At 52.7% G+C, this 57671-nt stretch carries 44 protein-coding genes (1 of these 44 running past the window's edge); 32 read left to right on the top strand and 12 right to left on the bottom strand.

Going from position 1 to position 57671, the window contains the following annotated elements; all coding sequences use genetic code 11:
• Together A0251_RS10935 and A0251_RS10930 are read right to left on the bottom strand one after the other, a co-directional pair.
• Positions 1 to 816 carry the 5' portion of an ATP-binding protein gene (locus tag A0251_RS10935; RefSeq protein WP_062816886.1) on the bottom strand. Its footprint begins 801 nt before the window's first position, so 816 of the gene's 1617 nt are visible here — the first part of the coding sequence; it begins with the start codon at positions 814 to 816; the stop codon falls past the left edge of the window.
• A 35-nt stretch (positions 817 to 851) separates the two neighbouring features.
• Positions 852 to 1574, bottom strand: a complete 723-nt coding sequence (locus tag A0251_RS10930) for a response regulator (RefSeq protein WP_062816885.1) — start codon at positions 1572 to 1574, stop codon at positions 852 to 854.
• A gap of 645 nt (positions 1575 to 2219) precedes the next feature.
• On the opposite strand from A0251_RS10930, the gene A0251_RS10920 reads away from it, so the two are divergent.
• The 5 genes from A0251_RS10920 (at position 2220) to A0251_RS10900 (ending at position 8159) form a co-directional block, all read left to right on the top strand.
• Positions 2220 to 5102 (top strand): ribonucleoside-diphosphate reductase subunit alpha, encoded by a 2883-nt coding sequence (locus tag A0251_RS10920; protein ID WP_062816883.1) that lies wholly within the window; start codon positions 2220 to 2222, stop codon positions 5100 to 5102.
• Positions 5103 to 5256: 154 nt separating this feature from the next.
• On the top strand, positions 5257 to 6546 hold the full coding sequence (locus A0251_RS10915) for a ribonucleotide-diphosphate reductase subunit beta (protein ID WP_062816882.1): 1290 nt from the start codon (positions 5257 to 5259) through the stop codon (positions 6544 to 6546).
• A 304-nt stretch (positions 6547 to 6850) separates the two neighbouring features.
• Positions 6851 to 7282 carry a type II toxin-antitoxin system RelE/ParE family toxin gene (locus A0251_RS10910; RefSeq protein WP_062816881.1) on the top strand — a complete coding sequence of 144 codons (432 nt, stop codon included), beginning with the start codon at positions 6851 to 6853 and terminating at the stop codon, positions 7280 to 7282.
• A gap of 3 nt (positions 7283 to 7285) precedes the next feature.
• Positions 7286 to 7756, top strand: a complete 471-nt coding sequence (locus A0251_RS10905) for an XRE family transcriptional regulator (protein WP_062816880.1) — start codon at positions 7286 to 7288, stop codon at positions 7754 to 7756.
• On the top strand, positions 7722 to 8159 hold the full coding sequence (locus A0251_RS10900; RefSeq protein WP_197461912.1) for a protein-export chaperone SecB: 438 nt from the start codon (positions 7722 to 7724) through the stop codon (positions 8157 to 8159). The genes A0251_RS10905 and A0251_RS10900 overlap by 35 nt, the downstream gene beginning before the upstream one ends.
• Positions 8160 to 8227: 68 nt before the next feature.
• On the opposite strand, the gene hsdR is transcribed toward A0251_RS10900, so the two are convergent.
• The 4 genes from hsdR to A0251_RS10880 all read right to left on the bottom strand — a co-directional run bounded on the left by hsdR (position 8228) and on the right by A0251_RS10880 (position 14118).
• Positions 8228 to 10699, bottom strand: coding sequence for an EcoAI/FtnUII family type I restriction enzme subunit R (gene hsdR, locus A0251_RS10895; protein WP_062816878.1), 2472 nt, complete (start codon positions 10697 to 10699; stop codon positions 8228 to 8230).
• Positions 10699 to 11937, bottom strand: a complete 1239-nt coding sequence (locus A0251_RS10890; protein ID WP_062816877.1) for a restriction endonuclease subunit S — start codon at positions 11935 to 11937, stop codon at positions 10699 to 10701. Before A0251_RS10890 ends, hsdR begins: the two co-directional genes overlap by 1 nt.
• A complete protein-coding gene (locus tag A0251_RS10885; protein WP_062816876.1) occupies positions 11937 to 13406 on the bottom strand; it encodes an N-6 DNA methylase in 1470 nt (489 codons plus the stop codon). Before A0251_RS10885 ends, A0251_RS10890 begins: the two co-directional genes overlap by 1 nt.
• Positions 13407 to 13536: 130 nt before the next feature.
• Positions 13537 to 14118: a restriction endonuclease subunit S gene (locus A0251_RS10880; protein WP_062816875.1), complete on the bottom strand. Its 582-nt coding sequence runs from the start codon at positions 14116 to 14118 to the stop codon at positions 13537 to 13539.
• Positions 14119 to 14379: 261 nt separating this feature from the next.
• On the opposite strand from A0251_RS10880, the gene A0251_RS10875 reads away from it, so the two are divergent.
• The 13 genes from A0251_RS10875 to A0251_RS10815 all read left to right on the top strand — a co-directional run bounded on the left by A0251_RS10875 (position 14380) and on the right by A0251_RS10815 (position 28507).
• A complete protein-coding gene (locus A0251_RS10875) occupies positions 14380 to 15138 on the top strand; it encodes a hypothetical protein (protein ID WP_062816874.1) in 759 nt (252 codons plus the stop codon).
• Between the two features lie 16 nt (positions 15139 to 15154).
• Positions 15155 to 17134 carry a DDE-type integrase/transposase/recombinase gene (locus tag A0251_RS10870; protein WP_062816873.1) on the top strand — a complete coding sequence of 660 codons (1980 nt, stop codon included), beginning with the start codon at positions 15155 to 15157 and terminating at the stop codon, positions 17132 to 17134.
• An 11-nt stretch (positions 17135 to 17145) separates the two neighbouring features.
• Positions 17146 to 18120 carry a TniB family NTP-binding protein gene (locus A0251_RS10865; RefSeq protein ID WP_062816872.1) on the top strand — a complete coding sequence of 325 codons (975 nt, stop codon included), beginning with the start codon at positions 17146 to 17148 and terminating at the stop codon, positions 18118 to 18120.
• The gene (locus A0251_RS10860; RefSeq protein WP_062816871.1) at positions 18117 to 20183 is read left to right on the top strand and encodes a TniQ family protein; all 2067 of its coding nucleotides are present in this window, start codon (positions 18117 to 18119) and stop codon (positions 20181 to 20183) included. Before A0251_RS10865 ends, A0251_RS10860 begins: the two co-directional genes overlap by 4 nt.
• The gene (locus A0251_RS10855) at positions 20180 to 20503 is read left to right on the top strand and encodes a hypothetical protein (RefSeq protein WP_062816870.1); all 324 of its coding nucleotides are present in this window, start codon (positions 20180 to 20182) and stop codon (positions 20501 to 20503) included. Before A0251_RS10860 ends, A0251_RS10855 begins: the two co-directional genes overlap by 4 nt.
• 138 nt (positions 20504 to 20641) lie before the next feature.
• A complete protein-coding gene (locus tag A0251_RS10850) occupies positions 20642 to 21079 on the top strand; it encodes a DUF6957 family protein (RefSeq protein WP_062816869.1) in 438 nt (145 codons plus the stop codon).
• Entirely contained in the window at positions 21076 to 21843 is a 768-nt protein-coding gene (locus A0251_RS10845; protein ID WP_062816868.1) for a metallophosphoesterase, read from the top strand. Before A0251_RS10850 ends, A0251_RS10845 begins: the two co-directional genes overlap by 4 nt.
• Entirely contained in the window at positions 21840 to 22439 is a 600-nt protein-coding gene (locus A0251_RS17730; RefSeq protein ID WP_062816867.1) for a 3'-5' exonuclease, read from the top strand. The genes A0251_RS10845 and A0251_RS17730 overlap by 4 nt, the downstream gene beginning before the upstream one ends.
• Before the next feature lie 2 nt (positions 22440 to 22441).
• Positions 22442 to 22801, top strand: a complete 360-nt coding sequence (locus A0251_RS10835) for a hypothetical protein (RefSeq protein ID WP_062816866.1) — start codon at positions 22442 to 22444, stop codon at positions 22799 to 22801.
• A 178-nt stretch (positions 22802 to 22979) separates the two neighbouring features.
• The gene (locus A0251_RS10830) at positions 22980 to 24239 is read left to right on the top strand and encodes a hypothetical protein (protein ID WP_062816865.1); all 1260 of its coding nucleotides are present in this window, start codon (positions 22980 to 22982) and stop codon (positions 24237 to 24239) included.
• The gene (locus tag A0251_RS10825) at positions 24236 to 24865 is read left to right on the top strand and encodes a condensin complex protein MksE (RefSeq protein ID WP_035460873.1); all 630 of its coding nucleotides are present in this window, start codon (positions 24236 to 24238) and stop codon (positions 24863 to 24865) included. Before A0251_RS10830 ends, A0251_RS10825 begins: the two co-directional genes overlap by 4 nt.
• Complete coding sequence (locus tag A0251_RS10820) at positions 24855 to 27674, top strand: hypothetical protein (RefSeq protein ID WP_062816864.1); 2820 nt, start codon at positions 24855 to 24857, stop codon at positions 27672 to 27674. The genes A0251_RS10825 and A0251_RS10820 overlap by 11 nt, the downstream gene beginning before the upstream one ends.
• On the top strand, positions 27671 to 28507 hold the full coding sequence (locus A0251_RS10815) for a hypothetical protein (RefSeq protein ID WP_062816863.1): 837 nt from the start codon (positions 27671 to 27673) through the stop codon (positions 28505 to 28507). The genes A0251_RS10820 and A0251_RS10815 overlap by 4 nt, the downstream gene beginning before the upstream one ends.
• A 157-nt stretch (positions 28508 to 28664) precedes the next feature.
• On the opposite strand, the gene A0251_RS10810 is transcribed toward A0251_RS10815, so the two are convergent.
• Genes A0251_RS10810 through A0251_RS10795 form a run of 4 tightly spaced genes read right to left on the bottom strand, consistent with a single transcriptional unit; the run spans position 28665 to position 36862 of the window.
• On the bottom strand, positions 28665 to 30116 hold the full coding sequence (locus A0251_RS10810; protein ID WP_062816862.1) for a hypothetical protein: 1452 nt from the start codon (positions 30114 to 30116) through the stop codon (positions 28665 to 28667).
• Entirely contained in the window at positions 30116 to 35086 is a 4971-nt protein-coding gene (locus tag A0251_RS10805) for an AAA domain-containing protein (RefSeq protein WP_062816861.1), read from the bottom strand. The genes A0251_RS10810 and A0251_RS10805 overlap by 1 nt, the downstream gene beginning before the upstream one ends.
• 36 nt (positions 35087 to 35122) lie before the next feature.
• On the bottom strand, positions 35123 to 36577 hold the full coding sequence (locus A0251_RS10800) for a DUF4041 domain-containing protein (RefSeq protein ID WP_062816860.1): 1455 nt from the start codon (positions 36575 to 36577) through the stop codon (positions 35123 to 35125).
• 3 nt (positions 36578 to 36580) lie between these two features.
• The gene (locus tag A0251_RS10795; protein WP_062816859.1) at positions 36581 to 36862 is read right to left on the bottom strand and encodes a hypothetical protein; all 282 of its coding nucleotides are present in this window, start codon (positions 36860 to 36862) and stop codon (positions 36581 to 36583) included.
• A 400-nt stretch (positions 36863 to 37262) separates the two neighbouring features.
• Between A0251_RS10795 and A0251_RS10790 the strand changes: the two genes are divergently transcribed.
• From A0251_RS10790 to A0251_RS10775, 4 genes are read left to right on the top strand one after another with little or no spacing between them, the layout of a single operon-like run.
• Complete coding sequence (locus A0251_RS10790; protein WP_062816858.1) at positions 37263 to 37985, top strand: hypothetical protein; 723 nt, start codon at positions 37263 to 37265, stop codon at positions 37983 to 37985.
• 9 nt (positions 37986 to 37994) lie between these two features.
• Positions 37995 to 38441, top strand: a complete 447-nt coding sequence (locus A0251_RS10785) for a hypothetical protein (RefSeq protein ID WP_062816857.1) — start codon at positions 37995 to 37997, stop codon at positions 38439 to 38441.
• 3 nt (positions 38442 to 38444) lie between these two features.
• Positions 38445 to 39257, top strand: a complete 813-nt coding sequence (locus A0251_RS10780) for a hypothetical protein (protein ID WP_197461910.1) — start codon at positions 38445 to 38447, stop codon at positions 39255 to 39257.
• Between the two features lie 31 nt (positions 39258 to 39288).
• Complete coding sequence (locus A0251_RS10775; protein WP_062816856.1) at positions 39289 to 39618, top strand: hypothetical protein; 330 nt, start codon at positions 39289 to 39291, stop codon at positions 39616 to 39618.
• Between the two features lie 755 nt (positions 39619 to 40373).
• Here the strand turns inward: A0251_RS10775 and A0251_RS10770 are convergent.
• Positions 40374 to 42020, bottom strand: a complete 1647-nt coding sequence (locus A0251_RS10770; protein ID WP_062816855.1) for a hypothetical protein — start codon at positions 42018 to 42020, stop codon at positions 40374 to 40376.
• A gap of 431 nt (positions 42021 to 42451) precedes the next feature.
• Between A0251_RS10770 and A0251_RS10765 the strand changes: the two genes are divergently transcribed.
• From A0251_RS10765 to A0251_RS10755, 3 genes are all read left to right on the top strand, one after another.
• The gene (locus A0251_RS10765) at positions 42452 to 43285 is read left to right on the top strand and encodes a DUF6502 family protein (protein WP_062816854.1); all 834 of its coding nucleotides are present in this window, start codon (positions 42452 to 42454) and stop codon (positions 43283 to 43285) included.
• Complete coding sequence (locus A0251_RS10760; protein ID WP_062816853.1) at positions 43282 to 44472, top strand: hypothetical protein; 1191 nt, start codon at positions 43282 to 43284, stop codon at positions 44470 to 44472. The genes A0251_RS10765 and A0251_RS10760 overlap by 4 nt, the downstream gene beginning before the upstream one ends.
• A gap of 320 nt (positions 44473 to 44792) precedes the next feature.
• Complete coding sequence (locus A0251_RS10755) at positions 44793 to 45005, top strand: hypothetical protein (RefSeq protein ID WP_035248960.1); 213 nt, start codon at positions 44793 to 44795, stop codon at positions 45003 to 45005.
• Positions 45006 to 45056: 51 nt separating this feature from the next.
• Here A0251_RS10755 and A0251_RS10750 read toward each other — a convergent pair whose 3' ends face one another.
• Positions 45057 to 46766, bottom strand: a complete 1710-nt coding sequence (locus A0251_RS10750; RefSeq protein ID WP_062816852.1) for an amidohydrolase — start codon at positions 46764 to 46766, stop codon at positions 45057 to 45059.
• Positions 46767 to 47059: 293 nt separating this feature from the next.
• Here A0251_RS10750 and A0251_RS10745 point away from each other — a divergent pair, with 293 nt between their 5' ends.
• The 7 genes from A0251_RS10745 (at position 47060) to A0251_RS10715 (ending at position 57258) form a co-directional block, all read left to right on the top strand.
• Complete coding sequence (locus A0251_RS10745; protein WP_062816851.1) at positions 47060 to 48700, top strand: acetolactate synthase large subunit; 1641 nt, start codon at positions 47060 to 47062, stop codon at positions 48698 to 48700.
• Between the two features lie 136 nt (positions 48701 to 48836).
• Positions 48837 to 50270: an aldehyde dehydrogenase family protein gene (locus tag A0251_RS10740; RefSeq protein WP_062816850.1), complete on the top strand. Its 1434-nt coding sequence runs from the start codon at positions 48837 to 48839 to the stop codon at positions 50268 to 50270.
• Between the two features lie 336 nt (positions 50271 to 50606).
• Entirely contained in the window at positions 50607 to 51185 is a 579-nt protein-coding gene (locus A0251_RS10735) for a hypothetical protein (protein WP_062816849.1), read from the top strand.
• Between the two features lie 14 nt (positions 51186 to 51199).
• On the top strand, positions 51200 to 51784 hold the full coding sequence (locus A0251_RS10730; protein ID WP_156478278.1) for a hypothetical protein: 585 nt from the start codon (positions 51200 to 51202) through the stop codon (positions 51782 to 51784).
• On the top strand, positions 51781 to 52536 hold the full coding sequence (locus A0251_RS10725) for a molecular chaperone (RefSeq protein WP_062816847.1): 756 nt from the start codon (positions 51781 to 51783) through the stop codon (positions 52534 to 52536). The genes A0251_RS10730 and A0251_RS10725 overlap by 4 nt, the downstream gene beginning before the upstream one ends.
• A gap of 132 nt (positions 52537 to 52668) precedes the next feature.
• On the top strand, positions 52669 to 55029 hold the full coding sequence (locus A0251_RS10720; RefSeq protein ID WP_156478277.1) for a hypothetical protein: 2361 nt from the start codon (positions 52669 to 52671) through the stop codon (positions 55027 to 55029).
• Positions 55030 to 55206: 177 nt separating this feature from the next.
• On the top strand, positions 55207 to 57258 hold the full coding sequence (locus tag A0251_RS10715; RefSeq protein ID WP_062816845.1) for a bifunctional UDP-sugar hydrolase/5'-nucleotidase: 2052 nt from the start codon (positions 55207 to 55209) through the stop codon (positions 57256 to 57258).
• Positions 57259 to 57671 lie beyond the last annotated feature (413 nt).

Below are 57671 nucleotides of genomic sequence, written 5' to 3'. Positions count from 1 at the left end.
CAGTTGACTCACCGCCTGGTCGAGCTGCTTGAGGCGCCGTTGCAACGGGCTTACCTGCAGATAGGTGGCCAGCGCCACTGCCAACAGGCTGAGGGCCCCGGCCACCAGCAGCAATTCCATGGGGAACTGGTCGAACAGACTGAGGGGGCCGATCACCAGCAGTTTGCCGGTCTGCGCCACCGGAGCATAAATGCGGATACTGGAGTTGTTACGGGTACTGTCATCCAGACCGATAACCACTTCGCGACGATTGAGCCGCTGCTCCTGTTCCGGGTCCAGGGAGACTTGGTCCCGTGGCACAAGATTGAGGGGGAAGCCGAAATGCTGCTGGAGCCGGCCCAGGGCCTGCTCCCATTCGTCTTCGGGGAAGTGGGAAAGATGGTTCAGCACCAGCACGGCGGTGGCCCGGGCCTGCTGCTCGGACACCTTGGTCATGCGGGTGGTGATGTATTCGGGTTCTCCGGGCAACTGAAAAAGGATATCGGCGTAGCCTTCCTCATCATTCAGGCGCATCACCACCAGGCCGTCTTCCAGATGCAACGTCTCCCGGTAGCCCAGTTCCAGCTCGTTGGCAGACTGCAGCTGGATCTCCGCACTGAACAGCTTGCTGAGCACCTGGCTCCAGCGGTCACGCTCCCCGGGCTCATAGCGTTGGTAGCCTTCCGCCATCAGGTAGAAGGTACCCCGCGCCATTTCCTCCCGGTAAATATCCGAGCGGTAGCTGTTAACCAGCTGCACGGCGGCATAGGTGATGGCGCCGATAAAACACAGCGCCAGCAACAAGCCCCCGTAGAGCCTCAGGAAAATACTATTCAAGCGTCACCCAGCGTCACGCCGCGGCACAGAAACGCTCAGGCCGCGCCGATTTCCTTGACGAACAGATAGCCCTTGGAGCGCACCGTCTTGATACGCTTGGGGTTTTCCGGATCGTCCCCCACCTTGGGACGAATCCGGGAAATGCGCACATCAATCGAGCGGTCCTGCCCGTCGTACTGAATACCGCGCAGCTTCTCGAAAATGGTTTCCCGGGACAGCACCGTGCCCGCATTGGACGCCAGCAACCAGAGCAGGTCGTATTCCGCACTGGTCAGATCCACGGATTCCCCGGCCAGGGTCACTTCCCGGGCGGAGTTATCGATCACCAGGGCACCGAATTCCAGCCGGGCCGGTGAGCTGTCCCGTTCGCTGTCGGTTTCCACCCGGCGCAGCAGGGCGCGGATACGTGCCAGCAACACCCGGGGTTTCACCGGTTTGGCCACATAGTCATCGGCCCCCATCTCCAGGCCCAGTACCTGATCCATATCATCGGTGCGGGCGGTGAGCATGAGAATGGGATTCTTGTAGGCGCTGCGAACCTCGCGGCAGACGGTCAGACCGTCGGCTCCGGGCAACATCAGATCCAGGACCACCAGATCCGGTTGCTCGGCACGAATGCGACGGATAGCTTCTTCGCCATCACTGACTACCGTCACATTGAGACCATTGGTTTGCAGATATTCACAGGTAAGATCGGCAAGTCTTTCGTCGTCTTCCACGATCATGATGGCTGGCGGGTTATCCTGCACCGTTGTCATCCCGTCCTTATCCTTTTTCACTTCGTATCATTATTGTCGTTGGTACACAGAGCCCAAGGCGGCAAACTGTAACAAACGTATCCCTATCAGGTGTTTATACGCATAGACACTGTCCACGGCAACCTTACTGATACCAAAGGTACATTGAAGCTGCTTCACGGTGTACTTTTTCCCGTTGACAAACACAATATCTAGTACCGCCCTGCCCCGCAAAAGTGCAACCCAAATGCACCCACAGTGGTCCACAACTTATCCACAAAATTTCCCCAGGCGAAGTGCTTGCAAATCCATAGACACAACTATAACTTGTACTGAAGTCGGGTAGCGACCCCAACATATTGGGTTTTTGTAAAATCGCTGCCACCCCGGGATAACCGCATCCAGCGTACCGAAAAATACAGCCACATCAGCCATTTAGGGCTTTTCTGGCGACCAGGGGCAAGTACATCGTCATGGACAAGACACAAGATATAGTGGTCCACACCCAAATCAGACCACCAGGCACCACCCAACACGGATTTTACTGCGCCACGGCCTGACCGCTGTGGCGTTTTGCGTGGTGTGCCCTACGCGGCATCAGACCACGCCGGCACCACCACACAAACCGACAACAGACAGAACAGCACAAACAACGGAGAGCGCACCATGCAGACGGATATGAGCCAAAACCCCAACCAGACCGGCTCCCCGGCAAGCGGCGAGAGCGACCAGGACCAGTCCATCGCCAGCACCGCCCCCGGTCAGCTGCGCGTTATCAAGCGCAACGGCAAAGTGGTGGGCTACGATGACGACAAGATCACCGTGGCCATCAGCAAGGCGTTTCTGGCGGTAGAGGGCGGCACGGCAGCCGCCTCTTCCCGTATCCATGAAACCGTGGCGCGCCTCACCGAGCAGGTCACTGCCACCTTCAAGCGTCGCATGCCCTCCGGTGGCACCATCCACATCGAGGAAATCCAGGACCAGGTAGAACTGGCTCTGATGCGTAACGGTGAGCAGAAAGTGGCCCGCGATTACGTGCTGTATCGTGAGCGCCAGGCGGCCAAGCGTGCCGAGCAAAATCACAACCTGCCCGAACCCACCCACCAGGTGGACATGACCGTCACCATGGAAGACGGCAGCAAGGCTCCCCTGGACATGGCGCGCCTGGAACATCTGATCCGTTCTGCCTGCTCCGGCCTGGACGATGTGAGCGCCGACAAGATCATCACCGAAACGGTGAAAAACCTGTACGACGGAGTCTCCATTCATGACGTGAACACCTCCATGGTGATCACCGCCCGCACCATGATCGAAGTGGAGCCCAACTACTCCCAGGTCACCGCTCGCCTGCTGATGGACAAGATCCGCGCCGAAGCCCTGCAGTATCTGGGCGTGGCCGAGCGTGCCAGCCACGAGGAAATGAACGCCCTGTACAGCGATGCCCTCAAGGCCTACATCACCAAAGGTATCGAACTGGAGCTGCTGTCTCCGGTGCTGGGCGAATTCGACCTGGAAAAGCTGGGCGCCGCCATCAATGGTGATCGTGATCTGCAGTTCTCCTACCTGGGCCTGCAGACCCTGTATGACCGCTACTTCATCCATCACAACGACACCCGCATCGAGCTGCCGCAGTGCTTTTTCATGCGTGTGGCCATGGGCCTGGCCGTGGAAGAGGACAACCGGGAAGAACGCGCCATCGAGTTCTACAACCTGCTGTCCAGCTTCGACTACATGAGCTCCACGCCGACCCTGTTCAACGCCGGCACCCTGCGCCCGCAGCTGTCCAGCTGCTACCTGACCACCGTGCCTGATGATCTGCACGGCATATACGGCGCCATCCAGGACAATGCCATGCTGTCCAAGTTTGCCGGCGGCCTGGGTAACGACTGGACGCCGGTACGTGCACTGGGCGCCTATATCAAGGGCACCAACGGCCGCTCCCAGGGCGTGGTACCGTTCCTGAAAGTGGTCAACGATACTGCCGTGGCCGTGAACCAGGGCGGCAAGCGTAAAGGCGCGGTCTGTGCCTACCTGGAAACCTGGCACCTGGATATCGAGGAATTCCTGGAGCTGCGCAAGAACACCGGTGACGACCGCCGTCGTACCCACGACATGAACAGCGCCAACTGGATTCCCGACCTGTTCATGAAGCGCGTCATCAACGAGGAAGACTGGACCCTGTTCAGCCCCAACGATGCCCCGGACCTGCACGACCTGTACGGCGAAGCCTTCGAAAAGGCCTACCTGGCCTATGAAGAGAAAACCCGTAACGGGGAAATGAAGCTGTTCAAGCGGGTTCCGGCCATCAACCTGTGGCGCAAGATGCTGTCCATGCTGTTCGAGACAGGCCACCCCTGGTTCACCTTCAAGGATCCGTGCAACCTGCGCAGCCCGCAGCAGCACGTGGGTGTGGTGCACTCCTCCAACCTGTGCACCGAGATCACCCTGAACACCAACAAGGAAGAAATCGCCGTGTGCAACCTGGGTTCCGTGAACCTGGCCCAGCACGTGGACGCGAACGGTCTCGACACCGACAAACTGCAGCGCACCATTAATACCGCCGTGCGCATGCTCGACAACGTGATCGACATCAACTACTACAGCGTGCCCCAGGCCGAGCGCTCCAACATGAAGCACCGCCCGGTGGGTCTGGGCATCATGGGCTTCCAGGACGCGCTCTATAAGCAGGGCATCAGCTACGCCTCCGAAGGCGCCGTGCAGTTTGCCGACAACTCCATGGAAGCGGTGAGCTACTACGCCATCCAGGCCTCCGCCAAACTGGCCGAAGAACGCGGTGCCTACCAGACCTTCGAAGGATCCCTGTGGAGCCAGGGCGTACTGCCCATCGACTCCATCGACATCCTGGTCAAGCAGCGTGGCGAAGACTACTGCAAGGTGGATCGCAGCCAGACCCTGGATTGGAACAGCGTGCGCGAGATGGCGAAGAAAGGCATGCGTAACTCCAACGTGATGGCCATCGCCCCCACCGCCACCATCGCCAACATCACCGGTGTTTCACAGTCCATTGAGCCGACTTATCAGAACCTGTACGTGAAATCGAACCTGTCCGGCGAATTCACCGTGGTGAACCCCTATCTGGTCAACGCCCTGAAAGAGCGTGGCCTGTGGGATAACGTGATGGTCAATGATCTGAAGTACTACGACGGTTCCGTGCAACCCATCGAGCGCATGCCGGCGGACCTGAAAGAACAGTTCCGTACAGCCTTCGAAGTGGAGCCGCGCTGGTTGGTGGAAGCCGCCAGCCGTCGCCAGAAGTGGATTGATCAGGCCCAGTCACTGAACCTGTACATTGCCGAAGCCAACGGCAAGAAACTGGACGTGACCTACAAGATGGCCTGGTTGCTGGGTCTGAAGACCACCTACTACCTGCGCGCCATCGGTGCCACCCAGACGGAAAAATCCACCATCAATGATGGCAAGCTCAACCGGGTCTCCTCCAAGGTGGAAGAGACCGCCGAGTTTGGCCAGGCCGCCGATGTACCACAGGCCTGCTCCATTGATGACCCGGATTGCGAGGCTTGCCAGTAAGCGCTGCCGGAAATGGGTCGGACGTCCGGAATCGGACGTCTGACGACAAAAGATAAATGCGTCCGACGTCAGACTTCTGACGTCCGACCCACCAAAGAATACGCAAGCGGTGATCAACACCACCAAACTTGTAAGCACGGAATGGAGAGAGCACATGCTGAACTGGGACGAATTTAATGCGCAAGAGACGCCTGTCGCCAAACAACAGCCCAAAGCCCCAACGCCGCCGCAACCTGAGACGGTATCTGACCAAGCGGCACCTCAAGCTCAAACATCGGCAGCGGGAAGTGCGCCGATTACTGGAGGAGCCGATGAGCAGCGACAAGGACGAACAGAACGAGCCACCACAGACGCCGTAGCCCGCGCCCGCGATACCGTAGCGAAAATGGATATCAGCGAAGGGGTTGCCGAGCTGGAAGGCACCGCCGGTCGTGTGGAAGTGGACGACAAGCGCATGATCAACTGCCGCGCCGACCTGAATCAGCTGGTACCGTTCAAGTACGACTGGGCCTGGCAGAAATACCTGGATGGCTGTGCCAACCACTGGATGCCCCAGGAAGTGAACATGAACGCCGACCTGGCGTTGTGGAAAAAGGCCGACGGTCTCACCGACGACGAGCGTCGCATCGTCAAGCGTAACCTGGGTTTCTTCTCCACCGCCGATTCCCTGGTCGCCAACAACCTGGTGCTGGCCATCTACCGCCTGATCACCAACCCGGAGTGCCGTCAGTACATCCTGCGTCAGTCCTTTGAAGAGGCGATTCATACCCACGCCTACCAGTACTGCATTGAATCCCTGGGCATGGACGAAGGCGAAATCTTCAACATGTATCAAGAGATTCCCTCAGTGGCCAAGAAGGCCCAGTGGGGTATTCAGTACACCCGCGATCTGTCCGATCCGGAATTCACCACCGGCACCGTGGAAACCGACAAGGCACTGCTGGAAAACCTGATCGCCTTCTACTGCGTACTGGAAGGCATCTTCTTCTACTGCGGCTTCACCCAGATCCTGTCCATGGGTCGCCGTAACAAGATGACCGGCGTGGCCGAGCAGTTCCAGTACATCCTGCGTGACGAATCCATGCACGTGAACTTCGGCGTGGACGTGATCAACCAGATCAAACTGGAAAACCCGCACCTGTGGGATTCCCAGATGCGTGACAAGGCTACCCAGATGATCCTGGAAGGCACCGAGCTGGAAATCCAGTATGCCCGCGATACCATGCCCCGCGGTGTGCTCGGCATGAACGCCGCCATGATGGAAGAGTACCTGCAGTTCATCGCCAACCGTCGCCTGGTCCAGCTGGGCCTGCCGGAGCAGTTCAAAGGCGTGAACAACCCCTTCCCGTGGATGAGCGAAATCATGGACCTGCGCAAAGAGAAGAACTTCTTCGAAACGCGGGTCACCGAATACCAGGTCGGCGGTGCGCTGAGCTGGGATTAAATCCCACAACAGTGTGAGTTGCCATTAGAGAGGGCACGTTTGCCAATAGAGGATCGCGTGCCCCTCTAAAAAATCAATAAGTTACACCAATATTGCCATAAAGAGAGCGCCGTTAGCACAGGCCCCGCTTTATTTTTCACATTTTAGTTCGCGTTCGGCAGCGCCCAACACTTCCCCCTTTAGCCGCAGCCATCCAGGCCAGGAAAAATCACAGCTATAGAAAAATCACAGCCAATAGGACGGAACTATGGTCGTCATTATTTTACATTCATGCCTTGCACCAGTTAACTTATAGGTTAAGATTGTGCGCCTCAAACTCGTTGAAAGAGCCCTTTGGTCTATTTACGCACCAGTAATAAATGATACTGACAGCGCCGCGGTAGACTGCGTAGAGGAGTTTCTCGAAACACATATGGATGCTCATGAGGGTAGCTGCTCCGGCCTTATTGCTCAGATGGAAGAAGCCATCAAACACGTTAATGGCCCAAAGGCACTGGGAAACAAGCTCTGCCACCATGTGTCACTACCGGACGAGCCTAAGATTTACGAGTTCATTAAAGGTCGGCTGCGTTTATTTTGGTTTTATGGAAAGGGAGAGAAAATCATTATTTGCTCGCACGGTCTCTTCAAAAGCACCAAAAAAACACCCCGAGCGGAAGTAAAGAAAGCCCTTAAGTTCAGAGAAAAGTACTTCGACTCAGAAAAGAATAAGACCATTATCATTTGTGAGGAATAAAACATGAGCACTCTCAACAAGTTGAAGAGCAAGTTCAAAGATACTCTCGCGTATGATTTTGAAAAAGCCAAACTAGAACTCGTTAGCAGCATTGTTCAAGTAATGGAGCGAAATCAGCTAACCCAAGCCGATGTCGCAAGAAAAATGCAAGTATCTGAAGCGAATGTAAGCAAGATACTTAGAGCAGATCAGAACCTAACGCTGAAAACCATGGTCAACTTAGCCAAGGCAATCAACTCAAAAGTTGAAATACGGCTGATTAGCCTAGAGAAGTCCAGCAACAAAACTTCAGTTAGTAACTGCAAGGATGTTAAGGATAGCAACATCACCAAGCAAACGGCTTGGAGTAATGCTTATAGAAACTTCTATAAAGACTTTGATACTCACCACACAGTAAAACTAGGTCGCGTCGTAAATTCACAAAAATGCGAGAATGATTATGAGTATTCCGCTGCCCCCGCTGAGCTTATGTAATTACTTTTTTAGGGAGATTAGCATCAAGCCTCGCGAAGACTACGAAGGCAACAATGGGGACATGTTTGACTTTTCCGGCGTATTGGTAACTTGTAACGTCAGCGGAGGGAAAAACGAAACAGTTAGTGGTAAAAACGCGGAAGAGCATTTTGTGATATTGGAGATTGAGGTTGCTGACGGCGAAGAGCGTCAAGCGCCATACTCCATTACCTGCACAGCCATAGGTATTTTCAAGCCTCACCCAGACCTTGATAAAGAAAAGGTAGAAGAGGTAATGGCAATCCAGGGAGCCACAACCCTTTACGCCTCCGCAAGAGAGATGTTGATGACTTCAACCAGCCGAATGGGCTACGGCCCCTTTATATTGCCAACAATGTCTTTCCATGGACTCAAAAAAGACTAACACCCCAAAGAGCACATAATTTGGCAAATCTAGAAGGATAAGATTTTACGTCAAACAAAATCGCCAGCCTAGTAAAGATACTTCTGAAACCCAATAAAGGTTTCTCGTATCTGTGCTGGCGAACCCAGCTCAGCCGCCGCATCCGTGATCGTATTGTACTTGAGAGTGATCAGCCCCTTCATCTTGGATGCCGCAAGCTCCCCGACCCCCTCTTCAACGTATTTATCTAATACGAACTCAATGAATTGCTGCTGCTTGTAGTTTGTGTAAGCGGCACTGATTGCAGGCTTCGCGGCATCCACGCGTTGCTTTCTGGATTGCGTCTCCAGGGCGTAAGCCACATAAGCCAGAACGTCATAGACATCACTATCCGGAGCATCGATCAGCCGCTTCATGCTGTCGAGCTTCTCTTCGTCGTAGCCGGCCTCAGCCAGGTCTTCGAGGAGCTTTTCTCGTGTCAGTGGGTCACCCCAAATTTGTCGAAGCTGGTCTTCGTCCCTAAAGAACTTCGGCAGATCACCAAACATTCGTTCCACGAACTCCTTGGCCGTTATGGGCTTTCCTTCAGGACTCCAATACAGCGTGGAAGACACATGCTTGATGGTACGGGTTTTGCCATCGGATAGTGTGATGACAATCTTTTCAACACAGACACAAGGGCGCTGGCCACACGTCTTGCAGGGTTCAGGAGGCGGTTTTATACACTTACATGGTGAGTACCCACAGATCACACAGGCACCACTGCCACCACCACCGCCACCTTTCTCACAACTGCACGGTGTGTTACCGCATTCGTTACACGGCTCGATATCAAGGGGCTCACCATCCCACTCAGGGTCAGCGAAATTGTGGTGTGCCTTCACAAAGTCGTAGACAGTGAAATAGTCCTTCCCATCATACATGCGGGTGCCGCGCCCAATGATCTGCTTGAACTCAATCATATTGTTACAGGGGCGCATCAAAACGATATTACGAACATTCCGCGCATCCACACCGGTCGACAGCTTTCTGGAGGTGGTTAGGATTGTCGGAATGGTCTTCTCGTTATCCTGGAAAGTCTTCAGGTCATTTTCACCTGCAGCCCCGTCATTAGCTGTGACCCGCACACAGTAGCTCGGATTAGTACTCCAGCCCTTTTCCGCCGCATATTGATTAATGTAGTCCCGCACCAGCCCGGCATGCTCCTGAGTGGCGCAAAACACCAGTGTTTTCTCTGACGGGCTAAACATGTCCATCCAATACCTGACGCGTATCTTCTCGCGCTCTGGGATGGTGATAATGCGATTAAAGTCACCTTCTATATAGACCTGACCCGGGACGGGCTTCCCCTTAACAACAAACCCATCTCCCGGGGAGTACACATACTCATCCATGGTGCCCACAATCGGAACCACCTTGAATGGGGTTAGGAACCCATCGTTGATGCCATCTTTCAGGGCATAGGTATATACAGGCTCACCGAAATAAGAGTAGGTGTCCGCATTAACGGTTCGTTTAGGGGTAGCAGTCAGCCCCAGCTGCACAGCAGGCGAAAAGTAATTCAGGATTTCCCGCCAGGAACTCTCATCATTAGCGCCACCTCGGTGACACTCATCAATAATGACAAAATCAAAGAAATCCTCAGGGTAATCACCGAAATAAGGCGTGGGATTGCCATTCTCATCTTCTCCACCACTCATGAAGGTCTGAAAAATGGTGAAAAAGACGCTCGCATTCTTGGGAACACCGCCTTGCCTTCTGATCTCGCCCGGCTCTAGACGAACGATGGCATCTTCACCAAAAGGGCCGAAGTCGTTAAAGGCCTGGTTGGCCAGGACATTACGATCAGCCAGGAACAGGATTCGAGGGCGCTTTTTGGCGGCGGTGGGGTCTTTCTGAGCGCAAAGGCTCCATCGGCTGTGGAAAAGCTTCCAGGCGGCCTGGAAGGCAATGCAGGTTTTGCCGGTGCCTGTAGCCAGGGTTAACAGTATGCGCTGCCTGCCCTGGGCGATGGCTTCCAAGGCGTTGTTGATGGCGTTTTCCTGATAGTAGCGGGGCTGCCAATCCCCCTTACATTCGAAGGGTATCTCAGCGAACCGTTCTCGCCATGCAGCCGCAAAATCCGGCTCAACATCAGGGCCCTCAGGCTTTTCAGCTGGATCGAAGGTAAGCTGCCAGAGCTCATCCGGGCCAAGAAACTGCTCCACCAGCCTCTCTTCGCCGGTAACAAGATCAATCTGGTAGATCTCATGCCCGTTGGTAGCATACCCAAAGCGACACTGTAGGCGCCGAGCATAGTCCTTGGCCTGTCGCACTCCCTCGGTATAGCTCAGGCTTTCTTTTTTGGCTTCAATCGCAGCCAGTTTACGGCCCTGATATTCAAGCACATAATCACTGCTTAACGCGGAAGCGCGCTTGCCGCCGCCAATAATCCGCCCCTGAGTGATAGACCACTCCCGGCGGATATAGCTGCTTTCCACCTTACCCCAGCCTGCCTCGACCAGTTTGGGGTCGATCAGATCGGCTCGGGTATCGGCTTCGTTGCGGCTTCCTTGCGTCATTAGGCAGCAACCTCCTCACTATCTTTTGTCAGCTCACCCGAAAAAGCCTTTTGTAATACGGATTTCTTAAGTTCGTCTAGATCTACAATCTTTTTTCCATAAATTTCTACCACCGACTCCAGCTGTAATGAAATTTCATCGACTAATTTAGAAATTTCTTTCTGCTGTCTAACGGGGGGCAGGCTTAAGCTGAAATTACTCAGATCTGAATTGCTTAGGTTTGGCATGACTGCACCGCCCGCGATCTGTTCTAGGCGAATTCTGCAAAATTCAGAGCGCAAGTATCTCACAAGATAACTTCCAACAACGTGGTCAGAAGACTTCATAAAAAAACTACCAGTACCACATATAAACCCATCTTCATCATCGTTTATGAGTGCACAACGCCCCATTTCACCTCTTCGGCCAATAACAATATCTCCCGCTCGCATCACATAGCTGGAAAGCTTATCCGCCGTTTCTTCCGATATTGTTTTTCGATAGTCTGCTTCAATACCTGTAGGTGTGATGTGAGCTGGATTTACCAATGGAATCCCATTTTCAATATAGTCACTTTTATGAAGCAAAGAGCCAAACGGGCCGGTAAAGACCCCTCCAGTCGCCTGGCCAAGCGTCGTATCTACCCACCCCTCCCCACACCGGCTAAACACCTGCTGCAAATAGCTTTCAAACAGTTCACGGGCGTTTTTGAGGTTTTGTTCGGTTAAGGCGCGGGCTTTGTCGATGTCAGCAAAGGCCCGGTCGAGGATGGTGACGATGCGTTTTTGTTCGGTGATTGAAGGCAGGGGAATCTCCGTGTCTTCAATAAAACCCCTCGGCACTCTCTTGTGACCTACCGCTCCAGTCATAACAGACTGACCAGCATCCCTAAATGAAGGGCGCAAAAGGTAGTAATACAGATACTCGGGTAACAGCCTATCTGAAGTCCTAAAAACGATAAATTCACTAGATCCGAAACCGATGCCATTAGTGAGCCCTTTAGCTATCCCAAGCTTTCCGTTTTCAAAACAGGGGGTAATCTTTGCCAGTAGCACATCATTATCAGCAAAGTAGGTGTAACTACCTGAAACTTTGGATAGCGATTTATCTTCTTCCAATATAAGCTTAGGGGTATCAATACCAAGGTTATTCATGGGCACAAAAGAAACCAAATCCTCATCTTTGAGTTTCTTTTTAGCCTCAGACTTCGGTGGCTTAATTTGGCAGCAGTCCGCCAATCTGACCTTTTCCCAACTCATCAACCCACAACCCTCCGAATCTTAGCCAGTATCGCTTCGCTCTCTTTATCCAGCGCAATAATCTCGGCAATGATGTCTTTCGGCTCGCGAAGCTCAGCTTCTTCCTTGGCATTGGGATTTTTCACCGACAGATCCCAGGTAGCCTGATCCAGATCCGCCACATCAAGCGACCAGGATTTATCCGAATCCTGAAAGACCTTCTGCAGCTCGACAAACTCTTTTAGATCGTTGTCATTCAGCGGATTGGTTTTGCCCAAACTACGGCCTGGGTCGAGCTGGTAGTACCAGACTTTTTGTGTCGGCTCGCCTTTGGTGAAGAGCAACACCACGGTTTTCACCCCGGCGCCGAGGAAGGTTTTGGCGGGGCAGTCGAGCACGGTGTGCAGGTTGTGGTTTTGCAGCAGCTCCTTCCTGAGGGCAATGGCGGCATTGTCGGTATTACTCAAAAAGGTGTTCTTGATGACGATGGCGGCACGGCCACCGGGTTTGAGGGCCTTCATAAAGTGCTGCAGAAACAGGAAGGCAGTTTCACCGGTTTTAATGGGGAAGTTCTGCTGTACCTCTTTGCGCTCTTTGCCGCCAAAGGGGGGATTGGCCAGAATGATGTCGTGCTGGTTGCTGGGCTGAATGTCCTGCAGGTTTTCCGCCAGGGTGTTGGTGTGGATGACGTTGGGGGTTTCGATGCCATGCAGGATCATGTTCATGATGGCGATGACGTAGGCCAGGGATTTCTTCTCCTTTGCGTAGAAGGTGCGTTCCTGCAGGATTTTGAGATCCTTCGTGGAAAGCTGCTTCTTCTGCCTCCCGCCCTGCCGGAGGTAATCGTATGCCTCGCAGAGGAAGCCAGCTGAACCGGCAGCGCCATCGTAGATGGTCTCGCCAATTTTGGGCTGGATGACATCAATCATGGCACGAATCAGCGGGCGCGGCGTGTAGTATTCGCCGCCGTTGCGCCCGGCATTGCCCATGTTCTTGATTTTAGTTTCGTAGAGGTGGCTGAGTTCGTGCTTTTCTTCCTGGGAGCGAAAGCGCAGTTCGTCAACCTTTTCGAGAGCGTCTCGCAGTGAGTAGCCACTCTGGATCTTGTTTTTGATCTCGCCGAAGATCTCACCAATTTTGTATTCGATGGTACCGGGGCTTTCTGCCGCCTGCTTGAACCCCTTTAGATAAGGAAAAAGCTCTCCATCCACATACTCGATAAGATCAGAGCCTGTCAGGGCGTTGTTGTGGTCAAAATCACCATTTTCGTCTTTCGGGGCAGCCCAAGCGCTCCATCGGTGCTCAGGGGTGATGATGTACTCATACTCCTTACCATCCAGTTCCGCGGCCATCTGCCGCTCCCGCTCCAGATCATCCAGGTATTTCAGGAACAGCATCCAACTGGTTTGCTCGGTGTAATCCAGCTCACTGGAGCACCCCGCATCTTTATGCAAAATGTCATCGATATTCTTGAATGCTTGTTCGAACATGGTTTTCCCTGATTAACACAAGACCAATATCGATACGACATCAGTCAGAGCAACACCCACAAAATAAATGCCCCACAGTAAAAGGAGGAAGGGCATCAGAATTAGCTACTTTACTATAGATTACAAAAGGTTATCGACCACCAAATTCGATCTCAAAATCTCCCCGAAACCAGGACTCGATCATGTCAATCTCAGCCCTTAGGGTCTCTATTGCTGCACACCTCTGCCGCCAGCGCTGAACCCACTGCAGCTGCTCCGGCAGAGACAGGTGAGGCACCTCAAACTCCTTTAGAACCCCCTGATTTACCACCTTGCCACTCGCCCCAGACGCCTTCTCTCGAAAAAACGCCTGGGCCGAATCAGAGTTCAGCACCAGCGCCAGAAATCCTGTATCCAGCCAGTCAGAATGCGCCCTGATCAGTATGAAATGCTGATGGGCGATAGCAGGCGGGCCTTCAGGCACACCCTCTACCAGATAGGCTGGGTGCTCCTTGCCTATCGCCTGGAACAGCACATCCCCATCCTGCAGGTAGCGCAGCTTTCGCTTTGACGGCAAAGATGTACGCACCACGCTCTCCCAATCAATGGACAGCCGCTCATTCCCATTGGCAGGGCGCACTATTCGGACATTGCCATCAGGATCCGGCTTCACCGAACCCTGCACGGCAAATCCCAGCGAGATCTCCGCAAGATCGCCCAATTTCTGCTTCATATCGCACCAACTCATATTTTATATACTAGAAAATATATATTTTTATCTACCTTTTATCTACACAATATTGAACTTTAGAAGAAGTTATTCTTGACAACCAAAACCGCAAGTGATAGGGTGTGAAAAACTGAGGCAACTATCCCTCAGCACATTAGTGAAATTAAAGACGATAAATATGCGAATACGAATACGCGTTAACTAAAACGCCGTCGTACATCGGCGGCGCTCACTCTGGCATGTAAATGACTTGGAGCCCCGTCGATGACTTTTTCGTCAGCGAAGCGCACCCGTGCGCCCAAAAGAAACACCCACAGCCAAAGCGTCTTCCCTGTAGAAGACATCCATAAGGCTATTGAAGCCGCCAGGCACTCCCCTCAGTACCGCATCCCCCATGGCCGCCAAGGCGGCCCAGCAAAAGTCCTGCACGCCTCTCAAAAAGCCAGGAAAATGCTAGGAGACGAGAAGGACTATCTAAATATCCTGGAAGGCCGCCTCGAAGCCGATTACTGCCTGACTCTGGAGTTTGATCCCGAAGTCGAAGTATATGTCTGCCAGCCCTGCAAACTGCTGGGAGGCTTAGAATATGGCTTCACCACATTCACCCCCGATCACATCGTTTTCCCACAGAGCGCCCCTGCCTACGTGGTGGACTGCAAACCCAAACAGGTTGCCGAGGCGAAGATTCATCGCGAGCGCCACGCCATCCTGCGGCAGGCACTGGCCGCCCAAGGAGTCGAATTCCGCGTTGTCACCGATGAGGACATTCGAGTCCAGCCTCGAATGGACACCTACAGCTTCCTCTATGGATTCCTAGCGGCGGCCGAAGACTACCTCGCCGAGACCCAATTGGCCGTAGAGCGTGAACTCCAGCGCTTGGGCGGCACCGCACAGATCAAAGACCTCAGGCACCTGAATCAGGACGTTGCCCGCCGCGGCACCGCATGTGGCCTCGTATCTGGGTCAATCCTTGCTGACTACTCAGCCCCGTTTGGCCCCAACTTCGAAATCACCCTCGTTTAATTCAAGGAGAATTGCCATGCACAGCATCAACGCCAAGATCACCGACATCCACATCGGCTCCCGCGTAAACATCGACGGTCTCGACTGGGAATGCACCCACCTGAATGCCGGGAGCACAGACATCGTGCGCCTTCGCCAGGTGAACGGAGAGCAGACCAGAAAAATGCCAATCCCTTATCTCGCCGACCTGAATGAGGAAGGCCGGGCATACCTGATTCGGCATGTCATTCCGCGAAAGCAGGACTTGATGGACATCTATGACCTATCTCCGGCTGAACGACGGGATTTCGAGCGCTGCTGCGCAGGTGTGACAATTTCTCTTGCACATGCCAACTGCAGCAAGAAAAAGGCTTACAAGGAGTTTCTTTCATTCTGCGAGCGTCAAAACGAGCAGTTCCTTGAGGAGCATCAGCTCTGTCCAAAACCCGCGCAGAAGCCGGCAACCGTTCAGAAATGGCGCAGACAGTACCTCAGTGCAGGAGACTTCAGCTGTTTCGTACGAAAGGATAGCCGCACCCAGTACCGGGCACGACAGTATCCAGAGAATATTGAGAAGCTCGTGACCAAGGTAATTCTCAATTGCTACGCCAATGACCGAAAACCCCGGATGACCCAGGCCTATCGGACGCTCCTGGCTGAAGCTCAGGCTGAATTCATGATCTCCATTGATAAAGCAAAGGACATGATGCCCTCCTATCGCACCTTTGTGCGGCGCATTGAAGAGTCAGACCACTACGCAGTGCTCTCAAAGCGCCTCGGCAAGAAGCAAATCCGCCGCTTGGCCGGCCACGGTAAACGTATCGGCTGTCCGGATTTCATTGGCGGACGCGTGGAAGTGGACTGCACTCAAGCAGATATCATGGTTTATGACGAAAAGCTCGACCACTGCTATCGCCCTTGGTTGATGGTCATGATTGACGTCTACACCCGCTGCATCATCGCCTGGGACTTATCCTCTACTGCTCCCAGTGCCGCCAAATTCGCCCGTGTATTCCGTAATGCCATTGGCGCCGACGGCTACCCGTACCGCTGTGTTCCTTCGATGATGGTGGTCGACAATGGCTCGGAGTTCGTAAACGGCGAGCTTCGCACTCAGATCAGAACGTTTGGATCCCGTGTGGAGTTCGCACCACCGGAATCCCCCAAGGGGAAACCTTTCTGCGAGCGCTTCTTTGGCACGGCGAATGAGTACCTCTTTCATCAATTGGAAGGCACCACCAAGTCTAATCCCGAGAAACGGGGTGATTATGACGCAGAGGAGCATGCCATCTACAACATTGAGACGCTCAATGAGCGGTGGGAAGAGTTTCTCGGTGTCTATCACGACGAGTACCACAGCGGACTGGAAGATGCTCCCCGCCTCTTTTGGGAGAACGTCGTTAGCACACCTGAAAACACGCCAAGAACGCTCCCCTTCGATGAAGCTCAGAAATTTGGCACTAAATCGACACGTGTTCGTATCAACGGAGGACGTGTACGGCTCGATAACCTTTACTGGACAGCGCCAAGCCTGCCCGAACTGAACCTCAAGTTGCGTGCAAAGGCCGTTGTCCGCGGAGGATCCGAAGGCAAAACCCCAGAGGTGCTCCTTCGTTATAACGAGCATGACCTTACCCAGGTTTACGTTTCAGACCCTCAAGATCTGCATTCTTTTATCATCTGCGATCCGTTAGATCCCGCTTATCAGACCGGTCTGACCATGGACGTTCACAAGAAAGTGCGGGCCAACCTGCGTGCCAGAGGCAAGGCACTGAAAAACCGAGCCGAGTCACTCGGTCTTCGTTACGCACTTGAACGCAAGCTTGCGGAAGACAAGCGAGAAGCAGGCCAGAGTAAACGCAAGAAAAGCCAGCTGCGCGAGTCTGCCGAACGCTCTTCCAAGGGCAATTTTCAGGATCAGGTCAGCTACAAGGAAATCCTTGATGAGGAGAACTCCCAAGATGAGAACTTCTTGAATGATTTAGGCGACGACTTCGATTCCGAAGCGGATTACTGAGGGAATCATCCATGGGAAAAGTAAATTTCGACGCGATCAACACCCTCTCTAGCCGCCGTATCAAGCACCCGGTCTATACCGGGTGCCTCTCTCTGCTTGAAGAGCTGTATGAGGATGCGGCCTCTCAGGCAGACAAACCCCTGAATAGCGCCCGGGGTAGCGCCTATCTATTCACTGCTGAGACGGGCGTGGGCAAAACCACACTCCTCACAGACTTCCTCGATGCACACCCCGCTTATATGGCAGAGACAGACATGGGGCGGCAATGGAGTGTTCCTGTCGCCCTCATTAGGGTTCCTCCAGCATGCACCCTAAAAGGGTACATCTATGAGATCTGTCGCGTCCTCAAGGTAGCCACCACGCGGGAAAACACCACGAGCCTTCTCACTCGAAAGGCTATCGACGGGCTGAAGAACGCAGGAACCCGCATGTTTATCACAGATGAAACCAACATCGTTCTGGAAAGCGCCACCCAGAAAGAAATTACCCACATCCGAAATTTCATCAAACAGCTCATTGATGAAGCGGGAATCCCCATTGTGTTCTTTGGCCTGCCTGCAGACTGCAAAGAGTTCTTCAACAGTGACCCCCAAACCGTTTCACGGCTGGTTAAGAGCGTTAGCTTACGGGAATTTGCTCCTCCTACCGCCAATGATTCGAGGATGCATAAAACAGCGATGAAGTATCTCGAATATCTTGCTGATGACTGCGGCATTACCCTCAATGATGAAATGAAACCCCTCGAATTCTCTCAACGCCTCTATCTGGCTTCAAAAGGGATGATGCGGGATATCAACCAGATCATGACGGAAAGCGCCAAGTTCGCCATGAGGAAAGGGAAAACCGCTCTAGGCCAAAGCGATTTCAAAGCTATTTGTAGATCATTGAATCTGAATACCGATTTCGACCCCTTTGCCGCTGAAAGCAAAAGCTTACAGGCTCTCATGGCCAAAATGGTCTCAAAGAAGAAGGCAGGATTATCATGAGCAATCTAGCCTTTCTCCCCAAAGCGCTGCCCGGAGAAAGCGCCGGCAGCTTGCTGCTCCGCCTGAGCCAAGCCCATACGGAGCGACCTTCCGCGCTCCTTATGGCGCTTGGCCATAGCAACTGCTCCATCTCCGGAAATATCCGCAATCTGTACTGCGGCCTCCCTACACCCGTCTTTTCACTCGTGGATACCCAGAATTGGGCCCCATCCAAATCCACGACCACCCTCGCTAAGGCGCGAAACGCCAAGAAGTGGCTGGAATATCTGCATCCGTCGGTATGTCCGGATTGCGCCCAAGAAGGCTGGCTTCCAGATACGCATGATTTCCACCTCATTACCTGCTGCAGCAAGCACGGCAAGCAGCTCCGTACGCACTGTAACCACTGCGGTGACCCCGTGCGCTGGAATCGCTTTGGGTTGAACCGTTGCCACTGCACCAAAGAGTTTGGTGATACCGAAGAGGCGAGCCGGGGCGAACTCGCGGTTACTCGCCAGCTTGAGGAGTGGATCAGAAGCGGGAAAACGGACGAGCTGGCAGCCTACCAGGAACTGGAAGCGCTCCTGCGGACGCGCATTTCTGCTGAGGAATCTTGGGTTGAGGCGTCCATTGGCTGGATCCAGGGGGATCGCCTTCTGGTAGCCCAACGCCTCAAAGCATACCTTGCTGGAGCGGCCCCATTGGGCTCTCGAGCACTTGTCGCCGCGTTATCTTCCGCTTCTTCTTCATTACTGCAGCAGGCTCTACCCCAACTGCACGAGATGCTCGACAGCCTGCCTGACCCCCAAGACCCGAAAACCCTGTCAAAGACCTTCTATCTTGGCCACTCGGAGCTGTGCTTCGCACTGGGTTGTAAAACCCTCACCGTAGAGATGCTACTCAAGAATCAGGTGCTCAATAACACCTTGGCGCAAGGTTCACTGACGCAGCGGCACGTTTTTCTGCCTGAGCTGAAACGTCTGTATACCTGCTATGCACCCCAAACGAGTCATAACACACATAGTCTGACACTGAATCAGCTCGCAGGAGGCACCAAGCGTAAGACCCATGAACTGCTCTCTGACTTACTTGCCGGCGATCTAGCACCAGTACCCGCTGACTGCTGGAGGCTTGAGGACTGGCGTGTGGTGGCACCTGATGGGTATACCGATAATGTCCCCGAGGGGTACTCAACCCTGGCGATGGCGCAATCCATTCTGGGTGTGAACAGTCAGTATGTCGCTGGATTCAGGCGATCAGGCCTGCTCACAGGCCACCATCAGCGCAATAAAAACAATCGGTACTTGTACAAGACCGCAGAGCTGCATGCATTCCGGGAAAAATACATCTCCGCCGGAGACATTGCCTCTCTGACCAGCAGCTCAGTGACGGTTATCACCGATAAGCTACGTTTTGCCGGCATTCAGCCAGTCAGCGGGCCCGGGATCGACTCCAGTCCGGTTTTCCTATTCCTACGACAAGTCATCGAGAACGAAGACCTCAGTGCCGTGCTCTCAGTCCAGGAGGGCTACTCCACCTCCGGCCGCAGACCCAAGTCCGCACCCAGAGTGGATGGCAGCCTTTGGATGACTGGCGGCGAGGCAGCAGAAGCACTAGGACTCACTGCCCAGCAGCTCTATCAGCTGGTAGATAAGCAAGACCTCGTGGCAACACGTCCAGAGCATGCCTCCTCCAAAGTAAGTAACTACTTCCTTCGCAAGCAGGTCAGCAAGATGAAGGGGAAGCTGGCTCGCATGGTGACGGTTGATGACCTCGCAGCCAAATGCGGGGTTACCCCAAGACGAGTATTGAGCCGTCTTTGGCGATTGCTCAAAGCCAAGCCATTAAATTATCAGGGGGAGGCCTGTATCGACCATGAGGAAGCCGTAATCCTGCAAGAGCACTTCTCCCGGTACTGGGATGATCAACAGGCCGCCGCATTTCTGGGGGCTACCGCAGCGGACATCCATAACTGGAAACGACTAGGCCACCTTACCCCGCTACCTGAAGGGCACCGTGGCTTCCTTGAGAATCGCGTCCTGTTTGATTGCGATCAAATCAAGACATTCAGGAGGCCGGGATGAGAAAGGTACCCACCACCCTGGAGCAATACGAGGAAATCGTGGCTCATCTGTACAGGGAGTTCCCAACGCTTCTCAGCTGGGAAAGCGGGGTTTACAACCTGCGCTTTTATGCCAGTTTCACGATCGATCCCTGGTGGTTTCCCGCGGTTTGGCAACTTCTTGAGAACCTCGCGTCGCTAGACGCGATGAACCTTATTGACCCACCGATCTTTAGAGACTTCAAAGACAAGCGTGGCCTGCTCTGTATTTACTTCGACGGTGGCGACGAGCTGTCAGAGATGCTGATTGAGGGTGTCGAGAAGCTGATAAATCGCCGCTAGAAACTCCCTTTTGAATCAAAGACTAACAAGCAAGACAATTACTTTATGGTTTATTAAGTCATTGTTTTTATTCGATTATTTGACTTTTTGTGACACCAAGAATAGCGTCAAAGGGCACTCACTGATCAGAGATAGACCATGCTGCCATTCACTCCCATTTTCGAGCTCGAGGACTTCAGATCGCAGTTTGATTTCAATGGCTTGTCGGAGGAGATTCTGTTTTCCAACTACGAAGGCAAGGATGTCGAGGAGGTTATCGCTGAGGCCCAGTCCGTTTCCAGGAAGCCACCTTGCATCGTGGGAGCCTGGGTCATTATTGGCCTCGACCTGGATGAGCGGCAGAGCGCTCAGCTAGAAGCTAACGGGATTAACCCCACGGTTCTGTACTCCCAATTTTTGATTAATGACTTCCGGGAACGCTGGCCGCTGGGCAGTCATGTTTTCAGCACTCCTGTCACTAATGATCTCGGAAATGGCCTGCTTGAGACCGGCAATACGCTCTATGTGCTCTTGGGAAAGGGCTACCGCATGCGCATGAGCCTCGATCACGCAGCGCGGATTAAGGAGTCCGTATGAAGGCTCATCTGTTGACAGATATCCACAATGAGCACAGGGATGACCCGTACCGAGTGAAAGATCTGGATTTCGACATTCTTATCTTGGCGGGAGACATTGATAGCGGCCTAGGCGGAATCACCTGGGCTGCCGAGGAGTCTCAACGGCTCGGAGTGCCCGCCATTTATGTGGCTGGAAACCACGAGTTCTACGGCACAGAGCTAGTTAGTCACGATATCGCCATGCGAATTCATTCTACGAAGCTCGGGGTGCACTACCTGAACAATGAAGCCGTCGTGCTTGATGGGGTGCGATTCCTTGGCACAACCCTGTGGACTGACTACCAGCTCACAGGAGAGCACCCATACTTTGTGGAGTACCAGATCCGCCGTGCCATGTCTGATCACCGCCTGATTAGGTACGGAGAGTGGCTATTTTCTCCCGGCCACGCGCAAATGCTACATGGCAATGCCATTGAGTGGCTTGAGGAACGTCTTCAGGAACGCGGCGACTACGAAACCACGGTTGTCGTGAGCCACCATGGCCCGTCCCAGCTATGCGTCCATCCGAAATGGACAGGGAGCATCGTCAGTAATGCCTACTGCTCACACTTAGACCACCTGGTTGCACAAGCGGACTTCTGGTTTTACGGGCATACGCACGCGGCTTTGGACACGCTTGTCGAGCAAACCCGACTCGTAACTAATCCTGCCGGCTATCCCGGTCAGGAAACAGGCTTCAAACCTGACCTGGTGATCGATCTCAAAGGAGGAAAGGACAAATGAGCCGGCCAATCCTGGTCGTAGACCTGGAGGCAACATGCTGGCGGGACAAGCATACGGCTCCTGCCGAGAAGGAGATCATTGAGATCGGATGTGCTCTTGTCGCCTCGGACGGCACCGTACTTGATGATTTCAGCACCTTCGTGAAACCGCTACTCCACCCAATTTTGAGCGAATTCTGCACGGAACTGACGAACATCACCCAATCAAACGTAGATAGCGCCCCAGGTTACCCGGAAGCATGCCAGCTGGTGGATGAATGGCTTGGCCAGCGGGTCAGAGGACTGGTTTGGGGATCCTGGGGCAACTACGACCGAAATCAGTTGCTTGAGGAGAAGGCCAGACATTGCGCTACCCCTGAATTCCTAGGTGTACCCCACATCAACTTGAAACGCCTCTGGGCGAGGTCGCAAGGCATACCTCCGAGAGGAATGACTCGGGCTTTGGCGTATGCAGGCATCCCGCCAGAGGGAACGCATCACAGAGGAATTGATGACGTTCGCAACATCGCGAAGCTGTTACCCGGTATCTCCCGACAGCTGATCAACCATGCTGTAGCCAGGTGGACGCCATATCCAGAGCAAGGCGAGAGGACATAGCCATGTCAGAAGCCCCCAAAGAGTCGCTAGAAGAGAAATATCCAAGCCTGTTCAATCACGAACAGTTCATTTACCCAGTTGCAGTAGGCCCTGGCTGGATACCGCTCGTTGACACCCTATGTCGCCTGCTGGTGAAGAGTACAGAGCAAGGGGCATCGGAAGTTAAGGCACTACAGGTGAAGGAGAAATTCGGGAAGTTACGCTTCTACGCGGTGGCTTGCTCAAGTTATCACGGAGGGCTCATCAAATTGGCAGAGGCATATTCCGCCCGTATTTGCGATGTTTGCGGGGGATTGGGAAGTATGGTTTGTATTGATGGCTATTACGTTACCAGATGCAAATCTCATGGCAGATCGCCATGAAACCACATCCACAGCCCTTCAAACACAGGGTTTTAACCGCTAAACGAGTCTAGAGAAGTGTAGGCTACTAATCCGGCAACAAAAAACGCCCCCTCTAGTGGTCACTCACGAAGGAATATGCATTACTCTGGGGCTACACGATTTAACACTTTCATGCATAGCAATATATTCAGGCGCCATGAATCCACAGCAAATACTCAGAAATCTTGCCGATTACTGGCCGATCATTGCTGAACTCTACAAGGAAAATGCCGACGGCATCATTATCGAGGCCAGTCTGCTCAAGGTCATTCGCGCCGTGGCGCCCCCTACGAGCAAAAAAGACAAAACAGCCCGGGAAATGGTGGTCGACCTGGAGCAATCCCGAATTTTGGAGCACCGCCCACGCGGCCAACAAGGCTGGGAGTGGGAGCCTGGCGTTCTTCAAATGGTCGAATACCTGATCCAAGAGCAGCAGCTTGGGCTGGTTGGCAACATCAAGGCCGGCATTGAGGCCATGGATCTGCACCGAGAAAAACTTGAGCAGGCCATTGAAGCCGAGAATCTGGAGGGCTTCCGCCACTATCTCCAATCAATTGATCGCCATTTCCGGAACCTGACCCAGGAAATTCGCGGTTCGCGTCAGGCGGTTTACCGGCTGGCAGAGAAAGCCAAAACTCAGGATAAAGACCTGCCAATTCGTGAGCGGTATGCTCGCGTGCTCGATGCTTGGGATGAATTTGTCACGCCACTGAATCAAATGGCCCGACCGGGGGAGTTGTTCGATCGTGCCCAGTCGGTTTTAGAATCAAATATGCGATCCTGGCAGCAGTCCAGATCTATTCGCATCCTGGTGCAGGATGCGGAGCGGGATATGCTCCATGGGGTGGTATACCGTCTTCTGGATTTTCGCGACGCTCTTCCTCAGGTGCTGGCAGACATGGAGAGGATCCTTTACCCACTTGTGAAGCAGGCGCGGCTCAACACTAATATCACCCGGGGCGCCAACTTGGCTCTGAAAGCGCTTGAGCCCTCTATTCAGAGTAAATCATCCGCCAATCAGAAGGTCATTGATTGGGGGCTTGCCATCAAGTCAGGTAACAAGGATAGCCGGCCAGATCGCAGTGATGCGCTGGTTGCCTTCTTGTTTAATCTGGATCCGAGCAAGCCAAGGGTGGAGAACCGGCTTCCTTCCCTAGAAGAGCGATCGGAGTCACGCGCTCGCAAGGTCGTCCCGGTGCAGAAGATCCTTCGAAAATTAGGTGCTGCTGGGCCTGTAGACGATGTGATGGCTTGGATTCAGGAACATTTCCCAGAGGCCAATCTGGTGGAGGCCCTGAGCGCCACCATGAAGATTCGCCACGACCCCCGGTTGCAGGACAGAGAAATTACTGGTGACAGGGAACACTACATATTTGGACACCGTGTTATTGGAATGACACGTAGAGGACTGCAATGAGCAATGTGACCACCAATGACGATGCCATTATCCGGGTTCTGCAATCAGTAGCAGAAGCTATGCCGAATGCCACCCAGATCTATGACTCATTGCGAGCCGGCTATTTCATTTCTACACGAGACCACAGGTTCTTCCAGGAACTGAATAATGCGGAAGAAGGCTACAAGTTCCTCTTTCGAATGACCGGCCATAGTCTGGAACATCACCACGCGGGGTTCTACTACCTGGAAGCCCCCGAGGTTGGCCAGCCATCCCAGTTGTCCGGCCGATCCCGACAGTTCGCAGTACTGGCGTTCTGCCTGGTAGAAGTTCTGGCCAGCGTTGGCTTGGACATCATCACGATGATTGATCACTCGAAAATGATTACTGAGCACGACATGGAGACCCTTCTTGACCGGTACCCGGATCATCTGGCCTCTGTAGACATACTGGATATGGAGTCGCTAGATTCAGCATTCAAAAAAATGAGCACTTACGGCTTTGTATCCGAGAAGATCGAGTCAGCCAATGGCAAGGGATACGAGCTGACACCTTCCATGCGGTTCTACCTGGATGTTTGTGAAAAGCTGTCCCAGCAACAGCGTGAGCAAGAAAGTATGGATGCAGAGGTTATCATTGAAGAATAAATCCCTGAGCTTCGGCATTCGCCGTTATGCCCTGATCAACTCCGGCGACTACCGGTATGGCATCTTCCCCATGGATGCTGCCCTTTCCGTCTGTGGCAACAACAACATGGGCAAGAGCCAGGCGATTAATTCCCTGCAGTTCCTGCTGTTCAAGAGCACGAACGAGATGAATTTCGGGAAGTATGATGCGGCCAAGAGCCGGGAGTTCTATTTCAAGACCGACAGCAGCTACATCGTTGCTGAATTGATCACAAATGAGGGGGTTTTCCTTTTTGGGGCCTACGGCAAGGGCCCTGGGTATGGTTATGAGTACCAGCTATTCGTGGCCAAGACAGGCTTCCAGGACGAATTCTTTATCGATAACGGCCGTGTGCTCACCTATGAGGAGGCCATGGCGCGTCTTGAGCAAACTACTCGCGTCCACAAAATCAATCGGGATGAGGCCCGCCAGGTACTTTCTGGTGAGTACATCAAAACCCCGGTTAAGCATGATCTGTCCCTGGTACCCCTGCGTAATGCTGGCGAAAAGCGCTATAGCATCTTCAAGAGGATCTACAAGAACCTGATTACGCTCAATGACATGCGAGAGCGTGACATTAAGCGGCTGATCCTGGACGTCTTCTCTGACACCCTCACCGACACCAAAAAATTCAATTATCTTGAGGAGGTCTCACTCGCCTTCCGTGAGCATGACTTGCTGAAAGACGAGATCGTAACCCTCAAGAGTCTGGAGAAGAACCTTGAGCGGTACAGTGATCGCTTGTCCTATTACCGCACAACTCGCGATGAGCTCGAAGAGGCCCGGGCCACCATTGCCCAAACAGCCATGGCATTTCGTGAGCGTGCCGAGGGCGAGGCCGAGCTGATCCGTAATGAGATTCAGGCCGCTAAAAATGATCTCGAACTGGTCGATAGTCGCAATAAGGATCGGAGGCAGGCCCGGGACGAATTGATGGTGGCGTTGCGTCGGTTGCAGGATGAACAAGACGAGTATGAAAATGCCGATCGTGAGTTCGCCCTGACCTCCGAGGAAGCCATTACTGGCGAGATTGAGGATTATCAGCGGCGGCTGGCGGAATTGAATGAAGCCCTAAAGGGCGCGAGTCACAATACCCCTGATCAAATCCGGACTGATCTCCTCCGACAGGAGAAGCTGAGAGAGCAGCGCAACAAGGCCCTCGCCGCGCTCACCTCCTCCCAGCGGATTATGGACAAAATTGGCCTGGCCCCAGAGGTGCTTGAAGAGGCTTCTCGGGTCATCAACCCAGAGATCTTGTCGCTCGACATTGATACCGTTGAGGGGGATGCCAACCAGCTCAAGCGCTGGATTGAAGAACGCCAGGGGGAGTTCTCTGATGGCCGTCTCTCTGCAAAGGGGTTCTCGGTACCTCTTTCTGGGGTGTCAGGAATTAACCTGGGCGAAACAGAGGAAGACCTCAAACGGGACATTAATCGGATTGACCTTTCCCTGATCAAGCTGAAAAAGGAGCTGGATGCGGCAGAGAATAAGGCCAAGTCCGAGCGTGAGATCAAGCGCCTCAATGAAGAAATCTACAGCGCGAACAAGGATCTGATTAATTTCCGCCGCTATTGTGATTTAAAGAAAGGCCTGGATCAGCGAACCACAGAGATTGCCGAGGCCGAAGCCAAGCTGGATGAGGTCAACAAGATCATGAATGGCCTGGTGGACGAATTGCGTCAACTGGAGTCCCGGCAGACACAGGCCCAGCAGAAGATGATCAAGCACAACGATGATCAGCAGGCGATCAAGACCTTCATGGCGCACGAGATCATGACCACCAAAACCCTTCGTGATCTCGATGGTAGCTATGTGGATATGAATTTGGACATCGCCGCAGCCGTGGGCCATGCCACCAGTGTTTACGCGACTTTCTGCAACATCCTGAATGACTTGAACTCAGCGGATCGTGAAATCCTGCAGGTGTACAGCAAGCACGCGAGCCTGGAGACCCTGGAGGAGCGAATTGAGCAGGTGATCGATGATCACAGCGCCCTGCCCGAAAAGCAGGAAATGCTGATTCGCCTCAATCAAATCGCCATCACGAAGATCTCCAGCCGCCTGAAGGACATTTACGACAACTGGCTGCGTCTGGAAAGTGCGATGAGCGAGTTGAACCGAAGCATTAACAAGAAGAAGGTGTCGAATCTTCAGCAGTTCAAGATTGAGCTGCGGCCATATCAGAAGCAGATCGATGCCATCTACCACCTTATCGAGTCCTCCGCGAGCAATGATGACCAGATGACCGGAGACCTGCTCCGCAGCGCGGCCCGGGAAGAGGACATGAATGTGGTGGTCGCCAATGATGCCAACCGGACGCTGGGCGCCTTTGTAGATGACAAGGGTGGAGACCTCCAACTCGAAGACCTGTTTGAGCTTTCCTTCGTCCTGGTTGATGTTAATGGCAAGAAGAATGAGGCCTCCGACCTGGATGAGATGGCCAGCAATGGGTCAACGATGACCATCAAAGTGCTCATCAACATCTACCTGATCCGGCACTTGATGGATGCAAAGCTGTTTGAAAGCCGGTACCTGCCCTTCTATGTGGATGAAGCCGGCGCCATCGACAGCACCAACCAGGAATCGCTGATTAACGTGTGCCGCGAACTGGGGTTCATCCCTGTTTTCGCCTCTGTACAGGCATCTGAGGTGACCCGGTATATTATCGATATTCAGCATGCTCGCACCAGCGACGGGATCATGTTCACCACTCAAGACTGGATTACAAACGACCCACTTGAGGATGACGATGAGCAACAGGACTTTTTTGGGGAAGGAGATGAGTCATGACCCCACTTCTACGGGCAATGGCCAAGCTTATGCAAGCAGAGAACAAAGCTTTGCCGGCATCTGAGATTTCTGCCAGCGCCCGAAAGGCGCTTTCATCAAGCGAATGGGGCGACTGTGTTCGTAAGGAGCGCAGGGGCGCTGGGCAGGTTATTCGCGTGACACGGCCGAACACTCTGCAGCAATATCTGGACACGTACTGGCCAGCTTGGTGTGAAACAGAGAGTCATCTAGCCAACCCATCACGAGCAGAAAGCGTTCGAGCGCGGCGAAACAGCAAGTCCGGCGCCAAAATCCAGAGGTGGGCCCTCCACATTCGTCGGTCACCAAATTTTGCTCCGACAGTTCACATTATGGAGGATGGCCAGCCTTCCCCCTTGAAGCTGGACGACACGGTCTATTTGGTGGAAAACTTGGAAATGTGGCTTTACATCGAAAAGATCGCGGAACGTTTCCCACCAGGCTATTGGCTCTATTATGCAGGATTCGTGAGTGATCGGATGAAGAGCTTTCTGGCCGAATCTAGCTGCGAAAAAGTCGTCATGCTCCCAGATTATGACCCCGTTGGTTACACCAACTTCCTTAGCCTGAGGGCCACCCTGTCACCAAAAATCCAGGTTGAACTCTACCTCCCGGAACAAGCCGACCAAAGCACCCTCGAACGTTACGGTAACGAGAAGCTCTGGCGAGACCAGAAAGCTTACAAGGCAGCCCTTGAGAAGCTTCGGGCAGAGCCCGGCAGATTAAGCAATTTCATAGAATGGCAAATTGAGTTAGGGATGGCGCTGGAGCAAGAGTACCTACTTATAGAAGGTGCTTCTGATAGTACCCCTTGAAGAGGTATTGATGGCTACCACACAACGAGGCCATACATCATAAGCTTAGAAAAAGGCCATCAGATAATGGCCTTTTTATTGCTTACCCGATTGAAAGCAAGATTTATTAATCCTGAAAAAACCGACCTTTATATTTACGAAGTCGATAAAGAATCTATCAAGCATGACTCTTTGTATTGAAAATTGAACCTGCCAAATCAGAAAATGCGCCAAGGTCAACATCATTATCTAAATCGTGCGCCCCACTTAATCGACCGAGGACGTAATTTTCAACATTTGACACCAGGGCTGCATCTGTCGTGAAAAAACCAATCGGAACACTAACGGATGAATAATCTGGCTTTACTACATGGTAAGACACCAGCGCAAAGCGGCGAGGCAAAACGATAAATTCAGCGACACCACCAAAGCTCCCATCTATGTAGCCATGACAATCACTTAGATCGGGGAGAATATTCTTCCATCGCTTATAGCCTGATCTGTCCTCATTTCCCAATAATGGAAGATACAATTTAGGATTGAATAACCTTTTCGCCTTTTTACCCTTTGTCATTTTCCTTTCGAAAATATCACACTTAAAGTCTTTAAACCTATTCGACATTGCCCAACAACTATCACTGGGGGCGACCCACAAAAGATCCGGAATATCATTAACGTGTTCGACAGACATAGAATCGAATATTTCAGACAAAGCCCCTCTGACCCTATGTGAATTTGCGGAAAGGTAAGACGGCCCTAAAAATACCTGCGTATTATCTCTAGACCCAACCGAAGAGATAACATCAGAGATAAAGGCTTGAATATCTAAGAGGTCACTCTGGATATACCGACTGCAAACCTTGTCATCTAGACTATCCATCACCTCCAGAACAGCCTTAGTATTATCAGCTGACATCATGCTATTAAGAGAAGCAGAAACTGACTCAATAATTTCCTCATCATTATCAAATTCTTCAAGCCCGTCTCTTTCTAAAATGCCACCATGAAAGTCAATATTAAAAACTTGAGGGACTCTTTTCGGCTCCACACCAATCCTCGTCACCGAGTCCACCTTGTAAATTGATGGAAAAGTTTTCTTATCAGAGTCCACAATATGACTCATATATCCTTTCTCAAGCAGTGAGTAGAACTGATTCTGAAAACTACTATTTGCGTATTGGTCACTTAGACCAACTCGCTCGCTATTCACATCAACAGAAACGCCACATTTCCAATCATCATCGGTGCGTTTAGACCCGATACAATTTAGACCAACCAACTCAAACGCAAAAGTTGATACGGTCTGCTGAACCGTAGCTACTTGAGGGGACTCACCATAATCAGAAAAGTATCCTCTCGCGCCTTTGGACAATGTTACACAACCGTCGTCACAATATTCTATTTCACTTTTTATAAGGAGATCGTTAATGGCCTCATCAATTTCCCTTTCCGAGAGCCCCAAGAAATCAGCCAAATTCATTTGATTAACCGGGCCCAGGTGAACCAATCTCAATATAAACTCCCGAATAAATGGAAGACCACGCTTAGAGAGATAAGAAAACCCGATATTAAACCTATGAACAGGCAACAAAAAATCAACTTCATGGTACTGAATTTTAGAATCTTCCATCACTCCCCCCTGCCATTGGAAGTCAACTTTGAAGCCTCAAAAAAACCATAATCATCATCTTTGTTGTTACATTCCATGAAAGATATAACCTTTCCCAAAGGAAGGTCAGAATTCTTACCACGCCACATATTCAAATCACCAACCACAACCAACCTGTCCATCGCTCTTGAAAGGGCAACATTGATTCTATTTGGAGACCATAAAAATCCTGGCGACCGATCCTCACAGCTACGAGTAACAGACAACACTATGATTCTATTCTCTTTACCTTGATAACTATCAACGGTGTCAATTTTCACCAACCGTTTAAAATCATCAGACCAAGCATGCTCTTTAAATTTTGTTCTAATAATTCTTTTTTGTTCAGCATACATACAAATAACGCCAATAGCTGCCTCACCATCTTTAACGAGGCCCGCCATAGAAGCTACGAACATCGCATCACTGGACAAATCCTTCAGTAGAGAGATAACAACATCAGCTTCATAACGATTGTAGATACTCGACCCACGATCGCTCTTATGATTAGCTCGATTCCCAACCTGACTTGTATCGATCCAGTTTACATATTTTGAAATGCATGCAGGAAGCGTTTTGTAGACATCGGGAATAGCTCGCTTTCCATTTTCCAGCTCACCATCATAAAAACAGCCAGATACCAAATCACCGATCGGAGGAGCCATTCTGTATTGAGTTAAAAGTTGAGCACTAGCACGTTTTCCATAGCTAGAATTAAAAGCTCTAGCAAAGTCACTAGCGACAAGATCATCAATGTCACGGCCTTTTGTTGCGAGACCTAGCTTCCTTGCTAGGGACTTCTTATGCGGTTCCGAATACAACGGCGGAAGCTGTTTGTGATCTCCCACCAAGAGAACTCTTTTACCAGATTGCATGGCTATAGCAAGTTCACTGGCTATTGATCGTGCTGCCTCATCAATAATCACCCAGTCATACTGGTTAGTGGAAATCCCAATGTGCCGCTGCCCAATTCCCACACAAGTCCCGGTGACCAACTGGCGAGAGCGAGCCAAAAATTCGTCATAATTAACCCTTTCGGTACCGAGCACATCAATCATATCATGCGATATTTTTACCAATGCCTTTGCCAAAACGGATTCATTGGGTCTGACTGCGTATTCATCTTCAAGCTTTTTTAACAACCGGGATTTTAACGAAAAGATATCGTTAATGGCATCGATGTCTTCATAACCAAAATCAAGCAACGATTGAATTATGGCATCCTCAAGACTCTTGACGTGCCGATTCAATTCATCAATTTCACTCTCATTCCTACTATCATCACTCATCTGTTGCTTTATGGAAATAAGCGTCTCAATATTTGAGAAAATCCCCAGCTCCATTTCTATTAGAGCGGACAAATATTTTTTATCCAGCCCTATTGGCTGGGACATCGACTTAATTCTATGCTTTATCTCTGCGCGAAAAAGTTCTCTCTTTGCTGTAACAATAGAATTTGAATAAACATCCTTTAAACCATCTGAAACCGCCCCCTCTCTATTACTGAATCGCACAACATCAAGAGGGGTATCCAGCCTCATGCAGTGGCGCCGAATTCTTTCAGCTGCCGTATTTACAGCCTCATGGGACTGACTTACTAGCAAAATATTCTTTACACCTTGCTTTTCTACAAGGTAATGAACAAAAGCAGCAATAAACTCAGTCTTACCAGTACCAGGGGGGCCCTGAAGCAATGAAAGAGGGCCAAAGTTGGCAATTTTTTGAAACGCATCACGCTGCTTGGGGTTTAAACTTATAACATTCCCATAATCGTCTTCACGGTCATATCGCGAGAAATCAGACTCGGATAACGATGCACCATATTCTTCAGGCTCCAAAACTGAACCAGGCTCGAAATAATTGCACAAACCATTAATGACAGCCTCATCTTTCAGTAGCCGCTCTAAAGCATTTTTTCTCTTTTCATATGAGGATTTATCTGCCTTAGTTCTGAAGAAAACGATGTCACCTTCGGACAAATGTCTAGCTCTATTTCTCAGTTTATGTAGGCGCACCTCTTTTAACGTTGATTTTATTAGCAGAACTTCGCCCAGCTTGTAATCTTTGTCATTGATTATTTGGATAGCCTCTATATCGTCACCTTTTTTGAAACTATCAAGAGCATCCTTTTCGGCTTCATAAGGAACAACGATCTGCATATTATTATCTTTAGGTTGCACCACATCATGTGCAACTTCTAAATATGGAAGTGATTCAGTTTCTGTTTCAATAATAGCCTTCCACAATCGGCGAGTTGTTATCCTAACCTCATCTTCTTTAGCTGACTGGTTAGGTTCAGAGTCAGGCCGAGGGATAATAACATTGGTTTTAGCTTCTTCTGATTCTGAGTAAAAATAACCATCAAGAGCAATCTGAAAGGACTCACAACCTGATAGCATTTCATTAAGCATTGACAAGTCTGATGAATAACCAGCCTCAATAGATATTGCGAACGGGAGATCTAAGCTAGCATCCTCTCTGTCACCCTTTGAAACGAAGCCTCTCTGATGCGGGGGAAGCCCATTTGTGATTGAGCCTTCTTCTTTAGAAAAAAAGCATTTAAATATCCCGCCCACACCATGAAACTCTATAAAAGCTTGCTTTTCATTGTTGTTTTTGCTTTTAGATATCTTTACATAAAGCTGCCCATTATCTGGATAGAGCGTAACTGGATCAAAGTCGCCCTTCAATATAACCTTAATAGTCTCAATCGAGGCCGCCCCCGAAAGTGATGGCTTTTCAAGAGCGTCTTTAAATCTTGAAAGATCTCTAAAACCAAACTCCTGATCTTCAACCTCTACTCTTATTGCTGACGAGATTGCTGGATAACGTTCAGATTCCTCACACCAGTCCAATCCAAGAAGCTCGCTGCTCATCCGAATTACAGCATAGATGTCTCGCTCGAAAGCAGAGCAATCCACCATATTTTCAGGGGCATATTTAGGGGAAAAATTTTCTTCTGTATCCAAATCAAAGTCTGGAGTATCAACAAGATAAACCTTCAAATCTCCAACCGGGGATATAAGTACATTACCTGGATGAAGATCCCCGTGCGAAAAACCTAACTCATGAAACCCTTCCACAGCTTTAATTAACTGATTAACAGCTTCAATCTTTCCTTCTTCATTAAGGATCACCTCACTCCAGTTCGGGGCATTAATATACTCACTCACCAAAAAAAGGCTCGAGGATTTATTAGCAATACCGAAATCTTTTATTTTTGGGATATATTCTGGAGAGATTTCTCTAAGACGCTCAATCGACTCTAGGAAATAATGTATCCTCCTTGCCATTCCTTCGGCTAGGCTCAGAGGATTGACATTTAGCCAAGCCTTCAACAAACCTTCACCCGTGGGATAGATTTCTTTTGAGCTTGTATCTTTAATGAAATCGCCTACATCCCTATACTCACGGGTATGATGAATATCTTTTCTATATTTTTCTAACTTACTCAAATCAAACTGAGCGTCTTTGATCTGCCTTGGCTCTGCAACCAAAAACTCCTCTAAGAAATCGCCTGCATATTTATAACTTCCACCTTTAAGCGCCTTTAGAATCAATGGCGCATACCATGACTCGCTGGCCTCCACCTGCTCCTTGACATCCCTTATGCTTGCATTCGAAAGCCTTTCCCCCTCAATAATATGCCAAGCAACAATCGCCAAGGAGTAAACATCCATCTGAAATGGTGTCGTTTGATTTGACACATCCATTCCTAGCGGAGCCTCTGCATCTACTACTGACAGCCCAACTCTTTCAGCTCCAACCGTTCCTATCTCCTCGTAGTAAGCTGAAATAAAGTTTGATAGTGCTATTTCTTTTCCTGGCGATATCCAAACACTGTGATCGCCAATATCTCTATGAGCCACTTTCATTTTGTGAAGATCATAAAACCTAGACAAAAGCAGCTTTACAATTCCAACTCTGTCTTCAATCGAAAGGTTTACACCGTATCGCCCGATAAATTCATTAAGACGTTTATGTGCCGGCGGCAATTCATAAACCTCGTTATACTGAGATGTGATTTTCTCCTTTACAGGAATTGTGAGCGAGGTCAGGCAATGGTTATACAAATCTAGTTTATGGTGTTTTATAAACTGAAGAACCCCTCGCTCTCTAGAGACGATCTTGTACCTGCCATCAGGGGTTTTTGAAGCTGCCGTCCCTAACTTATTGAAATTCCATCTCCGAATAAGCGCCTCTTCATTATTTGATGATTCTGAAACAGCGCGAAATTCCTGATAAACTTCCTTCGGGTGATTAAATATTTCTTCTTTCTCAATCCATCCATCAATGACTATTGGTTTTGGCTCGACCTGAGCCCCAGCAAATAGCTCATCAAAAACTTTGATATCCTTATGCAGCAAGCCTTGCCTAAAATGCTTCAAGGTAAATTTTGAGTTATAGATGTCCTCATCAGCAAACTCCAAGAACTCGCTTAATGTCAGAGTATGCGCCCTTTCGTCATCAGGAAGATCGTCAATTTTTGAAGTTCCTGTCATAACCACAAAGAATTCGACAAATGGACTATACCCTTTGTTCGTTAGCTCATGCTTGATGCGATCCACTTTCTGTTTGACAAGGAAAACTTTCCTCCTTGTGACACTAACAGGGGATCCACCCATCATTTTTTTCCCCTTTAACCAATTACCTCTTACACATTTTATACTCCCTCCATTCCAGTCTTTTAGCTCAATGATAAGGATCCGCGAATGAGTAACTATCAGAAGGTCAATTTCACCTTCATTACCCTCACTCCCAATAAATCTAAACCCCGCATAACCTTTCCAGGAATTTATCGGAAACTCATTCAAGGTCTTTAAATCAGAAAATGACTTAAGCTTTCCGCTCTTCAAATTATTTTCTTTATTTTCTGCAAATGCTTTTTTAATCTTTTCTATTGCACGCACTTCCTGTTCTTGCAGCCCACCATCCCAATAGTGCACTTCCATTATACTTACCCTTAAATTATTGCCTTTATATAAAATTCATTGAGCCTTTCTCGGCTCCCTCAACCTTTTCGTTTCGAAGTATTCTTCTGCAGCAATAGTCGTCGTGAAGTCCGCCTCGTCATCGCTTAGCTTTTCAACGGCGCTCTTAATATTCTTCAGATCCACCCTGAAAAACTCCTTTCGGAGATTCACCGCATTCACCCGGTGATGGCTAAACTCTCTGTGGAGCGCTGTCTCAAGGGCTGGAGCATCATCCGCAAAGATGATGGCATGGACATCAAAGGAGAACGGGACACTGGCATCTCCGAGTTCTTTAACCCTGTCCATGGGGTCTAGCCGGCGGGTCATGCCAATTTTGTACACATTTTCACCAAACGACCCGATATTGCTCATCACGTAGACATGCCCACGACGGGTTTGTTCGGCCAGGCTCTTGGCTCGTTCACCCCTAGCTTCGGCCTCTTCAAGTTGAGCCTGAAGCTCTGCAATCTTCGCTTCGGCCAGTGATCGCTCTTCTTCTGACGCCTTATCCAGCTCCTTTCGCGCCTTATCCAGCAAGTTCTGGTACATCTTTTCTTCTTTCTCTGCGGCAGCCAGAGCATCTTTGAATTCCTTCTCTGCCCGAGCCTCCTCTCGCATCTGCTCCCGGATTAAGCGCTGTTCTTCCTGCTCCTCCTTCTTCTTGAGCGTGAACTGGTACTGAACGCCGCATTCTTCGTACTTTGCCGTGACGTAATCGATGCTAATCCCACATCGGAGACTGGCTACCAGCTTCTCTAGATCATTAGCCAGTTTCTCAATCCTGCCCAATGTACGGTCAAAGTTTGAGGGTGAGACCTTTGCGATTAGAAGGTCACTCTCAATATTGAAGGCTCTCATCAGGAGCTTCATTTGCCCATCAATGATCTTTTTGTCTACCCTTGGATCCCCAGTCAGGCTAACCTGACCTTCCTGCGTAAACGCACTGCCATCCTTGATCATCGCCTTTTGCTTATCCCTGAGGGACTTTATCTCAGCTGCAAACCTTTCACTGGTCTCATACAGGTAATCTGGTGTCTCGAAGTGACCATAGGCGACAAAATCATCAACCCGAGAGTAAAGATCGATTTTTGCTAACACTGATTGCAGTGCTTCCTCCCGCTCTACGGTTTCCGCCTCTCTTTGGGCCAACACGGTCTTGAGTTCTTCAAGAGCCACGGAATCTGCCTTTAGCTTCTCCGCGATAGTATTCGCGTTGGCTCTTAGATCCTGCAGATCCTTTGTAGCAAGATCCAGGCTAATGAATTGGGCCTGCGAAGCCTGAACTTTGGTGTTCATCTCCTGGAGATCGGACTCTGCCTGCTTGGATTTCTCTTTAGCAGCCTTAACAGCAGCCCTAAGGGTGTTGAATTGCTTGATTTTGCTGTCACCCAACTTCTTGGTCACAAAGAAGGTAACAAGGATAGAGACTAGATAGACGCCCGCGAGCACGGCCATGATCTCGATGGTCATGTGCTACCTCATATATTCGTCGATGATTTCTTCTTTGGTAATCCGGCGCTCTTCTACGCGATCCTGGTAGAGTTCTTTGGCGTACTCTACCTCGTCCTTGATCGCCTGCTTCTCAGCTCGGATTCTGGCTCGCTCGGCCTGTTCGGCCCTGCGGATGGCTGCCCGTTCCTCCCGTTCACGGGCTTTGATGCGTCTTTGCCGGTCTCTCTCGGCATTCTTTGATGCTCTATCTATAGCCTTGGCGACTTTAATAGCCGTCCTCAGGCCGCTCGGCTTCCTAGCCATGCCCCCTCCGTTCCATTTGCGCCCATTGCGGGCGTCTGATTGTTCTTAACATGAACAATATAGAACGGGGTTCATTAGTCAATTACAGACCAATCAACACCTAGATCGCCTAGAGTTAGCGATGACAACTCTTGGGATCACCGATTTGGCAGGAGCAAACCCGGCACATACATCATGAGAGCAGTTTGCAGGAAGAATGCCGTGAATTGGTGGCAAACAACTTAGCAACCACCACAACATATTATGCCTCCAATTAACAATCTTGAGGCATATTTGATGCAAAATATTATATATTTTTCCTTTTTTTGTTCTTTTTTATGGAATATTTATTGACAAGAAAAACTGAACCATCATAATTTCCACAAATCGGACATCAGAACGAATGATTGGTGGAATATTTATGGACTATCATAAAGAATCGGGACACACATACCACACTGTGTCATCAGATATACGAGAAGAATATGAGAGCTTCGTCGGCAATTTAGACCCTGATACCTACTTGGACGACATAAAAGATGCCTCGTCTGATTTTATGGAAGCCATTCCATTCGTATTAAAGCTGGTTGACCGTAGGAGCGGCAAAGCCGTTATGGCTGATCTCCAACTCGATACATATACGGCAGAGATGTTCTACCTATATGCAATCGAGGGGATCCCTCGCTTTCTGATGCGCTCAGAGAATGGAGATCTAAGAGAACTCAATGCAGAAGAGCTCGAGTTTTTCGACTTCGGCCTGGATTTGAATGCCTTCCTCTCTTACAACGCGTTGTTTGACTGCCTTCAAGAGTCCTGGGGAGGTCGGCCAGCAATATCAATGCTGGTAGTCCTCAACCAATTTGCAGCACGCATGAAGCTTGATTGGGCAGCCTATAGCGGAAAAGAAAACTACCTATCAATTGCTGAGGTAGCTCTACTAGCAGGGATGAAAGAAAAGAGCGTTCGGAACTTAGCAGCGAAAGAACTCGACGCAAAATTCAATCCTGATTGTAGATTGACACTCATCAGCACAACGAACGCCGCTAAATGGCTGGAGGGTCGCCGGAAGTTCAAGCCTTCACAATTGCTAAAAAACAAACCGGCAATCGATCAATTCCTGAAAATTGCGTACGACTTTTTCTGAGGTTGAGCCATGGAAATGACCTTGCACTATCAACACAGAATGGCCAATAGAGGGTTTAGTGAGCGCTACTTAGATATTCTGCTTCGCTACGCGGATTACATAGAGCAGAAAGGACGAAGCTATGTACTTCGCCTTACCCAAAACCAGGCACTGGAAGCAATCACGAAACTTGCCTCGGAGGAAGATGAGCTATTGCACAGAGAAAAAATGCTCACCCGACAAAAGAGACAAGCACGTATAGATCTTGGCGAGGGCAGCTGTGAGGCACTGAACCGCTTAGACGGCGAGATCCAAAAAGTACGACGATCAAGAAAAGAACTGAGAAAGCTTAAGAAATCGATCAAACCAGGTCATGCCGTGTTTGGTGTTGATCATGATTCTGGAGCGGTCAAGGGCGTCACGGTTGCCGCTACATTAAAGGCCATTCGTGGCGAATTTTTGATCAAAGAAGATTAAAGCATGGATACAGGAATCATTATGGACAATCACAATATCGTTAGTTACCTGGAAGCAGCATCCGGTTTCACCCCCAAGGATTTATTACCTGAGAGTCTTCGCATCTCCTCGGGTAATAGCGGGCTTGAAACGTTCTATGCCCCCTTCGACTGGATCAATAAAGAAGCAAAGCTCGTAATCTGCGGGATTACTCCAGGTTTGCAACAGGCTAATAAGGCTCTTACGGCTGCAATTTCAGCCAGAGAGATGGGTATGGATCTGGATGCCTCACTTAAAATGGCCAAAAACACAGGTAGTTTCGCAGGAGCAATGCGCAACAACATTTCGAAGATGCTGGATCATATCAAGCTTAATGAACTTCTTGATATCAACAGCTGCGGGCAGTTATTCACAGACCGGCAGGATCTGGTGCACTACACCTCAGCGCTGAGGTATCCGGTTTTCAAGGATAAAGCCAACTATAGTGGCGACAAACAGATGGTTTCCAACCCATATCTTTGGAATCAGGCTAAACAGGGCCTCCAGGAGGAAATCGCCACTTTGCCAGAAGCACTATGGGTGCCTCTTGGGAAATCTGTAGTGGCGGTTTTCGAGAAGCTAATATCCGAGGGAGTTCTCGGGGAGGACAAAGTGCTCTTTGGACTTCCCCATGCGTCAGGTGCAAATGCAGAGAGAATCAAGTACTTCCTGGGAGAAAAACCGCGAGATCAGCTTTCCAGCAAGGTTAACCCTGAAACGATTGATGCACAAAAGATGCCTCTGCTGGAGAAAGTTAGAGTACTAATCGAAAACAATAGAGCAACCCTCCAATCTTGAACTAACGTTTTATACAGTAACTGAGAGCAGTATGAGCAAAACAGACAAACTCAAGGAAAAGTACGGCGACGACGAGGTTGTTCGCACCTCGCTGCGAATGACTGCAGGCCGCCGCCAAGCCCTGAAAGGCCTGACCAAGGAGCTGGGCTTCCCGAACCAAGACGACACGATCGGGTATCTGGTCGACTATGCGCTTGACCAGAAGGGGAACGAGGATTTCATTGAAACCGCCATGGCTGCCGGTGCCAAGCTACGCGAGGCTCGCATGAGCGAGAAACAGAAGGTCAGCGAGAAGATGAGGAAGCTGGCAGCCCTGCCGCAAGACGAGCTGGATCGGCTTTTAGCGCAGATTGATAATTGAGACTAGAGCCAGGGGCCTCTTGGCCCCGTAAGACTCTCCGACACACAGTAAACCGAGGGTAAAAGGGCTCTTCATCTTTCTAGCCCTCCCGAAGGCATCACCAGAGCGCTTAATTTTTAACCACCCCTTCAATCATTATCCTTGGCTAACTGACACCTTATCCGCCAGCACCACAAGCTCCTATCAAGCTCGACAGTTCACAAAATATACTAAAAATCCTATACTCCTCTTAGAAAACTTGGCCTCACGATCCATCAGAACCAACGTCTGAAAGTGTGGATTTATCTCTTTATAATCATGGCGTTACAGATTTTTTGCTTTTACTTGTGGCAAATAGTGCGATTCGCGTGTGGCAAGAAACGTCTAACTTATTGATTTCCCAAGAGTGGGAGTGACATTACTAATGGCAACCCACAAACAGCCGCAACAAAAAAGGGCGCTTCGGCGCCCTTTTTTGTTACTTACACAGCCACATGCTGCACGCAGCCTTCCACTTCCTCCACCAAGACTGGCACTCCCGATGGGTGATCTCGGAGCTCCGTACCGAGCCTGCACCTTCCCTGTCAACGCTTAAACCCTTGCCCTTACGAACAACAGCCCATGACTCAAGGCTTCGGCGGGGCGCCACCCCCTTTCTGAATTGCGGACTTACACCGTTTGATTTACCGCCAGCTTTACGCGGCGCTCCAGGTGCCCCATTGTTTTCCCCAGCCGAAAACTTACCGGTGCCCCAAAGCCACCATCACCTTTATTGATCATTCAAAACGGTTGGCGTAGATACTCAGATAAGTACCATCGGATTGTCGCCACACGGTTATGGCATTACCGTCACCATCAATGGCGACTTGTGCCTGGAGCACGCTGCCATTGCCGTTTCCAATCGACCCCTCCGTGCCCCAACTGCCCGTGTTGGCCGTATAGCGATTGGCATAGAGGAGGCCACTGCTTACCAAATCATTCTGAGACCACACGGCAATCACATTGCCCTCACCATCAATGGCAATTTGCGGGAAGTGCGAGTGTCCCTGATCGCTGCTTTCTATCCGCTCCTCGGTACCCCAACCCGCACCCGGCGTATACCGATTGGAGTAAATGTGTCGCAGGTTTGCGCTATCTCTCTGCCACCACACGGCCACCCCGTTGCCGTCGTCATCAATGGCGATTTGTGGGTCAGAAGCATGCCCGTCGTCGCTGTTTTCGAGCAGCTCTTCCGTACCCCAGCTATCCGTGCTCGCCGTGTAGCGACTGGCGTAGATGCTCACCTTTGCACCCAAAGCGGAGAGTTCGCGCCACACCACAATGGCATTGCCGTTACTGTCAATGGCAATTTGCGGGCGGTCGGCATTGTCGGCATCGCCGGTTGCAATCAGTTCTGCTGTGCCCCAACCCGCGCCAGCTGTGTAGCGGTTGCCATAGATATTGCTGAGCCCACCATCGCTCTGGCTCCAAACAGCAATGGCATTGCCGGCGCTATCAAAAGCGATTTGTGGCTGAACGGCCTGCCCGTTATTACCGCTTTCGATTAGCTCTGCTGTACCCCAGCTATCCGTACTGGCTGTGTAGCGATTGGCGTAAATACTTTCGTCTATACCATCGGATTGTTGCCACACCGCGATGGCATTGCCGTTACTATCAACGGCAATTTGCGGGGAAATCGTGTTTCCCACACTATTGCTTTCAATCAGCTCTGCCGTGCCCCAGTTACCTGTGCTGGCCGTGTAGCGATTGGCGTAAATATTATAGTTTGCGCCATCATCCTGGCTCCAAACAGCGATGGCATTACCGGCGCTATCAACGGCGATTTGCGGCACAACCGCAGCCCCCGCACTACTTTCGATCAGCTCTTCTGTACCCCAACTGGCGGTGCTGGCCGTGTAGCGGTTGGTGTAGATGTTTGTGTGGCTACCATCAGATTGCTGCCACACAGCGATAGCGTTTCCGCTGCCATCAAAGGCTACCTGAGGGGACTCCGCATGCCCGGCACTACCGCTTTCGATCAATGCCGCCGTGCGCCAGTAACGGCACAGCACCTCAACGTTGTCGACATCCGCGCTGGCGACGACGCCACTGGCATTGGTCAGAGAACAGAGCTGTTGATTCGGGTGCTCGGCAACGGTGACCGCATAGCTTGCACCGTCGGCCAACTCGGTGCCGAACTCAAAGCTTGTGCCCGCCACTGGCAGGCTGTCGCCGCCATTGTTTTCCAGAGTCAGCCCCGGGTTGACCGCGCCCGTTACGGTGCCACCGACACCGTAAAGCGCCGCAGGTGTACTGCCACCACCGCCTCCGCCACTACCGCTACTGCCACCGCCACCGCATGCCGTCAGAAACAGTGCCGCACCTAGCAAATACCACGCTTTCATAATCAATCCCTCTTCCTTTTTTTGGGTTAATTTTCCCATTTATAGGAAATCTATCAGAACACTCCTCCCTGCGCACACTTTTTTGGCGGGTTAAAAATCAGCCAATAATGGTCGTAAAATGATCTTTATGATGAAAAAAATCACGGAATTACAGGATGTTGCACTTCATTCCTTGCCGCGTTACCGTTGAAGGCGACTCAATATAATATGGGCCTTATATCCCATATTTTACATTTCACCATCATGCGGATAGCGGGATTGCTGTACATTGGGACGTGTTCGGTGAATCAAGGCCCGAGCCGGGCCAGGCTGCGAAAGGAGGGGACAGGATTATGAGATATACTGCCTCGCCCGAAGAGCCGCGGGCATACTGCGGCTGCTGGCCCGACAGCAACGCCCAGAGGGTAAGGCAGCCCGCACGGGGAAAAATGCGCCGCAGAAATTCATCTTCAGCACCTGGTTAGTATCCAATGTCCGGCACCTCATCCAACACAGGGTTTCACAAAGCGGTTCGCAAGCTGATGCGTCCGCTTGTGCGGATGGCGATCAAACGCGGGATCTCAGTGAATGACTTCTATCTTTGGCTCAAGGCTCTCTATGTGGAAGAAGCGGAAGACTTCACCATTGCAGGCAAGAAGCAGAGCACATCGCGGATTGCCCTCCTAACGGGTCTGGACCGCAAGGAAACCGCACGGCTGCGCAAGCTCAATCAGGACATGGACGCCCTGCTGCAACAACAGACCAAGCGAACCAATCGGGCTGTCAGAGCCATTAATGCCTGGCAGAAAGAAGCGCTTTACTGTGATGAAAACGGCAACCCGAAGGCACTTCCCCTTTACGGCGATGGCACCAGCCTTGAAAGCCTGGTTCACCAGTATTGTGGCGATGTCACTGTCGTTACCGTGCTGGGAGAACTGGAACAGTCGGGGCTGGTTGATCTCCATGACGACGACACCGTGACCCTGAAAGACACCAGCTATATTCCCCACGAAGACAATGAAGAGCTGCTTTTCCTGATGGGACAGGCCGCTCACGACCTGCTCAACACCAGCACTTACAACATTGAACAACAGGGAAAAACCTCCCGCCTTCAGCTGAGCGTTGCCTATAACCGGGTCAACCCCGAGGTAATAGCCAAGTTAAAGGTGCTGATTGAAGCGGACAGCCTGGAGCTTTTACAGAAGCTTGATCGATGGCTGGACCGGGAAATTGACCACCAGGAGGATACCGGTCAGCCGCAATACCGGGCGGGCGTTGGCATCTATTATTTTGAAGAACCCATGGACTCAGGCTCAGAGCAATGAAAAAGATCACCCAACTCGCTTTCTTTCTTCTCGTTGCTCTGCTGCTTTCCTGCGGCGGGGAATCCTACAATGCTGCCAGCAATGACGGCGGGATATCGGGCACAGGCAATGGGAGCAGCAAGTCTTCCCTTGCAGGCTCCGCCTACAAAGGCCCCTTTATTCAGGATAGCGAGGTGAATGTCCTCAAGATCGAGGGCGATTCCAGCTCGATTATCGCCAGCTCCCAAGTCCAGGCCAATCTTGGAGATTTCATTCTTGAGGTGGAACCGGGCCTGCTTTCCGTTGCGGTCAGCGGTCGATTCTACGATGAAACTGACGCGACTTACTCCGAAGAGACGGTCAATCTCAAAGCCTTGGTGAACAAGGACCCGGAACAGCAGGCCAACATTTTCGTGAACGCTTTGACGCTACTGAGCCACGATTTGATGGTCGAACTGATCAACCAGGGTAACAGCTACGAGCAAGCCAGCAGTGCAGCAGAAACCCGAGTGAAAACCCTGCTGGCCGCAGTGACCGGGGACATCCCGACCAGCCAGCCTTTCATTAACATGAACATCGCCAATAGCACCGGGACCACTTCCGGGGACAATGCCTACTCTCTTTATATATCTTCTCTGTTCAGCGAGGCCGTCAATGAAAGACGTGTGGAAGAGCCGCAATACTCAATGAGCACCCTACTCAGCACATTACGGGCAGATATTCTCAACGATAAGCCGATCGATGATGCCACCCTGCTTTCCTTGCAGGAAGCCAATGGCCGGCTGGATGCCGCATCAATCCAGCAAAATCTGGAAGCTGTCTTGATTGGCGAAACCATCGCCCCCGTCGGCGATGTCATTGAAGCCGTCACCCCGGGGCTGGTTCCGCCGTCCAACCTGACGACGTTTACAGACGCTTCAAATCCGGCGTCTTTCTCTCAACGTTTTTGCTTTGACATGAACCTTGATTGCTCAAACCCAAAGCACAAGGCAGAAATCGTCAACGCACAGGGCTTTTCCTACGATCTGCAGATTGATGACAACGCCGACTTCTCATCCCCCATCGTCTCCCTGCAAGACTGGCAGCGTAACTACTATGAGATTGAGCACGCCTCATTGGGCAGCGGCACCCGCTACTTCCGGGTCAGAAAGAGCCATGACGATGGTCAGCTCAGCCTGTGGGCACAAACGGATTTTGTGGTGCCCTGAACAACGCATCGGCTTGCGGTGTCAGCCAACCTGGCTGGCACCCCTGCCATTCTGGAGCGCCCTGCGCGCCCCCTGAGGCCCTCCAGATCACCTGACGTTTTATCCCTCAGTATCACCAACCTTGTCCGCGACGGGAGCGACACACTCGACAACCCGCCGGGCCGAACCGTTAACGAAAGGACAATGACCACCTGTCCTGAGTGGCGAAACTTTCACCAACCCCGGAGATTTCCCGTTTGTTTTGTGCCGGCATCGTTGGCAACATGGAGTAGAGCCTGAACAGGGCAACACAGGCTCATCCCAACTGCAGGAGGCTTCGCATGAGCGATTACGACGACAGAGATGATTACCAGCAAGAAGCCGAAGACCTGTTGGAAACGATTGAACAGGTAGAAGAAACCCTGACAGTCATGTCCAAGGTGGTCGGGCAGCTGAAAGAACAGGTGGCCTCACACCTGGACCCGTACACGGTTGAAATGAGCGCCGAGGAATTCCTGGAACAGTGCGAGAACCTGGAAGGGACCTGGCACTAGTTCCACTCAGCCTGAAGTGACAGGGGCCGCATCGATGGCCCCACTCACCCCCTACTCCGCGATCCTTTCCGGATAACGGCGTACCCCATCCACCCAGGTTCCTCGCACCTGGATAGACGACCAGTCACCGATAAATTCCCGCGGATCCCGATCCAGCCAGACCAGGTCAGCGCGCATGCCGGTGCGCAATTGCCCGACCCGATCGTCCACACCCAACTGCCTGGCGGCATCCACGGTCACCGCCTGCAGAGCCCGTTCCACGGAAATCGCCTGCTGCGGCCCCAGCAAGTCGCCGGAGGCGGTGCGCCGTTCGACCGCATTCCAGACCAGCTGCAACGGTTGAAACGGCACCACCGGTGAGTCCGCGTGCAGGGTAAAACGCAGCCCCTGCTCGGCGGCTTCCGCCAGCGGGCTGATCCGGGAAGCCCGCTCCGGCCCCAGGAAAAGATCCCGGTGGCGATCGCCCCAGTAGTACACATGGTTATTGAAGAACGACGGAATCACATCCAGCGCCTGCATGCGGGCCAACTGGTCCCTGGTGGCCATCTGTGCATGAATCAACACCGGCTGCACTGCCACTTCCGGGCACTGCTTACGCGCTTGCGCCACCGCGTCCAGGCTCATGGTAATGGCCGCATCGCCATTGGCATGGATCGCGGTCTGCCTGCCGGCACAGTGGAACTGCACCACCTGCCGGGCAAGCTGCTGTGGAGACTGATTGGGAAAGCCCAGGTATTCCGGCGGATGATCGTCGGGCACCCTGTAATAGGGTTCCTCCAGAAAGCCGGTATAGCCCTGCAGGGAACCATCACTGACCAGTTTCACCGGCCCCAGATGGATCCGCTCCCCCTCAGGCAGAGTCCACTGGCCGTCCTTGCGTGCCTCCTCCGCAGCGGCTTCCGGCCAGACGCTCAGTCGCAAGGGAATCAACCCGAACCGTAATGCGGGTACCAGCGCCTTGATGGTGGTGGTATCAGCCAGGCCATTCTGGGCGAAGGTAATTCCCCGCGACAGATACAACCGGGACGCCCGGCGCATGACCCGGTAGCCGTCAATGGCTGACAGTTTCAGGATATTGGCACGGACAGGATTAAACGCGGTCTCCGCCAACAGACCATTGAGGCGGCCGTCATCATCACGGCCATAATAACCGCCGGGTGGATCCTCAACATTCTCACTAATGGACATGGCCTTCAGGGCCGCCGAATTGACGACGCCCAAATGGCCGGAAATATGCAGCACCATGATCGGCCGGGTGTCGCTGATCGTGTCCAGCTCGGCCCGGGTGGGATAACGCTGATCACTCACGGTGGTATCGTCAAATCCGTAGGCCAGCAGCGCCCCGTCAAGACGTCGCTGAGACAGGGTGCGCAGCCGTTCCAGCAGGGTGGCGATACTGTCCAGGTCTCCAATCGGCGGACTGTTGGCATCCACCGCCACCGCCGACAACCCTTCGCCCGGGAAATGGCCGTGGGCCTCGATAAAGCCGGGCATCAGCACCCCGCCTTGCAAATCGACCACACGCACATCGCGACTGACCTGATCACGCAAGGTATCACTGGCGCCAAGGGCAACAATCTCACCGCGCTTGACCAACATGGCATCCGCACGGGGATTGCCCGGGTCCATGGTCAGGATGGTACCGTTGGTGAACAGCTGCACAGGCGGCGGCGGCGGATTGAACCAGCGATGCACTCCCGCCACGGCCACCACCAGCAGCGCAAGCAGGGACAACGCACCGATAATCCAGACTTTTTTCATAGTGATCGCTCCTTTGCGCTGACTCTGCCGTGAGCTGACGGCAGCCTCAAGCGCGAATATCACATTTGTTAATGAAACAGATCAGATTACCGCATACCTGTTCCGGGCCCGGGCGCGCTATAGTGAAGCTCGCCATGCAGCTGGCGCACTAATTTAAGGCAATTTTCCTGCACCAGCATGAGGAAAATGCGGCACCATCCTTGCATTAACCGCGGTGAATTTTGACAGCCACGCATCGTGGACTCCCGCTGAGAATCGAAATCCATAGCGGGATCAACTGGAGACAACGCACCATGAAAGCATCAGATTTGTTCGTTCGCGCCCTGGAAGCTGAAGGGGTGGAGCATGTCTTCGCCATTCCCGGTGAAGAAAACCTGGACCTGCTGGAGTCCCTGCGCGGCTCGAAAATCAAACTGGTGATCACCCGTCACGAGCAGGCCGCCGGCTTTATGGCCTCCACTTATGGGCGCCTCACCGGCAAGGCCGGTGTCTGTATGTCCACCCTGGGTCCCGGCGCCACCAACTTCGTGACCGCCGCCGCCTACGCCCAGCTGGGCGCCATGCCCATGGTCATGATCACCGGCCAGAAGCCGATCAAAACCAGCAAACAGGGGCAATTCCAGATCATTGATGTGGTCGACATGATGCGCCCGCTCACCAAGTTCACCAAACAGGTAGTCAGCGGCGACAGTATCCCCACCCGCATCCGCGAGGCCTTCCGCCTGGCCCAGGAAGAGCGCCCCGGCGCCACCCACCTGGAGCTGCCGGAAGATATCGCCCGCGAACACTCCACCATGCCGGTCACCGAGCCCAGCGCCACCCGCCGCCCGATTGCCGAAGACAAGGCCATCTGCAAGGCCATCGAAGCGATCCAGGGTGCCCGCAAGCCGCTACTGCTGGCTGGCGCCGGCGCCAACCGCAAGCTGACCAGCAAGATGCTGCGCCAGTTCGTGGAAAAGCTGGGCATTCCAGTAATCACCACCCAGATGGGCAAAGGCGTGGTCGACGAAACCGGCCCGCACTTCCTGGGTAACACAGCCCTGTCCGACGGCGACTTCGTACATCGCGCCATCGACCAGGCCGACCTGATCATCAATGTGGGCCACGACGTGGTGGAAAAACCGCCGTTCTTCATGCGCCCCGGCGGTGCCGAAGTGGTTCACATCAACTTCAACTCTGCCCAGGTGGACCCGGTGTACTTCCCGCAGATTGAAGTGGTGGGCGACATCGCCAACAGCCTGTGGCAGCTCAAGGAACGTCTGGATCCCCAGGAGCACTGGAGCTTCTCCGACTTCCACCGCATCCGCGATGCCCTGCAGAAACACATCCGCGAAGGTATCCAGGACGACAGCTTCCCGATCCGCCCGCAACGACTGGTGGACGAGATCCGCAAGATCATGCCGGAGGATGGCATCCTCACCCTGGATAACGGCATGTACAAGATCTGGTTCGCCCGCAACTATCCGGCCAGCAAACCCAACACCGTACTGCTGGATAACGCCCTGGCCACCATGGGCGCCGGTCTGCCCTCCGGCATGGCCGCCAAGATGGTCTACCCGGACCGCCGCGTGATGGCCATCGTCGGTGACGGCGGCTTCATGATGAACAGCCAGGAACTGGAAACCGCCGTGCGCCTGAAGCTGGATCTGGTGGTACTGATCCTGCGCGATGATGGCTACGGCATGATCAAGTGGAAACAGAACGACATGGATTTCCAGGACTTCGGCCTGGACTTCGGCAACCCGGATTTCGTCGACTATGCCCGCTCCTATGGCGCCTATGGCCATCGAGTGGAATCCACCGCCGGCCTGGCGCCGCTGGTGGAAGAGTGCTACCAGACCGGCGGCGTCCACGTCATCGACTGCCGGGTGAACTACACGGACAACAACCGGATTCTCAATCAGGAAATTCGGGAGTTGAGCAGCAAGTTGTGACCACAGCCCGGACGATGTGGCCAAACGTCACCGTCCGGGATTTTGATTTAAGCGTGGGATGTCCGACGTCTGACATCCGACGCCAAACAAACAGCACCCAACCTCATGGCCCACTGAAACGCCTTAAGGAACCGACATGCTAAAAGACGCCTACCCCTATTACCTGGCCAACGAAGCGGTCTTCGCCAACCAGGACCTGGATGTCACCGACAAGTACAGCGGTGAGGTAGCCACCCGGGTGGCCATGGCCGATGCGGCCACCATTGATAAAGCCATCGACGCCGCCGACAAGGCCGCCGCCGCCATGGCAAAACTGGCGCCCTACGAGCGCCAGGCGATTCTCTACCACTGCGTGAAACGCTTTGAAGAGCGCTACGACGAACTGGCCCTGGCCCTGTGTATCGAAGCGGGCAAACCGATCAAGGATGCCCGCGGCGAAGTGGGTCGACTGATCGACACCTTCCGGGTGGCCGCCGAAGAAGCCGTGCGCATCGATGGCGAGATGCCCAACCTGGAAATCTCCGCCCGCGCCAAGGGCTACCGGGGCATGGTCAAACGCGTGCCCATCGGCCCCTGCTCCTTTATTTCCCCGTTCAATTTCCCGCTGAACCTGGCCGCTCACAAGGTCGCCCCGGCCATCGCCGCCGGTTGTCCCTTTGTGCTGAAACCGGCCAGCCGCACCCCCATCGGCGCCATCATCATCGGGGAAGTGCTGGCGGAAACCGATCTGCCCAAGGGCGCGTTTTCCATTTTGCCCTGTCATCGCGAAGGCGCCGACCTGTTCACCACCGACGAGCGTTTCAAGCTGCTCAGCTTTACCGGCAGCCCGGATGTTGGCTGGGACCTGAAAGCCCGTGCCGGCAAAAAACCGGTGATCCTGGAACTGGGCGGCAATGCGGCGGTGATCGTGGATGAGGATGCGGACCTGAACGATGCGGTGGAACGTATTGTCTTCGGTGCTTTCTATCAGTCCGGTCAGAGCTGCATCGGCGTCCAGCGCATCCTGATTCACGACGCCATCTACGACGAACTGAAAGCCCGGCTGGTGGAAAAAACCGCCGCCCTGAAAATGGGCGATCCGAAGGACGAAGACACCTTTATCGGCCCGGTGATCTCCGAAGGCGAAGCCAAACGTCTGGAAAACTGGATCAACGAAGCCGTGGATGCCGGTGCCACCCTGCTGGTGGGCGGCCAGCGCAACGGCGCCATGCTGGAAGCCACCCTGCTGGAGAATGCCCCCAAGGGCACCAACATCGTGGAAGAGGAAGCCTTTGGCCCGGTGGCCGTGGTCAGCCGCTTCAGCGATTTCGACGATGCCCTGAACACCGTCAACGATTCCAAGTTCGGCCTGCAGGCCGGCATCTTCACCCGCGACCTGTACAAGGCCCAGAAAGCCTGGGACGAGCTGGAAGTGGGCGGCGTGGTAATCGGCGACGTGCCCAGCTGGCGGGTGGACAACATGCCCTATGGCGGCGTGAAGGATTCCGGCCTGGGCCGTGAAGGTATCCGCTGGGCCATCAACGACATGACAGAAGAACGACTTCTGGTGATTCGCACCCCGCAGTCCTGATCGGTTACCTCCCTCTGGACCAGGGAGCACGGGCCCGTCATCGCAAGATGGCGGGCCCGTTTTTCATTCCCCTGATTTTACCCTGCCCGGCCAGTGACAGGTGTTGTCATGGACGCATACACGCAAGACGCCCCTGTTTTCACAAACCACTCACACCCTGTTTGCTACCACACACGCCAAATCACATTCCGTTTATCGGCATTTTACTACTTCTTACGGGTTGGTTATTTACTAACCCGCGGAAAGTCGCCAATGTCTCGATCACAAACAAACTGCGACATACGTCACAAAACTCATATGCAATAATCCGGTCCCAGACCGGCCAGGAGACTTACGATGAAGAAACTTCTCACTGCTTCTGCCATGACCGCGGCACTTTTCAGTGCTCCCCTGGCCAGCCAAGCGGCCACCGGGCAAACCGACGTCACCTTCACTCTGCCAGGTATTGTGATCCTTCACTACTCCAGCGATATTACGGTTGAAATCCCCGCTAGTTACTTCGGTGGTGCGGACCAGGATTTCGAGGATAGTGCAGCCAAGACACTGACCAGCCTGGATGACGATGCCAATGTGGACGTTTCAGGGGGACCGGCTGACGCGGATATCAATGCTGCCACCTCCACCATTCGCAATGCCTGGGCGGTCCGTTCCCTTTCCACAAGTGGTAACTCACAGGTCGCCATTACCCTCGATACCGCCACCGCAAGTGGACCTTCTGGAAGCATCACTGTTAGCAATCCGCAGGTAAGCGCGGACGGTTCTACCTTTGGTGCAACCACCACCTTCTCCTCCCCGGGCTTGCTGAGCAGCAATGCGGAATTCGGCGACGTGAGACTGGACCTGGATATGTCTGGCGCCACTTCGGCTGGTGACTTCACGGGAGCCCAATATACCGTCGAAGCTACCAATATCTGAATAAGACCGGGCCGATGATAAGGGGGATTCTGGAAAGCCGCATACGCCTGATCGTCATGCGGTTTTTCTTTGGCTTCGCCTGCCTCACCGGGACAATGACTGCCGCCGCTGACTGCTTGGGCGACGACTTGACGGTGAACCCGGCGGGAGTAGATTTCGGGCAGGTATCGCCAGCCCAGCTTGGCCTGTCCTCCGATGACCTTTCGCTACCGGCCTTGCCCTCTTCCTTCACGGTAGTTAACAGTCCCGGAGAACTGGAAACCACCCTGGACGGCTCTGCCTACTCCGGGCTGGTCGCCATGCTCACCCCGGATTTGATATCCACCAACGATTCAGACTGGAACTGCATTATGATCAACCCGGTTCGCAACAACCTGGTTGTGCGTTACCAGTTGACGGCAGCATCGGGACAGACAGGAGGCCTCAGTATTGGTGGCCAGTTTGTTCCCGTCACCCTGGAAACAGATATTACCATTAACCGGGTGTTTTTAATTTTTTTCCGGGTGAGCGGAAGAATCCGCGCCTTTCCGGATTTATCCGGACTCACTCGTGCCGGCAGTGTGAATGGCACCATACAGATTGAGGTTTTTGAGCAATGAAATGGTTATGGATGGTACTGTTTCTGCCCCTTATCGCCAGCCCGGCTTGGGGGACCCCCCCCGCCCAGATCGCCGTTTCCCCGGATCTTTTCCGTGTTGAATTGGACAATCCTCGTCCGCACGCACTAACCGTCATGAATCTTTCAGACCGAACCCTGGAAGCCACCACCAGCGTCACTGGCTGGACCCTGGAAAACGACCGTGTTGTCCCCACCCCTCCCGGCCCGTCCAGTCTGGATCAGTGGATTATTCTCAACCCACTCGAGCTGCGCATTGCACCGGGTGAAAGCCAGATCATTCGCTTTGCCATTCGTCCACCGGTGAAACCTGCTGCCGGGGAACACCGAGCCATGCTCTGGATACAGGAAAAATTCGATAATCAAAAGACTGCGTCGCTCAAGGCTCGATTTCGGCTTGGCGTAGCCATCTATGCCGATAACGCCCCTGTGGAGCGCGAGGGCGAATTCGTCAATGCTAAATTCGACCCCGACACAAACCGGCTGGCACTGCTGTTTACCAACAAGGGCAACGCCCACGACAGACCTTTTGGGGAAGTCCGCCTGGCAGGAGGGCCGTTAGAGGAACCTCTGAACTTGACCTTACCGCAGCGCCCGGTCTTGCCCGGAGAAACAGCGACGCAATACTTACCACTGCCTCCCCTGAAACCTGGCGACTATGAGCTAATCATGCAGGGGCACTTTTATGACAAGACACAGCAGTTTGATCACAACATGGAGATCAGGATTCCATAAATGCCAACATTCCGGGGGAGCATAACGGCAGCATTGCTGCTTTTTCTGATCTCCAACCCCGGGTTGGCGGAAACGTCGCGCACTCCTGCTCTCGGCGCCTTGGTGGTACGAGGCAATGAGGTCGCCGCTATCATGCCACTGCTGGATAACGGCGAGCTCTGGCTTTCCCTGGAAGATCTTTTCCTCATACCCGGTATCGGCCTGGAGCAAGACACGCGAACAGTGACCACCCCGCTGGGCAAAATACCGCTTGAGAGACTTTCAAGCGACAACAACCCGAACGGCTATGTGTCTCTCTCCGATCTGAAGACACACCTGAAGATTCAGGGTAGCTGGAACCCGAAAACGGTTGCCCTTGAAATCAATCCTCCCTGGCCGGTTCGCATGAACAACACCGGCTCTGACAGGGCATTGCCAGAGCCAGACTTCCGCTCCCCGCCAAATTCCTTCAATGGAGTGCGCTATGATTATCGAACCACCGGTATCTATGACGACCTGTTTCAGGAACATGAGCTGACCCTGCAAGGCCGTTTGAACAGGGGCCCATGGAGAGCTGTTGCCTACAATAATGAGGCAGGGCAACAACGTATGAACGAGCTCTTCTGGCTCTATGAAAGACAGCACTATCGGAGCCTGACAGGGATTCAGTCTGTTCAATATGACCCCGTGCTACCCACCACCGAGTTCACCGGGGTGCAACTCCAGTTTGCCAATTTCACGCTCCCGGAAGTCAGTAGCTTGTCCAATGCCTCCCTACAACCCGCGTTTGGCCCAGACCAGCGAGTGATTCGCGGACAGGGCCCTCTTGGTGGCAGCGTGGAACTTCGTCTGGACGGGGACCCCATTGCCCGCAGCCGAATCGATTTCGAGGGCGAGTATCGTATTGAGGTGCCGTCCGACCTTGGCCGTTTCGGTTCGTTAGAAGTCTGGGTTTACGAATTTGATCCACGCGGTGAACCCATTCGCCGGGAAAGCGTGAATTATCTTGCCAGCGCGCAGTTGCTCAACCCCGGCCAGTGGTCTATCCAGGGCGGGGGAGGCGCCAGTGGCAACGCCCTCGACACCGAATACACCGACACTGGCGAAGCGGCTTTCGCGAATACCCGTTACGGTCTGACTGACAGAATCACCCTGGAAGCCGTCACCCTAAGGGACCAGCAAGGGGAAAAATATATAGGTGGTGGCACCACTTTTTCCTGGCTGGACGGCCTGCAGAGCCGGATCAGCTTGTACACCAATGAAGCAGGAAACGCCGCCGGCACCTTGTCCTTCCAGGGCGTTTGGGGCCCCAACGAGGTGCAAGGCTACTGGAACGAACGAGAGGAGGGCTTCGTCGAAGACACACGTCGTGTTAACGCACAATTTGACGCTTCTCGGCGCATGTTCGCCAACACAACCCGAGCCGGTCTGCTGGCAAGAAAACGCCAAGATAGCGTAGATGACATCCACTTTGCGCTCCCCTATTTTTACACTTCGCCTTCCCGCTATGTGAGCCTTGGCGCTCGCCCAAACTTTAACGGCAACTATCGGAGTGAAGCCCATTATCGGCCTTCACGCCCTTGGCATTTTCAATATGTCAACGAAGAGGCAACCGATACTCTTCGCGCGGATTACGACATATCGCGGGCTTGGCAAGTCTATGTATCCCGACATTGGCAAAACGAGGATACACGTGATGAAGCCGGATTCGGCTGGTTCTCTCCATGGCGAAAAGGGCTCTTTGTGCAAGGGGCCGTCATCCATGAAAGTAATGGCACCGGATATCGCGTCAATATGCGCCACCGCATACTGCCGGGCTTGTACGCAAACCTATCACTGACGGAAAGAGTGGCCCCGGAAATTCCCGGTTTCGGTGACATCAACGACTCTGACACCTACGTCTTCCTGGAGATCACCGCTGACTTCAAAGCCAGTGGCGGCAAGCTTTACCCCACTGCTGCGCTTGGCGGAGACCAGAACTTGAGAGGCGGCATCTTTGGCACCGTAAGACTCCCGGATGGCTCACTGGCCCCAATCGATAACCTCCGCCTGCTACTTGATGAACAACCCAGGGAGGCAGCGGAATCCCCTGGAAGATTCGCCGTAGAAAATATACGACCCGGCACATATAAAGTGCGGTTGGATCCTGCCGCATTACCGATTGAGTACACGCCAAAGAAACACGCTTACTGGGTCGAAGTCGAACAAGGGGCCACCACTTCGCTACATTTCGATGTGGAGCTTGAGTATGGTGTCGCCGGACAGGTCAGAATTCCCGATGCATATAGTGGAAAACCCATACGTCTTGAATTGAAATCAGCTCAGTCTGGTTTCTACAAAACAGTCTGGACCAATCAGTTTGGTTATTACCGTATTGACGGCGTTCCACCAGGCGAATACAGGCTGAATCTGGCGGGGCGTGACTACCCGGTACGCAATATCAAGGTAGAGAATGATTTTCTATTCGGTCAGGACCTGGTCATTTCTGAGCTCCCAAATGATCCTTTTAACTAGGGAGCCACCACCTTTTCTCTTTACTTCATGTCAGAGCCACTTCAACCCATTGAAGGGCATGCAATAAATAACTCAGCCTACCCGCCCACCACAAAACTGTTTCACAAGCGTCACGTTACATTCATTACTGAAAGGTTTAGTGGGTCTAGCGCCAATTCAGCCACCGGGACCCCGACTATGGCACTGCCCCTGATTACCCGCTGGGCACTGACAGCCACCGCAACCGCCATACTGGCAGCCTGTGGCGGCGACAGTGACAACAACCGCAACACAAACAACAACGGCGGCGAGACGCCGGCACCCTATACCCTGCAACTGCTGCACTTTGCCGACATGGATGGCGCCACCGGTGCTTTGCAGAACGTGGAGCCTTTCTCTGCCGTGCTCGACAAACTGCGCAGCGATTACCCGGACAATACCCTGGTACTGAGTTCCGGCGACAACTACATCCCCGGCCCGCGCTATTTTGCCGCCGCTGACGACACCCTGGCGGCGGTGCCCGGCATCGCCGTGGCAGGCAATGGCCGCGCGGATATCGCTCTGGTCAATGCGCTGGGCGTACAGGCCAGCGTGGTGGGCAACCACGACCTGGATGGGGGCACCGAAGAATTCGCCAGCATCATCGGCATGGACGGCAACTACCCCGGCACCGACTTTCCTTACCTGAGCGCCAATCTGGATTTCACCACCGATGGATTCCTGAGCGGTCTTGTTCAGCAGGACGGCCAGCCCCTGGACAGCCTGCCCAATGGTGCACTGGCCGGCTTCGGTACCCTGGAAGTGAATGGTGAGATGATCGGTATCGTCGGCGCTTCCACCCCGTCATTGGGCAATATCACCAGCACCGGCGACATCACCATCAAACCGGCCATTGGCGGGAATAGCGCCCTGGCCGCCGAGATTCAACCAGCGGTGGATGAGCTGCAAGACGCAGGTATCGACAAGATCATCCTGCTCGCGCACATGCAGACCCTCAGCATAGAAAAGGAGCTGGCCACCCTGCTGGACGGCGTGGATATTATCGTCGCCGGCGGCTCCAACACCTTGCTGGCCGACGACAACGACCGTCTGCGCGAGGGCGACAACGCTCAGGATACCTATCCGCTGATGTTCAGCTCCGCCAGCAACGAACCGGTGCTGGTGGTCAACACCGATGGCGACTACAAGTATCTGGGCCGGCTGGTAGTGGCATTTGACGAGAATGGTGTGCTGCTCACCGACCGCCTGGACGACACCATCAACGGCGCCTACGTAGCGGATGCCACCATGGCTGAAGGAGGCACCGTTAACGGGGACATCACCACCATCGTCGATACCCTGAATCAGGTACTGGCAGAACGGGATGGCAACATCCTGGGACACACCAGCGTATATCTGGACGGCCGCCGCAGCCAGGTACGCACCCAGGAAACCAACCTGGGCAACCTCACCGCCGATGCCAACCTGTGGATCGCCCGCGAGTATGACCCCACCGTGCAGGTCTCCATCAAGAATGGCGGCGGCATCCGTGACGATATCGGCTACTTCACGTTTCCGCCCGGTTCCACCTCCGCCGACGAACTGGAATTCTTCCCGCCCGCGCCCAACGAGAGCGCAGGCAAGGCCAGCGGTGACATTTCCCAGTTCGATCTGGAAGGCTCCCTGCGCTTCAACAACACCCTCACCGTAGGGGATGTAACCGCCACGGAACTGCATCAGCTGCTGGAGCACGCGGTGGCCAGGGTGGAAGGTGTGGCCGGTCAGTTCCCCCAGGTTGCCGGCCTGCGCTTCAGCTTTGATCCGGCACAACCGGCCCGCATGAGTACCCTCAACGGCGATGCCATGGATCAGGCCGGCCAGCGAGTTCGTAATCTGGTGGTGCTGGACGAGAATGGTGCCGTTGCCGACACAGTGGTCGAAAACGGCAGCCTGGTTGGCGATGCCAACCGCACGTTCCGGCTGGTTACCCTGGGCTTTCTTGCCACTGAAGGCGGCAACGGGCTGGGCGGTGACGGCTACCCGTTCGACTTTCCGCTGGAGAATCGTCTCGACCTGAACAGCGAAACCCTGCCGGCGGAAGGCAGCAATGCGGCCACCTTTGCCGACCCGGGCAGCGAACAGGACGCCCTGGCGGAATACCTGCTGGCCCACTTCGATACCGAAAACCCGTTCGATCAAGCGGAAACGGATACTGATCAGGACCTGCGTATCCAGAATCTGGATCACCGCACGGATACCATACTTCCCTGAAACGATCTGCCCCAACCCTGGCCGGCCTCCGACCGGCCAGGCACACCTGCCTGTACCCCGTCAAAATCGACAACAACAGCACCCTTGTTGGCCGAACACCATTCATACCAAACCAACAATCTGTAACTCTTTTTATTCAATAATCCCAGTATGCTATTTGCGAAAGAGTTCACTGTTTTTGTGCTTTTAGTGATACGTACAAAACAACGACTGGCGGACGATCTGTGAGCTCCGGCAGCCGACTGAAACGATGGAAGACAGTACACAAGGAGCTTGTTCTGATGAAAACATATATCTCTCTGGCCAGTTTCGGCTCCATCCTGATGGCCACCTCCATGAATGCCTCCGCCGTCACCAATACCATGACCAACATCGTGACCTTGGCGGACGCCTGCGATGTGGCAGCCATCGGG

Source organism: Alcanivorax sp. NBRC 102024 (assembly GCF_001602235.1).
Lineage (GTDB): Bacteria > Pseudomonadota > Gammaproteobacteria > Pseudomonadales > Alcanivoracaceae > Alcanivorax.
Note: the sequence above shows the minus strand (reverse complement) of the source record. Positions and strands in the feature narration are given on the sequence as shown.

Bases quoted from the DNA above. Each gene is read 5' to 3' on its own strand.
- A0251_RS10900 (WP_197461912.1), top strand. From the start codon at position 7,722: ATGAGTATTCCGCTGCCCCCGCTGAGCTTATGTAATTACTTTTTTAGG.
- A0251_RS10725 (WP_062816847.1), top strand. From the start codon at position 51,781: ATGAAATGGTTATGGATGGTACTGTTTCTGCCCCTTATCGCCAGCCCG.
- A0251_RS10815 (WP_062816863.1), top strand. From the start codon at position 27,671: ATGACCCCACTTCTACGGGCAATGGCCAAGCTTATGCAAGCAGAGAAC.
- A0251_RS10915 (WP_062816882.1), top strand. From the start codon at position 5,257: ATGCTGAACTGGGACGAATTTAATGCGCAAGAGACGCCTGTCGCCAAA.
- A0251_RS10860 (WP_062816871.1), top strand. From the start codon at position 18,117: ATGAGCAATCTAGCCTTTCTCCCCAAAGCGCTGCCCGGAGAAAGCGCC.
- A0251_RS10885 (WP_062816876.1), bottom strand. From the start codon at position 13,406: ATGTTCGAACAAGCATTCAAGAATATCGATGACATTTTGCATAAAGAT.
- A0251_RS10880 (WP_062816875.1), bottom strand. From the start codon at position 14,118: ATGAAGCAGAAATTGGGCGATCTTGCGGAGATCTCGCTGGGATTTGCC.
- A0251_RS10870 (WP_062816873.1), top strand. From the start codon at position 15,155: ATGCACAGCATCAACGCCAAGATCACCGACATCCACATCGGCTCCCGC.
- A0251_RS10835 (WP_062816866.1), top strand. From the start codon at position 22,442: ATGTCAGAAGCCCCCAAAGAGTCGCTAGAAGAGAAATATCCAAGCCTG.
- A0251_RS10775 (WP_062816856.1), top strand. From the start codon at position 39,289: ATGAGCAAAACAGACAAACTCAAGGAAAAGTACGGCGACGACGAGGTT.
- A0251_RS10930 (WP_062816885.1), bottom strand. From the start codon at position 1,574: ATGACAACGGTGCAGGATAACCCGCCAGCCATCATGATCGTGGAAGAC.
- A0251_RS10755 (WP_035248960.1), top strand. From the start codon at position 44,793: ATGAGCGATTACGACGACAGAGATGATTACCAGCAAGAAGCCGAAGAC.
- A0251_RS10905 (WP_062816880.1), top strand. From the start codon at position 7,286: ATGAGCACTCTCAACAAGTTGAAGAGCAAGTTCAAAGATACTCTCGCG.
- A0251_RS10740 (WP_062816850.1), top strand. From the start codon at position 48,837: ATGCTAAAAGACGCCTACCCCTATTACCTGGCCAACGAAGCGGTCTTC.
- A0251_RS10920 (WP_062816883.1), top strand. From the start codon at position 2,220: ATGCAGACGGATATGAGCCAAAACCCCAACCAGACCGGCTCCCCGGCA.
- A0251_RS10730 (WP_156478278.1), top strand. From the start codon at position 51,200: ATGATAAGGGGGATTCTGGAAAGCCGCATACGCCTGATCGTCATGCGG.
- A0251_RS10810 (WP_062816862.1), bottom strand. From the start codon at position 30,116: ATGGAAGATTCTAAAATTCAGTACCATGAAGTTGATTTTTTGTTGCCT.
- A0251_RS10770 (WP_062816855.1), bottom strand. From the start codon at position 42,020: ATGGGAAAATTAACCCAAAAAAAGGAAGAGGGATTGATTATGAAAGCG.
- A0251_RS10875 (WP_062816874.1), top strand. From the start codon at position 14,380: ATGACTTTTTCGTCAGCGAAGCGCACCCGTGCGCCCAAAAGAAACACC.
- A0251_RS10850 (WP_062816869.1), top strand. From the start codon at position 20,642: ATGCTGCCATTCACTCCCATTTTCGAGCTCGAGGACTTCAGATCGCAG.
- A0251_RS10750 (WP_062816852.1), bottom strand. From the start codon at position 46,766: ATGAAAAAAGTCTGGATTATCGGTGCGTTGTCCCTGCTTGCGCTGCTG.
- A0251_RS10855 (WP_062816870.1), top strand. From the start codon at position 20,180: ATGAGAAAGGTACCCACCACCCTGGAGCAATACGAGGAAATCGTGGCT.
- A0251_RS10745 (WP_062816851.1), top strand. From the start codon at position 47,060: ATGAAAGCATCAGATTTGTTCGTTCGCGCCCTGGAAGCTGAAGGGGTG.
- A0251_RS10865 (WP_062816872.1), top strand. From the start codon at position 17,146: ATGGGAAAAGTAAATTTCGACGCGATCAACACCCTCTCTAGCCGCCGT.
- hsdR (WP_062816878.1), bottom strand. From the start codon at position 10,699: ATGACGCAAGGAAGCCGCAACGAAGCCGATACCCGAGCCGATCTGATC.
- A0251_RS10805 (WP_062816861.1), bottom strand. From the start codon at position 35,086: ATGGAAGTGCACTATTGGGATGGTGGGCTGCAAGAACAGGAAGTGCGT.
- A0251_RS17730 (WP_062816867.1), top strand. From the start codon at position 21,840: ATGAGCCGGCCAATCCTGGTCGTAGACCTGGAGGCAACATGCTGGCGG.
- A0251_RS10715 (WP_062816845.1), top strand. From the start codon at position 55,207: ATGGCACTGCCCCTGATTACCCGCTGGGCACTGACAGCCACCGCAACC.
- A0251_RS10890 (WP_062816877.1), bottom strand. From the start codon at position 11,937: ATGAGTTGGGAAAAGGTCAGATTGGCGGACTGCTGCCAAATTAAGCCA.
- A0251_RS10760 (WP_062816853.1), top strand. From the start codon at position 43,282: ATGAAAAAGATCACCCAACTCGCTTTCTTTCTTCTCGTTGCTCTGCTG.
- A0251_RS10795 (WP_062816859.1), bottom strand. From the start codon at position 36,862: ATGGCTAGGAAGCCGAGCGGCCTGAGGACGGCTATTAAAGTCGCCAAG.
- A0251_RS10720 (WP_156478277.1), top strand. From the start codon at position 52,669: ATGCCACTGCTGGATAACGGCGAGCTCTGGCTTTCCCTGGAAGATCTT.
- A0251_RS10735 (WP_062816849.1), top strand. From the start codon at position 50,607: ATGAAGAAACTTCTCACTGCTTCTGCCATGACCGCGGCACTTTTCAGT.
- A0251_RS10785 (WP_062816857.1), top strand. From the start codon at position 37,995: ATGGAAATGACCTTGCACTATCAACACAGAATGGCCAATAGAGGGTTT.
- A0251_RS10790 (WP_062816858.1), top strand. From the start codon at position 37,263: ATGGACTATCATAAAGAATCGGGACACACATACCACACTGTGTCATCA.
- A0251_RS10825 (WP_035460873.1), top strand. From the start codon at position 24,236: ATGAGCAATGTGACCACCAATGACGATGCCATTATCCGGGTTCTGCAA.
- A0251_RS10830 (WP_062816865.1), top strand. From the start codon at position 22,980: ATGAATCCACAGCAAATACTCAGAAATCTTGCCGATTACTGGCCGATC.
- A0251_RS10845 (WP_062816868.1), top strand. From the start codon at position 21,076: ATGAAGGCTCATCTGTTGACAGATATCCACAATGAGCACAGGGATGAC.
- A0251_RS10765 (WP_062816854.1), top strand. From the start codon at position 42,452: ATGTCCGGCACCTCATCCAACACAGGGTTTCACAAAGCGGTTCGCAAG.
- A0251_RS10800 (WP_062816860.1), bottom strand. From the start codon at position 36,577: ATGACCATCGAGATCATGGCCGTGCTCGCGGGCGTCTATCTAGTCTCT.
- A0251_RS10780 (WP_197461910.1), top strand. From the start codon at position 38,445: ATGGATACAGGAATCATTATGGACAATCACAATATCGTTAGTTACCTG.